Below are 57,671 nucleotides of genomic sequence, written 5' to 3' on the forward strand. Positions count from 1 at the left end.
GCTCAGCGGCATCACGGCCTTCCCCCTGGTCAGCGAGCTCCGCTGGTCCAACGCCCTGATCGACAACGTCTGGCTGCGCCGGGTGGGCGACGGACTGGACCGGGCGGACGCCGAATACCCCTTCCTCCTCTACGGAACCGACTGGCTCGCCTTCGCCCACCTCGTGATCGCCGTCTTCTTCTACGGCGTGTACCGCGACCCCGTCCGAAACATCTGGGTCGTCGAGGCCGGCATGATCGCCTGCGCCGGCGTGATCCCGCTGGCCCTGATCTGCGGCCCGATCCGCGGCATCCCCTTCTGGTGGAGCGTCATCGACATGGCCTTCGGCGTCTTCGGAGTGATCCCCCTGCTGATCCTGCGCCGCATGATCAAGCGCCTGGAGACCGAGACCGCCGCCTAGCTAGGGTCTGTATCGAGTTGCCCCGCGGCGTCCGCGGGGCAACTCGATACAGGCCCTAGAGGCGAGTCGTTCCGAAGTGATCAGTGGTCGTAGGTGGTCAGGGACCGTGTGATCGGCTGTCCGGTCCTGTGGTTGTGCCAGATCGCTGCGGCCGGCGCGAGGGCGCGTGGGGCGACGCGGACAGCGACACCCTCGAAGGTCCGGCCGCCGCGCCCCAGGCCGAGCCGGCCTTTGCGTTCGAAGGCGGCGACGACCTTGCCCTCCGCGTGTCCCTGTCCGGCCCGAAATCGCCCGAACCCCGGCCTCATGTCCATGCCATCGATGTCATAGTCTGACGTTGTGTGGACAACGCTTGCGCCGCTCATCGGCGTCCTGCTCGGCGGGCTCATGTCGATACTGACCCAGCGCTCGGCAGGACACGCCTTGGAACGCGGCGAGGCGCGCCGCAGTGCTCGTGAACTTGCCGAGGCGCGCCGTAACGAGCGTCTCACTCACCTCGTCGAATTTCTGTCTGCGGTGCAGGAAGCAGAACGAGTCGCGGTGGATCGGCATCACCACAACCTGGCTGACGAGCAGTGGCAGGCCCGGGCACGGCAGGTCCTTGACAGGGTGTGGGTGACGCAGAAGACGATCCACATACTGTGCGCGCCCGAGGTCGGCGAAGCGGCACGCAGCCTCGCCTGGGCAGTACAGGAGGTGATCAGAAAGGGCCCCGAAGACCCGGAAGATCCACAGGACGAGAAGGTCTGGGCGCACATACGTCCGAGTCGACAGGCATTCCTTGATCTCGTGCGCGACCAGCTGAGTTGAACCCCGGGCGGGATTCAGCAGCTGTCGTGCACCTCGGAATGACTCGTCCAGTGCTGCGGTCGCCACGACGATGCCGAGGGCCGGTGTCGGCGCGGCGCGGACGTCACCGACCGAACTCGGCCCGCACCGCCGTCAGCACGTCCACCCGGTTCGTGGTGATCGCGTCGACGCCCGCCGCGATGAGCCCCTTCATCGTCCGCCTGGTGTCGGCGGTCCAGGCCGACACCAGCAGGCCGTCCCGGTGCAGGGCGTCCGCCAGCTCCCGGCTCACTAGCCCGAAGCGGTAGTTGAGCCAGCGCGGCGCCACCGCGTCGATCAGGACCCGCCGGGGCGGCGAGAGCGTGGTCCAGGTCAGCGCGATCTCCGCGCCGGGATCGGCCGCGCGGAGCGCCAGCATCGATCCCGGTCCGGCGCAGTAGAACGTACGCTCGCGCGCACCGCACTCCCGGACCAGGTCCACGACGCTGCGCACCGCCTCGGGCGTGGCGCCCGGGAGGTCGAGCATCAGCCGGCCCGCCCCGGCGTCCGTCAGCGCGTCGCGCAGCGTCGGGATGTCGTCCCCGGTCAGCTCCTTGAGCTGGGCGGCCGAGATCTCGTCGAGCCGCACGTCGTGGTTCCACAGACGCTGGAGCGACTCGTCGTGGAGGAGGACCGGCACCCCGTCACGGGTCAGCCGTACGTCGACCTCGACCGCGTCCGCCCCGCGGGCGAAGGCGGAGCGGATGGAGGGCAGGGTGTTCTCACGGACGCGGTAGGGATCGCCGCGGTGGCCGATCGCAGTCAGGGTGCGCATGGCCCCATTCTCGGGGGGACGTCAGCGCGCGAGCCATTGCTCCGTGTACGTGTCGATCTCCGCGTTGAGCTTCTCCTTGCCGGCCGGGTCCAGGAAGGAGGCCTCGACGGCGTTCTTCGCGAGCTGCGCGAGCCCGCGCTCGTCGAGGTCGAGGAGGCGCGCGGCCACCGCGTACTCGTTGTTGAGGTCGGAGCCGAACATCGGCGGGTCGTCGCTGTTGATCGTGACGAGCACGCCCGCCGCGACCATCTCCCTGACCGGGTGCAGGTCGAGGTCGGTCACCGCGCGGGTGGCGATGTTCGAGGTCGGGCAGACCTCCAGCGCGATGCGGTGCTCGGCCAGGTACGCGAGCAGCTCCGGGTCCTGGACGGAGCTGGTGCCGTGGCCGATGCGTTCGGCGCCCAGGTCGCGGATGGCGTCCCAGACGGTCTCCGGGCCGGTGGTCTCGCCGGCGTGCGGCACGCTGTGCAGGCCGGCGGCCCGGGCCTGGTCGAAGTACGGCTTGAACTGCGGGCGCGGGACGCCGATCTCGGGTCCGCCGAGGCCGAAGGAGACCAGGCCCTCGGGGCGCAGGTCGACGGCGAGCCGCGCGGTCTCGGCGGCGGCTTCGAGGCCGGCCTCGCCGGGGATGTCGAAGCACCAGCGCAGGATGACGCCCAGCTCCTGCTCGGCGGCCTTGCGGGCGTCCTCGATGGCCTCCATGAAGGCCTTCTCTTCGATGCCGCGGCGGGTGGAGGAGTACGGGGTGATGGTCAGCTCGGCGTAGCGGATGTTCTGCCGGGCCATGTCGCGGGCGACCTCGAAGGTCAGCAGCCGCACGTCCTCGGGGGTGCGGACGAGGTCGACGACCGACAGGTAGACCTCGATGAAGTGGGCGAAGTCCGTGAAGGTGAAGTAGTCGGCGAGGGCGTCGGGGTCGGTGGGCACCTTCGAGTCCGGGTGCCGGGCGGCGAGCTCGGCCACGATGCGCGGTGAGGCCGAGCCGACGTGGTGGACGTGCAGCTCGGCCTTGGGCAGCCCCGCGATGAAGGGGTGCAGGTCGGTCATGGGGGGTGCCTCCGGATGGGCGGGGGTGCGGGCAGGTCGCCCTCATCGTAGGCACGGCCGTGACTGTGGGTGGCAGCGCTTAGCATGGCCGTACGAGAGAGGGGGGCTCCGTATGAACGACAGCAGTCCCGAGCCGCGGGACCCGTGGGCGCCGCCGGAGCGGCCCGTGGTGGACCTGGGCAAGACGCAGGGCGCGCACGGGACACCGGGCACGCATGCGGCGCACGGCCCGCCGGCGGGGTCGGGCCCGCCGTCCGTGCACGACCAGCCGACGCTCGCCGGCCTACCGGTCGACGGGACGGCCCCCGCCGTGCCCGGCCCCGGCACGGCGGCCTACGGCTACCCGGCGGCCCAGCCCGGCTACGGCTACCCCGGCGACGCCGGCTACCCCGCCCCCGGCCATCCCGGGTACCCGGGCCATCCCGCGCAGCACGGGTACCCCGCCCAGCCCGGGTACCCGTTCCCCGGCGCGTACCCGCCGTACGGGCGCCGGCCCAGCAACGGCTTCGGCATCACCTCGCTCGTCCTCGGCATCCTCGCGGTCGTGGGCTGCGTCACCAGCTTCATAGCCGTGGCACTCGGCATCGGGGCCGTCGTCTTCGGCGCCCTCGGCAAGGGCAAGGCCAACCGCGGCGAGGCCGACAACGGCGGGGTGGCCCTGGCGGGCATCATCCTGGGCGGGATCGGCATCGCGCTGGGCCTCCTGATGCTGCTCGCCATCTTCGCGCCGTTCCTCGACCGCGGCCGGGACGACGGCCCGCGCTACGAGAGCCCGTATTCGGACTCACGGCTTCACGAACGGGTCTGAAGCCACGGCCAGTCGGCGTTCCGGCCGCCCTCGATGAGCGAGACCATCCGGAAGGCCGCGTCGGTGAGCCCGCCGAAGGTGTGCCGGTTCCCGCTGCCCGAGGGCGCGTGCCCCACCCGGTAGCCGGCCAGGTTCCAGGTGTAGACGGGCACCTCGGACGGCACGTGCTGCGTCGGGTCCCCGCCGTAGCCGTAGGAAGCCGCCTGCTCGTCCGTCACGATCAGCACCCGGTCGTGGTTCCGGTAGTGCCTCTTGACCGCCTCGGCCGTGTTGGTGCCGCCGAGGTCGCCGAACCGTTCGAGCACCTTCAGCACGGACTCCCCCCGCTTGTGGGGGACTTCCGCGCTGGACGTGCCGAACTGCACGAGGTCCGCGCGCTCGGCCCGCAGCGCCACCGCCGCTCCGAACACGGCGGCGGCGTCGGCCCGGTTGAGCCGGGAGCGGTCCGACAGCGGGGACCACATCGACCCCGAGCGGTCGACGAGGACCAGCGTGCGGCCGGGCAGCGCTGGTACGTTGGCCAGCGAGTGCCCCAGGGCCTGCTCCAGCGGGTACGCCCAGCGCAGCGAGGGCGCGTGCTGGTAGGCGGCCAGGTAGCGGAAGGGGAACTGCCGGGACCGGGCCACGGCCTCCGGGTCGGAGATCTTCGCGGCGACCTGCGCGGCCACCGCGTCCGATACCCCGGCCTCGTCGAAGTTGCGCAGGTTGCGCAGCAGCGCCATCGCCCCCATGGACGGGATGACCGCCTCCCAGGCGGCCGCGTCCAGCGGCCCCTGCTGCCAGCCGGCCAGCGCTTCCCACGTCATGCCCGCCGCCGCCAGCCGTTCGGCGCCGTCGGCGGCGAGGACCACCCCGCGCCGCTCGGAGACCGGCAGCTCCATCAGCGCCCGGTGGGCGGCGAGGGTGCGGGCGCCCGCCGGGACCTGCGCGGTCTGCGGGTTGTGCCGGCGGTCCAGGGCGTAGCGGAACAGCTCGCCCTGCCAGGGCTTGTCCGGGTCGGGGGAGGCGTGCACGAGGTTGAGGACGTCACCGAAGCGGTAGGCCTTGGAGTCGGTGTCGTACTTGAGCAGCGAGGTGCCGGAGTACAGCCGGCGCACGGCGTCGGCGATCCCGCGCTTGACGGGCTTGGGCACGTTCCGCCCGTACGTGGCCGTCCAGTAGGCCAGCAGCTCGCCGGGCTCGTCCGCACGCCGCAGTACGGAGTCCACGACGCGGCGGTTCGACGGCCCGTCGGTGGCGCCCGCGTCCAGCCTGGCCTTCACGTACTCGGCGGCGCCGACGAGAGAGGCGGTGCGCATGTTCGCGTCACCGCGCAGCCAGCCCAACAGGCCCGCCGTCCAGGCGGGATCCTCGACGGCGAGGGTGCCCACGAGCGCGGCGAACCGGTCGTCGCGCGCCTCGCCGCTCTCGTACGCGGTGCGCTGGGTGACGAAGTTGGCGACGGCGAGCAGGAAGAGCTCGGAGCGCGGATCGCGCAGGTGGCCGGGGCCGCCCTCGGCGGTGCGGGCGCGCCCGGCGGAGCGGACGGGCGAACTGGGCGAGGCGGGCGCCGACTTGAGCGCGCGCAGGTTGAACCGAGCCATGAGAATCCCCCCGAATTCGATGGAAGCGGGGGAGGCGTTGCGCGGGGGATGCCCGAGATCGGAAGTCGGCGGCGGACTTGAATCAGCTGCTCTAAGCTTCTGAGCTAGCGGCCTGAGCCGGGCGGGACTTGAACCCGCGACCTGCTGATGGACAGAAGTAACCGCCACCTGCGCACCGGGCATCCCCCACGCGGCCTCCCGAGATCAAGGTGGCGGCGGCCTGGGTTTCTTTACGGAAGAAGGAGCCGCAGCCTGCGCACCGGGAGGTGCGTGACGTAGGTGTCCAGAGAACAAGGCCGGCGAAACCACATGGTGCTCTGCCAACTGAGCTACACCGGCCCGAAGCCGGTGACGGGACTCGAACCCGCGACCGCCCGATTATGAGTCGAAGTAGGTCTCGCCTTCGCACCTGGACGAGGAACACGTTAGGCGGGGGCCTTCCGGCTCCGCCAGCCAATTACGCCGCGCCCGGATCCCCGCCGCCCGAGCCGTCCGCAGCGCCTTCGCGCAGCCGCGTCCGGGCCTCCATCAGCGCGAAGCCCAGCAGGTTCAGCCCGCGCCAGCGCGCCGGATCCAGGGCGCGCTCGTCGTCGGCGGCCAGTCCGATGCCCCAGATCCGGTCCATCGGGCTCGCCTCCACCAGCACCCGGTCCCCGGTGCCCAGCAGGTAGGCGCGCAGCGCCGGGTCGGAGCCGAACTTGTGCACGCTGCCCTCCACGACGAGGGCGAACCGCTCCCGCTCCCACGTCGCGTTGTCGAAGCCGCGCACCAGCCGTCCGACCTTCTTCGCCTCGGCCGGGCTGCTCGCCGCAACCGCGGCGCGCTCGGCCTCGGAGTCCCCGAACAGCCGGGCCTTGCCGGCCATCATCCAGTGCTCGGCCGTCGCATAGCGGACGTCACCGACGGTGAACGAGGACGGCCACCACTGGCTCAGGCAGCTCGGACCGAGCTTGCCGTCGGGCCGCGGCCGGTGCCCCCAGAACGGCAGGTACTTCAGTCGCTCACCACGGCTGACCTGCTTGATCAGGTCGTCGATCATCTCCATGCACGCGAGTGTGGCACCCGCCACTGACACTTCGTACGGGTTTTCCGGCGCGCCTCGACACATGGTCGACCGATTCCGTCGCGTAATCAAAAGGAAACAACGGAATCACTTGGCCGAGGGCACCACCTCTGCCAGGATCGGCACTCAATTCGAGCTGTAGCTCCCACTGTAGCTACGGAGAGCGTGAGAGCGTGATGGGCAACCGCTTCCAGGTCAGAGACCGCTTCGCAGGCGGCGCGCAGTACATCGACGGAAAGCTCCGGGCCGGGACCTCCGGCCGGTCACACACCGTGGTCGACCCGGCCACCGGCGAGGAGGTCCTGACCTACGAGCTGGCCGGCACCGAGGACGTCGACGAGGCCGTCGCCGCCGCCCGGCGGGCCTTCCCGGCCTGGTCCGGCGCCACCCCCGGCGAGCGCTCCGACGCCCTGCACCGGCTGGCCGCCGTACTGGCCGAGCAGGCAGGGGACTTCGCATACGCCGAGTCCCTCCAGTGCGGCAAGCCGCTCAAGCTGTCCACGGAGTTCGACGTACCGGGGACCATCGACAACACCGCCTTCTTCGCGGGCGCCGCCCGCCACCTCCAGGGGCAGGCCGCCGCTGAGTACTCGGGCGACCACACCTCCTACGTACGCCGCGAGGCCATCGGGGTCGTCGGCTCCATCGCCCCCTGGAACTACCCGCTCCAGATGGCCGCCTGGAAGATCCTCCCGGCGATCGCGGCCGGCAACACCATCGTGCTCAAGCCCGCCGAGCTCACCCCGCTGACCTCCCTGATGTTCGCCCAGGCGGCCAAGGACGCCGGCCTGCCCGACGGCGTGATCAACATCGTCACCGGCGCCGGCCGCGACGCCGGAGAGCACCTGGTGGGCCACCCCGACGTGGTGATGACCTCCTTCACCGGCTCCACCGCCGTCGGCAAGCGGGTCGCGGAGATCGCCACCGCCACCGTCAAGCGCCTGCACCTGGAGCTCGGCGGCAAGGCCCCCTTCGTCGTCTTCGACGACGCCGACCTGGAGGCCGCCGCGCACGGCGCCGTCGCCGCCTGCCTGATCAACACCGGCCAGGACTGCACCGCCGCGACCCGGGCCTACGTACAGCGCCCCCTGCACGACGCCTTCACCACCCGGGTCGCCGAGCTGATGGAGACCGTCCGCCTGGGCGACCCCTTCGCGCCCGGCACCGACCTCGGCCCGCTGGTCTCACACGCCCAGCGCGACCGCGTCGCCGGCTTCGTCGAGCGCGCCCGCGGCTACGCCACCGTCGTCACCGGCGGCGAGGCCCCGGGCGGCGAGCTCGCCGCCGGCGCGTACTACCGGCCCACCCTGATCACCGGCGCCGCCCAGGACAGCGAGGTGGTCCAGTCGGAGATCTTCGGCCCCGTCCTCGTGGTGCTGCCCTTCGACAGCGACGACGAGGGCATCGCACTGGCCAACGACACCCCGTACGGACTCGCGGCCTCCGCCTGGAGCCGCGACCTCTACCGGGCGAACCGCGCCACCCGCGAGATCAAGGCGGGCTGCGTGTGGGTCAACGACCACATCCCGATCATCAGCGAGATGCCCCACGGCGGCTACAAGGCGAGCGGCTTCGGAAAGGACATGTCCGCCTACTCCTTCGAGGAGTACACGCAGGTCAAGCACGTGATGTTCGACAATACGGCGGTCGCCGCGAAGGACTGGCACCGCACGATCTTCGGGGACCGATAAACCGATCACCGCCCGACCGGCGGTCCACCTCCCGAAAGGCCACAGCGCATGGAGCAGTACGAGCCCGACCGCCTCTCGGCGGCGCAACTCGCCGCGATGCGGCGCAGCATCGGCAGCGGCCGCGGCGCCCTCACCCGCCGCTCGCTGCTTCGCGCCTCCGGAGTCGGAGCGCTCACCCTCGGCGGCGTGTCCACCCTCGCGGGGTGCGGCATCCCGCCCGCCAAGCGGGAGGGCGACGCGGCCGCCGCCTCCGACGACCACTCGGACCGGGAGAAGGAGATCAACTTCTCCAACTGGACCGAGTACATGGACACCAGCGAGGACGAGAAGTCACGTCCCACCCTGGAGGAGTTCACCAAGCGGACCGGGATAGAGGTCAAGTACACCGAGGACATCAACGACAACGTCGAGTTCTTCGGCAAGATCAAACCGCAGCTCGCGGCCGGCCAGGACACCGGCCGCGACCTGATCGTCGTCACCGACTGGCTCGCCGCGCGCATCATCCGCCTCGGCTGGGCGCAGAAGCTCGACCCCTCCCACCTGCCGCACGCCTACGCCAACCTCTCCCCGCAGTTCCGCAGCCCCGACTGGGACCCGGGCCGCGCCTACAGCTACCCCTGGACCGGCATCTCCACCGTCATCGCCTACAACGAGAAGGCGACCGGCGGGAAGAAGGTGGACTCCGTCACGCAGATGCTCGACGACCCCTCCCTCAAGGGCCGCGTCGGCTTCCTGACGGAGATGCGCGACAGCGTCGGCATGACCATGCTCGACCAGGGCAAGAACCCCGCCTCCTTCACGGACGCGGACTTCGACGAGGCGGTCGGCCGGCTCCAGAAGGGCGTGGACAAGAACCAGATCCGGCGCTTCACGGGCAACGACTACACCTCCGACCTGGACAAGGGCGACCTCGCCGCCTGTCTGGCCTGGGCGGGCGACGTCATCCAGCTCCAGGCCGGCAACCCCGACATCAAGTTCGCCATCCCCGCCGCCGGCTACATCACCTCCAGCGACAACCTGCTGGTCCCCGTCAAGGCCCGGCACAAGGCCAACGCGGAACGCCTCATCGACTACTACTACGAGCTCCCGGTCGCCGCGCAGCTCGCCGCGTACATCAGCTACGTCTGCCCCGTCGAGGGCGTGGGCGACGAGCTGGCGAAGATCGACCCCGAGCTCGCCGAGAACACCCTGATCGTCCCGGACAAGGCGATGACCGCCAAGTCCCACGCCTTCCGCTCCCTCACCAGCGAGGAAGAGACGGCGTACGAGGAGAAGTTCGCCAAGCTCATCGGCGCGTGACCGCCGGCGGCGCCGCACCGCGCCGGCCCCTCCCCCCGACCTCTTCGCCCACCCACCCCCGGGACCATTCATGACCGACAAGACCACGGGAGGCGACGTCCGCCTCTCCGGGATCAGCAAGCACTACGGCACCTTCACCGCCGTGCACCCGCTGGACCTGACCATCCCCCAGGGCTCCTTCTTCGCCCTCCTCGGCGCCTCCGGCTGCGGCAAGACCACCACCCTGCGCATGATCGCCGGACTGGAGGAGCCCTCCACCGGCACGGTCCACCTCGGCGACCGGGACGTCACCCACCTGCCGCCGTACAAGCGCCCGGTCAACACCGTCTTCCAGAGCTACGCGCTCTTCCCGCACCTGACCATCTTCGAGAACATAGCCTTCGGCCTGCGCCGACGCGGCATCAAGTCGGTCAGGAAGCAGGTCGACGACATGCTGGACCTGGTCCAGCTCGGCCAGTTCGCCCAGCGCAAGCCCCACCAGCTCTCCGGCGGCCAGCAGCAGCGCGTCGCCGTCGCCCGCGCCCTGATCAACCACCCGCAGGTGCTCCTCCTCGACGAGCCGCTCGGCGCCCTCGACCTCAAGCTGCGCCGCCAGATGCAGCTGGAGCTCAAGCGGATCCAGACCGAGGTCGGCATCACCTTCGTGCACGTCACGCACGACCAGGAAGAGGCCATGACCATGGCCGACACCGTCGCCGTGATGAACGGCGGCCGCGTCGAGCAGCTGGGCGCCCCCGCCGAGCTCTACGAGAACCCGCGGACCACCTTCGTCGCCAACTTCCTCGGCACTTCCAACCTGATCCAGACCTCCGTGGAGTCCGCCGGCACCGACGTCGTCGTCACGGCCTCCGGCGCCACCCTCCGACTGCCCGCCGCCCGGTGCTCGACCACGCCCAGAGCCGGCGGGCACCTGCTGGTCGGCGTCCGCCCGGAGAAGATCTCCCTGGTCCCGGCCGAAGAGGGGCAGGCCGTCGCGACCGGCCGCAACAAGATCACCGGACGGATCGCCGCCTCCTCCTTCATCGGCGTCTCCACCCAGTTCGTCATCGACAGCCCGGTCTGCGCCGAGCTGGAGGTCTACGTCCAGAACGTCGAGCGCGACGCCCGCCTGGTCCCGGGAGCCGAGGTCGTCCTGCACTGGAACCCGGAGCACACCTTCGGCCTCGACGCCGCACAGGACATGGACGCGGGCATCGAGACGGTCGAGGAGAGCGCGTGACCGCCACCGCCGCGCCGCCCCAGGCGCCCGCCCCCACCGAACCCCCCGTCCACCGGCCGGCCCTGCGCAAGCGGCTGGTCCCGTACTGGCTGCTGCTCCCCGGCATGCTGTGGCTGCTGGTCTTCTTCGTCCTGCCGATGGTCTACCAGGCCTCCACCTCGGTGCAGACCGGCTCCCTCGAAGAGGGCTTCGAGGTCACCTGGCACTTCGAGACCTACTGGGACGCCTTCACCGAGTACCTGCCGCAGTTCCTGCGCTCCCTGCTGTACGCCGGCACCGCCACCGCGCTGTGCCTGCTGCTCGGGTACCCGCTCGCCTACCTGATCGCCTTCAAGGCGGGCCGCTGGCGCAACCTGCTCCTGGTCCTGGTGATCGCGCCGTTCTTCACCAGCTTCCTGATCCGCACGCTGGCCTGGAAGACGATCCTGGCCGACGGCGGACCGGTGGTCGCCGGCCTCAACGCGATCGGCTTCCTCGACGTCACCAGCTGGCTCGGCATGACCGAGGGGAACCGGGTGCTGGCCACGCCGCTCGCGGTTGTCTGCGGCCTGACGTACAACTTCCTCCCCTTCATGATCCTGCCGCTGTACTCCTCGCTGGAGCGCATCGACACCCGCCTCCACGAGGCGGCCGGGGACCTGTACGCCCGCCCCGCCACGGTCTTCCGGAAGGTCACCTTCCCGCTCTCGATGCCGGGCGTGGTCTCCGGGACCCTGCTCACCTTCATCCCGGCGAGCGGCGACTACGTCAACGCCGAACTCCTCGGCTCCACGGACACCCGGATGATCGGCAACGTCATCCAGTCGCAGTACCTGCGGATCCTCGACTACCCGACGGCGGCCGCGCTGTCCTTCATTCTCATGGCCATCGTGCTGATCATGGTCACCATCTACATCCGCCGAGCGGGGACGGAGGACCTGGTCTGATGCGCACCCCCCTCACCTGGCTGCGGCGCAACCTGGTCGTGATCGCGGGCCTCGCCACGCTCGCGTACATGATCCTGCCGAACGTCGTCGTCACCGTCTTCTCCTTCAACAACCCCTCCGGGCGCTTCAACTACGCCTGGCAGGAGTTCTCGCTCGACGCGTGGAAGGACCCCTGCGGCGTCGCCGACATGTGCGGCTCCCTCGGGCTCTCGCTCCAGATCGCCCTCTGGTCCACGCTCGCGGCGACCGCCCTCGGCACCGCCATCGCCTTCGCGCTGGTGCGCTACCGGTTCCGGGCGCGCGGCGCGGTCAACTCGCTGATCTTCCTGCCCATGGCCATGCCGGAGATCGTGATGGCCGCCTCCCTGCTCGCGCTCTTCCTCAACATGGGCATCCAGCTGGGCTTCTGGACGATCCTGATCGCCCACATCATGTTCTGCCTCAGCTTCGTCGTCGCCGCCGTAAAGGCCCGCGTCCTGTCCATGGACCCGCGGCTGGAGGAGGCCGCCCGGGACCTCTACGCCGGCCCGGTGCAGACCTTCCTGCGGGTGACCCTGCCCATCGCGGCACCGGGTATCGCGGCGGGCGCACTGCTCTCCTTCGCGCTCTCCTTCGACGACTTCATCATCACCAACTTCAACTCGGGCAACACCGTCACCTTCCCCATGTTCGTGTGGGGCTCGGCCCAGCGCGGTACGCCCGTGCAGATCAACGTCATCGGCACGGCGATGTTCGTCATCGCGGTGCTGGTGGTCCTCGCCGGCCAGACCGTCGGCAACCGCCGCAAGAAGGCACAACCGAAGTAGTTCCGTAGTTCCCGTAGGGAGTTGGAAGACATGGCCCCAGTCGCCATGCGAAGTGTTGCGAAATCCCTTTCCGAAGCGAAGCCGGTCCCGTACTGGCTGGACGACCCCGGCAAGCCCGCCCCGCAGCCGGCGCTCACCTCCGACGAGCGCTGCGACCTGCTGGTCGTCGGCGGCGGCTACAGCGGCCTGTGGACCGCGCTCCTCGCCAAGGAACGCGACCCCGAGCGGGACGTCGTACTGATCGAGAGCAAGGAGGCGGGCTGGGCCGCCTCCGGCCGCAACGGCGGATTCTGCGCCGCCTCCCTCACCCACGGCCTGGGCAACGGGCTCGCCCGCTGGCCCGGCGAGCTGGCGAAGCTGGAGGAGCTGGGCGCCCGCAACCTCGACGCCATCGAGGAAGCCGTCGCCCGCTACGGCATCGACTGCGACTTCGAGCGGACCGGCGAGATCGACGTCGCCACCGAACCGCACCAGGTCGAGGAGCTGCGCGAACTCCACGAGCAGGCCAGGCGCCTGGGCCTGGCCGGCAGCTCCGAATGGCTCGACCGCGACGCCGTACGCGCCGAGGTCGACTCCCCGACCTTCCTCGCCGGCCTCTGGGACCGCGACGGCGTCGCCATGCTCAACCCGGCGAAGCTGGCCTGGGGCCTCAAGCAGGCGTGCCTGGACCTCGGGGTGCGGATCTACGAGAACACCCGCGGCCTGAAGCTCGCCCCGGCGGGACGCGGGATGACCGTGCAGACCCCCTACGGCACGATCCTCGCCCGCCGGGTCGCCCTGGGCACCAACATCTTCCCGTCGCTGGTCCGGCGGATCCGCCCGTACACCGTCCCGGTCTACGACTACGCGCTGATGAGCGAGCCGCTGGACGAGGCGCAGCTCGCCTCGATCGGCTGGAAGAGACGGCAGGGCCTCGGCGACAGCGCCAACCAGTTCCACTACTTCCGGATCACCAAAGACAACCGGATCCTGTGGGGCGGCTACGACGCGATCTACCCCTACCGCGGCCGGCTCGACTCCGAATACGACCACCGCCCCGAGACCTACCTCCGGCTCGCCGAGCACTTCTTCACCGCCTTCCCACAGCTGGAGGGACTGAATTTCAGTCACGCCTGGGGCGGCGCGATCGACACCTGCTCACGCTTCTCCGCCTTCTTCGGCACGGCGTACTCCGGCAAGGTCGCGTACGCGGCCGGCTACACCGGCCTCGGGGTGGGGGCCACCCGCTTCGGCGCCGACGTCATGCTGGACCTGCTCGACGGGCTCTCGACCGAGCGCACCCGGCTGCAGATGGTGAGGTCCAAGCCGATGCCGTTCCCGCCCGAGCCGCTCGCCTGGACCGGGATCGCGCTCACCAAGTGGTCGCTGGCCCGCGCGGACGCCCTGGGCGGGCACCGGAACCTGTGGCTGAAGGCGATGGACAAGCTCGGCCTCGGCTTCGACAGCTGACACCGGCTTCCCGGCGCTCCCCGCCCTTCGCCGTGTGACCTGATTCACCGGCACGGAGTAACGCAACCCGCGTCATAGCCGGACCCGGCCCCGCTCTCTGCAGGTGAGAACGCCTCATCTACAGGGAACGGAGGCCGGGCGATGACGACCCCGGGGGACAAGACCGCGGTGGAATGGCTGGCGTCGGCTGCGCCGGACCCCGGGGCCTGCCGGCGGGCATGGGAGCGCAACCCCCTCGGGGTCGCCCTCCTGCCCGCGGGACGGCTCTGGGACGTACTGATCCTGCCGGGGGAGCTGGGGCTCGCCGCCCTCGACGTACTCGCCCTCCTCACCGACCGGCCCGGCCCGGTGCTCGCCGACTTCGGCGCGTCGCGGCTGGGCTTCTTCGTGCCCGCGGGCACCGCCTCCCACTGGATCGGCACCGGCGTAAGGGGCGCGGGGCGCGGGGCGTGGATCGTGGTCCCGTACCCGGGCCGGGCGACCGGGGGAGTGCGCTGGACGGTGCTCCCGGACGGGGAGGGGACCCTCACGGACCCGGTCCTGCTGGAGCTGGCGATGCACGAGGCGGCCGCCCGCGCGCTGGTGGGGGAGTGCCGCACCCGCTGACCGGTCGGCGCCGGTCGGCGCCGGTCAGCGTCGCTTCGCGTCCATGGTGTCCTTGGCCACCAGGACGTCGTCGCGCCGGCAGAGCCGGTAGAAGTCGACCTCGTTCAGCAGATCACGGCCGGAGCGGTAGAACGCGCAGACCGCGTCCGGCGGCCGGGCGGCGGACCGGACATGGCCGGGCGGGTACCGGAACGCCCGGTCCGGGAGCAGCGGGGCGAGCTCGGCACGGGGCCGCCCCGTCTCCAACCGGGCGAACGCGGACGGCGGGAGGACGCCGGTCGTCAGCTGCCAGGCGAGGAAGACGGCAGCCGGTACGAAGAACACCGCCGCGACGGCCGGTGCCGCGAAGGCCGGCACGGAACGGCGGCGCGCGGCGGCCCGTACCTCGGCGAGCCGCTCGGCGGACTCCCGCAGGGCACCGGCGCCCGCGGGCCCGGCTGGCGCGGCGGTCCGGGGGCCGGCGGCGGTGGAAGCGCCGAGATCGCGCAGCGACTGCACCTGGTCGAGGGCACGGTGAAGGCGCATGTCAGCGTCGTGCTCGGCAAGTTGGGCGTGCGCAACCGGGTGGAGGCGGCCATCGCCGCCCACGAGGGCGGCCTGACCCGCGACCCGGCGACGACTGACGCCCCCGGGCCGGCAGTGGTGACCTGGCCGGTCAACCGGGACCGCTTCAGCCGGCGGGTCCTTCAGCCGGCGGGTCCTTCAGCCGGCGGGTCGTTCAGCGGGAGTTTCGACGCGGACCACGGCAGGACCGCCCCACCGCCAGCAGCAGCGGCGTACACAGCAGCAGGCTGGCCAGCACGTCCAGCGGCCAGTGGAACCCCCGCAGCACCAGTCCGGCGGCCGTCGCCCCCGTGAGCACGAGCGCGGCGGCCATCGGCCACCGCCGGCCCAGGTGCGGCCCCAGTAGCAGGGCCGCTCCCGCGTACGCCACGAAGGCCGTCGCGGTGTGGCCCGAGGGGAAATAGCCCGCCGCCCACGGCTCCAGCGGGCCGGGGCGGGCGGTCCACTCCTTCAGCGGCACGACGAGGGCCGGTACCAGGGCCATCGCCGCCACCGCGGCCGCGGCGCCGCGGCGGTTGCCGCGCAGGGCGGCGTACGCGGCGGCGAGGAGCAGGGCGGGCAGGGCGACGGGGACGTTCCCGAGGTCGGACAGCGCCTCGGTGACCGTGTCGGGGGCCGTGCGCACCAGTTCGCCGCTCAGCCGGGCGTCCCAGGACAGCAGCGGGCCCCGCACCAGGACCTGCCAGGTGATCAGGGCGAAGAGGAGGGCGCAGAGCGCGCAGGCGGCGAGTACGCCGGAAAGGGTGGCCGGCCGTCCCGGAACAGGGGGGATGGTTCCGGGACGGCCGCCCGGACCGGGTTGCCGGACGCCCCGGGGGGTTTGGGGCGGACGGCTGTCCGATCGGTGAGGAGTGTGCGCGAACGCAGGTCCGGTACGGTGCTGGGGAAGCCCGGTACCGGTATCGCCCCCGGTTGCGCGGGAGCGGGCTGTTTCACTCATCTGCAGAAACCGTACGGCAGCGGAAGGGGGACCGACAGCGGGAACGCGCTCCCGCCATCGGCCCCCCACAGCTTCTTCACAGCGCCCGCCCGTTACCGTCGGTACGAGGGGGGCCGCTGCGCTCGGACGTTCTAGTCGTCGAGCAGGCGGTCGTGCCGGCCGTCGCTCAGACGTCCGTGCCGATGGCCGCGAACGCCGCCTCGATCAGGTCCAGGCCCTCGTTCAGCAGGTGCTCGCCGATCACGATCGGCGGGAGGAAGCGGAGCACGTTGCCGTAGGTGCCGCAGGTGAGGACGAGCAGGCCCTCGGCGTGGCAGGCCTTGGCGAGCGCGCCGGCCGCCTCCGGGAACGGGGTCTTGGAGACCGGGTCCTTGACCAGCTCGATCGCGATCATGGCGCCGCGGCCGCGGATGTCGCCGATGATCTCGTACTTCTCCTGCATGGCCGTCAGGCGGGCCTTCATGACGGACTCGATCTTCTTCGCCTTGGCGTTGAGGTCGAGCTTCTTCATGGTCTCGATGGAACCGAGCGCACCGGCGCACGCCACCGGGTTGCCGCCGTAGGTGCCGCCCAGGCCGCCCGCGTGGGCGGCGTCCATGATCTCGGCGCGGCCGGTCACGGCGGCGAGCGGCAGACCGCCCGCGATGCCCTTGGCGGTGGTGATCAGGTCCGGGACGATGCCCTCGTCCTCGCACGCGAACCACTGGCCGGTACGGCAGAAGCCGGACTGGATCTCGTCGGCGACGAAGACGATGCCGTTCTCGTTGGCGAACTTCACGATCGCCGGCAGGAAGCCCTTGGCCGGCTCGATGAAGCCGCCCTCGCCGAGGACCGGCTCGATGATGATCGCGGCGACGTTCTCGGCGCCGATCTGCTTGGTGATCTGGTCGATCGCCTGGGCGGCGGCCTCGGGGCCGCAGTTCTCGGCACCGGTGGGCCAGCGGTAGCCGTAGGCGACCGGGACGCGGTAGACCTCGGGCGCGAAGGGACCGAAGCCGTGCTTGTACGGCATGTTCTTCGCGGTCAGCGCCATCGTCAGGTTCGTGCGGCCGTGGTAGCCGTGGTCGAAGACGACGACGGCCTGGCGCTTGGTGTACGCACGGGCGATCTTGACGGCGTTCTCGACGGCCTCGGCGCCGGAGTTGAACAGGGCCGACTTCTTGGCGTGGTCGCCCGGGGTCAGCTCGGCGAGGGCCTCGCACACCTCGACGTAGCCCTCGTACGGGGTGACCATGAAGCAGGTGTGGGTGAAGTCGGCGAGCTGCGCGGAGGCACGGCGCACGACGGCCTCGGCGGAGGCGCCGACGGAGGTCACGGCGATGCCGGAGCCGAAGTCGATCAGCTGGTTGCCGTCGACGTCCTCGATGATGCCGCCACCCGCGCGGGCCGTGAAGACGGGCAGCACGGAGCCCACGCCGCCGGCCACGGTCTGCAGGCGGCGGGCCTGCAGCTCCTGCGACTTGGGGCCGGGGATCGCGGTGACGATCTTGCGCTCCTGCGGGACAGCGGTCATAGAGGGCTCCTGGGGGGTGTTTTCGGACGCACTTGTGTCTTTGTCCGCAGGCTAGGCCCGGGAGCGCGGGTCCTGCATGCTCCGTTCGGTAGTGATCTCGGCGTGTCCTTGTCCGCGACGGCCATAGGAAGGACGCGGCACATGTCTCGTGGATCAGTACCGGGTACGGGCGCAGCGCGCCCCCCAAGCACCGGGCCGGGCACTAGATTGAGCGCCGCAGGGCAAGGGATGGGCAGGGGGCAGGGGTTCATGGACACCGAGGGCACGAGCGACGGACAGGCGACCCGCACGGGTCACGTACCAAGGCCTGCGACATCCCCCGAGCACCCGCCGAAACCCCGGCACGCCCCCGGGCAGACGCCGGACCTGACCGACTGGATCAGCACCCCGCGCCCGGCCGCCGAGCCTGGCGTATGGCGCTACGGCCACACTCCGCGGGCGGCGGCGGAGGCCGAGCGGACCCCGGACCGGGCCCTGGCGAGCGGCGCGTTCATCTCGTTCCTGGCCTGCGTCCTCGTCTGGTCGCTCATGCGCAACACCTACATCCCCTTCTGGGACGCGCCACTGAACCTCTTCACCCCCGACAGCTGGTACTCCGCGAACGGGGAACCCGTCATGGGGACGGGCGGGATGCGAGCCAAGCCGATCTACGAGCTGCTCTTCGTCTCGGCGATCCTCTACGGCTTCGGCCGACTCGGCAGCTGGCGGACCGCCTGGCAGCGGCTGGTCGTCGAGCGCGGCCCCTGGGTGCAGGCCCTGGCGGTCGTGCCGGCGGCCTGGGTGACCCTCCTGCTCGTCGACAACCACCAGCTGCCGATCCGCCAGCTCGTCTTCGCGTTCCTTCCGTACACCAGTGACCCGGTGGCCAACCTCGCACTCGACAACACGGCCAAAACCGTGATCGACGTGGTCCTGATCGTGGCGTTCGCCTGGCTCGGCGGTGCGCTCCGGCTCCTGCGGCGCCTACGCGCGGTCCGGGCAGGCGGCGGCCGGGAAGGAAACCGGGCGGCGCCAGTCGAACCGCCCCGCGCCCACGTGCCGGGGGACGACGGGGATCCGCTGCGCTGGACGCAGTTGCGGGGGGCCGGGTTGGGGGAGGCGGCCGATCGGCTCGAAGGGGAGGCCGGGGGCGGGCGGATGAACGACGTGGACTACGCGCGCATCCGCCGCGCCTGGGAGTCCGTACGCGTCGACCCCTCCCGCATGCGGGCCTTCGCCGACTCCGTCCGCGACAAGGGCGCCGGGGCCTGCGTGCACCCCTCCGGCGACCGGGACCTGCCCGTGCGGACCGCCCGGCACGACCTGCTGGCCCGGCAGGTGCTGCTCGGCACCGTCGAGGACGGCGTCCGCAACCCGTACGCCCGCCGCGGCACCTCCCTCGCGCTCGACCCCGAAGTGCTCGGCACCTCCCTGCTCGCCGTCGGCCCCTCCGGCACCGGCAAGACACAGCGCCTGGTGCGGCCCGTCGTGGAGTCCCTCGCCCTCCAGGCGCTCGCCGGCCAGGCCGCCGTCGTCGCCGTCGGCGCCGCCGGTGCGCAGCTCGGCCCGGACGCCGCCTACGACGTCGTCGTCCGCATCGGCGACCCCGCCTCCGTCTACGACCTTGACCTCTACGGCGGGGCCACCGACCCCGACGAGGCGGCGATCCTGCTCGCCGAGGCCTTCGTCGGGGACGTCCCCGGGATCGACGTACGCCGGGCGGCGACCGCCCTCGCCCAGCTCCTCGGGCCGTTCCGGGCGGCGTACGGCCGCTTCCCCGCCGTGCCCGAGCTGCGCGAACTGCTCGACCAGGTCCCGGCCGCCTTCGACGCCCTGCGCCGCCAACTCGCGCCAGCCGCCGACGGCACCGGCGGCGCCGCACGGCAGCACGCCATGCTGCGCGAGCTCGACGCCCGTACCCGCCAGCACGGAGCGCACGGCGACCCCGGACCGGCCCTCGCCGACCGGGTGGCCCTGCTGGACCGGCCCGCCTTCGCCGGGTTCTTCGACACCACCGGCCAGGGCCGGCCGTTCTCGCTGCGCGCCCTGGAACACCCCATCCGGGTCCGCGTCGACCTGCCCGAGCGGGGGCACGCCGACGCCTCACGGATGCTGGCCCGGCTGCTGCTGGCCCAGTTCAACGCCGCCGCGGCCGCTCGCGCCGACCGGTCCCTCTTCGCGTTCCTCGCCTTCGACGACGCCTCCCACACCCTGACCGCGGAGACCGTCCGCGGCGTCCAGCGCCTGCGCTCGGCGCACGCCGGCGTGCTGCTCACCCTGCGCACGCTGGACGACGTACCGGAAGCCCTGCGCACGCCGCTGCTCGGGGCGGTCGGCTGCCGGATGGCCTTCTCCGGGGTCACCACCTGGGACGGCAAGCGCTTCGCGGAAGCCTGGGGCACCGAGTGGGTGGAGACGCGCGACGTCACCCACCGCACCGTCTTCGCCGACCAGCCGCTGACGCGGGCGATCCACGCCTTCCGCAAGCTCGTCACCGGCAAGGCGGTCACCACGGACGCGGTGACCGTGCGGCAGGTGGAACGGGAGCGGTGGTCCGCCTCGGACCTGGCGCACGCCGTGCCGCCCGGGCACGCCGTGCTCTCGCTCACCTCCGTCAAGGGGGAGCGGGCGGCCCCGCTGCTGGTCCGCCTGGCCGGAACGTCCTGACCCGAGCCCCCACCCGTACGAGGTGGCAGAATCGAGGGGAGTCGTTCGTACGACACGGCGAAAAGCGTCGGCGGCTCCTCCACCGCTCCCTCCCGCTAAGGCCCCTGGTAACCAATGCCGCTGACCCTCGCCTCCCTCGTCCAGCACTCGGCGCTCAAGCTCAGCGTCCGGGCGGGCGAGAGCCGCCTGGACACCCCCGTGCGCTGGGCCCACGTCAGCGAGCTGGCCGACCCCGTCCCCTACATGGAGGGCGGGGAACTGCTGCTGATCACCGCCATGAAGCTGGACGCCGACGACCCGCAGGAGATGCGCCGCTATGTACGCCGCCTCGCCGCGGCCGGAGTGGTCGGCATCGGCTTCGCGATCGGCGTCAACTACGAGGCGGTCCCCGAGGCGCTGGTCGAAGCGGCACGGTCCGAGGACATGCCCCTCCTGGAGGTGCCGCGCCGGACACCCTTCCTCGCGATCAGCAAGGCCGTCTCCGCCGCACTCGCGGCGGACCAGTACCGGGCGGTCACCGCCGGCTTCGAGGCACAGCGCGAGCTGACGCGCGCCGCGCTCTCCGCCGACGGCCCCGCCGAGCTGCTGGCGAAGCTCGCCGCCCACGTGCACGGCTGGGCGGCGCTCTACGACACCTCCGGCGCGGTCGTGGCGGCCGCACCCGACTGGGCCGCCCGCCGCGCCGCCCGGCTGACCCCCGACGTGGAGCGGCTGCGGGAGCGGCCGGCGCCCGCGAGCGCCGTCGTCGGAGGCTCCGAGGACCGCGTCGAGCTGCAGTCCCTGGGCACCGGACGGCGGGCGCGCGGCGCGCTCGCCGTCGGCACGGGGGCCCCGCTGGGCACGGCCGAGCGGTACGCCGTCCACTCCGCGGTGGCACTGCTGACGCTCACCACCGAGCGGTCGCGCTCGCTGCACGACGCCGAGTCCCGGCTGGGGGCGGCGGTGCTGCGGATGCTGCTGGCGGGGGAGCCGGACCACGCCCGGGCCGTGGCCGGGGATCTGTACGGATCGCTGCTGGACGCGCCGTTCCGGCTGGTCGTGGCCGAGCCGGCGCTCGCGGGGACGGAGCAGCCCGAAGGGCTGGCGCTGCTGGCCGACACCGTGGAATCGGCGGCCGCCCGCACGGGGGAGGCCCTGCTGGTGGTCCCGGAGCCGGGCCGGCTCGTGGTCTTGGCCTGCGACGCCGGCGCGGCCGTGCAGGCCTGCACGGACCACGCCGAAGCCCTGGAGGCCCGGCGCGGACGGGACGCGGCCGGCCCCGAGCCCGACGAGCTGGTGGTCGGACTGTCCGCGCCCGCCGGGCCCGGCGGTGTCGCGGCCGCCCTCAAGCAGGCCGACCAGGCCCTCGCCGTGGCCCGCCGGCGCGGCCGCCCGATGGTCGAGCACGAGGACATGGCGGTGGGATCGGTCCTGCCGCTGCTCGCCGACGACGCCGTACGGGCCTTCGCGGACGGCACCCTGCGCGCGCTGCGGGAGCACGACGCGACGGGCCGCGGCGACCTGGTGGCCTCCCTGCAGGCCTGGCTCTCCCGCCACGGCCAGTGGGACGCCGCCGCCGCCGACCTCGGCGTGCACCGGCACACCCTGCGCTACCGGATGAAGCGGGTCGAGGAGATCCTGGGCCGCTCCCTGGAGGACCCCGACGTCCGCATGGAGCTGTGGCTCGCCCTCAAGGCCACCACCACCCCGTAGACCCCGGCACCCGACAGTGACAAACCGGCGCGACCCCGGCGGCGCGTACTACACCCCGGACAAACGCCGAATCCCCCGGGGAGTCCTACGGTGGAGGGGTCAGGACCCACCGCACACTTCCGAAGGGCCGGGATTCGCATGACTTCCACCCACGCCTTCTGGCTCGCCGGCCGCCAGGCCACCGGCGAGGACAGCTTCGACGTCCACTCCCCGTGGGACGGCCGACTGGTCGGCACGGTCAGCGTGCCCACCGACGAGCAGGTCGAAGAGGCCGTGGCCGCGGCGTACGCCGTGACGGCGGAGTTCTCCGCGACCCCCGCCCACGTACGGGCCGCCGCCCTGGACCACGTGTCCAAGCGGCTCGTCGAGCGCACCGAGGAGATCGCCCAGCTGATCTCCGCCGAGAACGGCAAGCCCGTCAAGTGGGCCCGCGGCGAGGTCGGCCGCGCGGTGTCCGTGTTCCGCTTCGCCGCGGAGGAGGCCCGCCGCTTCAACGGCGGCGAGGCCCAGCGCCTGGACACCGACGCCGGCGGCGTCGGCCGTCTCGCGCTGACCCGCCGCTTCGTCAAGGGCCCGGTCCTCGGCATCGCGCCGTTCAACTTCCCGCTGAACCTGTGCGCCCACAAGGTGGCCCCGGCCATCGCCGTCGGCGCGCCGATCATCCTCAAGCCGGCCCCCGCCACCCCGCTGTCCGGCCTGATCCTGGGCGAGCTGCTGGCCGAGACCGACCTCCCGGCCGGCTCCTGGTCGGTCCTGCCGGTCGCGAACGACAAGATGCCCGCCCTGGTCAAGGACGAGCGCCTCCCCGTCATCTCCTTCACCGGCTCCGACACCGTCGGCTACGCCATCCAGCAGTCGGTGCCCCACAAGCACTGCACCCTGGAGCTCGGCGGCAATGCCGCGGCCGTCGTCCTGGACGACTGGTCCTCCGAGGCCGACCTCGACTGGGCCGCGACCCGCATCGCGACCTTCTCGAACTACCAGGCCGGCCAGTCCTGCATCTCCGTGCAGCGCGTGATCGCCGACGCCTCCGTCTACGACCGCCTCGTCGAGAAGGTCGTCGCGAAGGTCCAGGCGCAGGTCACCGGCGACCCGAACGACGACGCCACCGACGTCGGCCCGCTCGTCTCCCAGGCCGCCGCCGAGCGCGTAGAGTCCTGGGTCGACGAGGCCGTGTCCGCCGGCGCCAAGCTGCTCACCGGCGGCAAGCGCGAGGGCGCCTCGTACGAGCCGACCGTCCTGGCGAACGTGCCCGAGGGCGTCAAGCTCGCCACCGAGGAGGTCTTCGGCCCGGTCCTGACCCTCCTGCGGGTCGAGAACACCGACGAGGCCTTCGCCGCGGTGAACGACTCCAAGTTCGGCCTGCAGGCCGGCGTCTTCACCCGCAACGTCCAGACCGCGTTCCGCGCCCACCGCGAGCTGGAGGTCGGCGGCGTGATCATCGGCGACGCGCCGTCCTACCGCGCCGACCAGATGCCCTACGGCGGCGTCAAGCAGTCCGGTGTGGGCCGCGAGGGCGTCCGCTACGCGATGGACGACTACACCTACGAGCGGGTCCTGGTCCTGACCGGCCTCGACATCTGATCTCGTACGGCCGAAGAGCCGACGGCCGGAGCCCACTGTGCGGGGGCTCCGGCCGTCCCCCTTTTTTCAGGGCTCGGTTCGCCTCCGGGGCGCCGGTGCCGGCTCCAGGACGCCGTACGTCCTCGGAACCGCTCGTTCCTCGCGGTTCCTGCGGGCGCTCGGCGTCCTTCGCCGGCGCGCCCCTTCGGCTCACTCGCCTGGGCGAAGCCGCGCTCGGCCGGGCCGGCGCCGGTGCCGGCTCCAGGACGCCGTACGTCCTTGGGACCGCTCGTTCCTCGCGGTTCCTGCGGGCGCTCGGCGTCCTTCGCCGGCGCGCCCCTTCGGCTCACTCGCCTGGGCGAAGCCGCGCTCGGCCGGGCCGGCGCCGGTGCCGGCTCCAGGACGCCGTACGTCCTTGGGACCGCTCGTTCCTCGCGGTTCCTGCGGGCGCTCGGCGTCCTTCGCCGGCGCGCCCCTTCGGCTCACTCGCCTGGGCGAAGCCGCGCGGCCGGGCCGGATTTCCCTCGCTCGGACGGCCCGGCTTTTCCCGGCGGGCCGGAGAGGGTACGACTCACAGGTAGCACCGGCCAGTAGGCCGGCACCACCGACTCCGGCGGCGAGGTGAGTCCCCGCATGTCCGCAACACAGCCCGTACAGCCCAGCGGCACACAGCCCAAGGTGACCGAGCGCGAGGCACGACAGGTCGCGGAAGCGGCCCGGGAACAGGACTGGCGCAAACCCAGTTTCGCCAAGGAGCTCTTCCTGGGACGGTTCAGGCTCGACCTGATCCACCCCCACCCGCTCCCCACCGACGAGGACGTCCGCCGCGGGGAGGCCTTCCTCGCCCGGCTGCGCGAGTTCTGCGAGACCCGAATCGACGGCGCCCGCATCGAACGCGAGGCGAAGATCCCCGACGAGACCGTGCGCGGGCTCAAGGAGCTCGGCGCCCTCGGGATGAAGATCGACCCCAAGTACGGGGGCCTCGGCCTCACCCAGGTCTACTACAACAAGGCCCTCGCCCTCGTCGGCTCGGTCAGCCCGGCCATCGGAGCCCTGCTCTCCGCCCACCAGTCGATCGGCGTGCCCCAGCCGCTGAAGATGTTCGGCACCCAGGCCCAGAAGGACGCCTACCTGCCGCGCTGCGCCAGCACCGCCATCAGCGCCTTCCTGCTCACCGAACCCGACGTGGGCTCCGACCCGGCCCGCCTGGCCACCACGGCCGTCCCGGACGGCGACGACGCCTACATCCTCGACGGCGTGAAGCTGTGGACCACCAACGGGGTCGTCGCCGACCTGCTCGTGGTCATGGCCCGGGTGCCCAGATCGGAGAACCACCGAGGCGGGATCACCGCCTTCGTCGTCGAGGCCGACTCGCCCGGCATCACCGTCGAGCACCGCAACGCCTTCATGGGCCTGCGCGGCCTGGAGAACGGCGTCACCCGCTTCCACCAGGTGCGGGTCCCCGCCGACCAGCGCATCGGCGCCGAGGGCGCCGGCCTGAAGATCGCCCTCACCACGCTCAACACCGGCCGGCTCTCCCTGCCCGCCATGTGCGTCGGCGCCGGCAAGTGGTGCCTGAAGATCGCCCGCGAATGGTCCGGCGTACGCGAGCAGTGGGGCAGGCCGGTCGCCCGGCACGAGGCGGTCGGCGCCAAGATCTCCTTCATCGCCGCCACCACCTTCGCCCTCGAAGCCGTCGTCGACCTCGCCTCCCAGATGGCCGACGAGGACCGCAACGACATCCGCATCGAAGCCGCCCTCGCCAAGCTCTACGGCTCCGAGATGGCCTGCCTGATGGCCGACGAACTGGTCCAGATCCGCGGCGGAAGGGGCTTCGAGACCGCCGAGTCCCTGGCCGCCCGCGGCGAGCGCGCCGTCCCCGCCGAGCAGATGCTCCGCGACCTGCGCATCAACCGGATCTTCGAGGGATCCACCGAGATCATGCACCTGCTGATCGCCCGCGAGGCAGTCGACGCCCACCTGTCGGTGGCCGGCGACCTCATCGACCCCGACAAGGACCTCGGCGACAAGGCCAGGGCCGGCGCCCGCGCCGCCGGGTTCTACGCCCGCTGGCTGCCCAAGCTGGCCACCGGCCCCGGCCAGGTCCCCGGCACCTACCGGGCCTTCCACCCCGGCGGCCACCCCGACCTCTCCACCCACCTGCGCTATGTGGAGCGCAGCGCCCGCAAACTCGCCCGGTCCACCTTCTACGCGATGTCCCGCTGGCAGGGCCGCATGGAGACCAAGCAGGGCTTCCTCGGCCGGATCGTCGACATCGGCGCCGAACTCTTCGCGATGAGCGCGGCCTGCGTCCGAGCCGAGCACCTGCGCGCCTCGGGACAGCACGGCCGGGAGGCCTACCAGCTCGCCGACGCCTTCTGCGAGCAGTCCCGGCTGCGCGTGGAAGAGCTCTTCGGGCGGCTCTGGTCCAACACCGACGACCTCGACCGCAAGGTGGTCGCCGGCGTCCTGTCCGGGACCTACACCTGGCTGGAGGAGGGCGTCCTCGACCCGTCGGGCGACGGCCCCTGGATCGCGGACGCCGCCCCTGGCGCCTCGACCCGGAAAAACGTGCACCGCCCCATCCGCTGACCTGCGATCATCGCCGCACGTCGGACAGACGTACGAGGATGAGTACGCGTGCGGACCCGGCACGCGTACGAGCACAGCGCGAGGCGGACGAGAACGATGCCGACGGCCGAGCAGGACCGCACCAGCCGACGGCTGGCCTGGTGCGTGGCGCACCTGCTGCGCCACGCACCGGACCACGTCGTCGTCGACATGACCCGCCGGCTCGACCGGCCCACCCTGAAGTACCTCTGCCGCGACGAATGGCTGGCGGCCTCCACCGTCACCCTGCTCCTGCGCCACGGGAACGCCGCCGACCGCGGCTACATCGCCCGCAACCCCCGCGTCGTGGGCCGGCCCCTGCCCGGCCTGCCCGGACCCGCCCGCTACGCCCGCCGCCGCACACCGCCGGAACTCCTGCCCGTGCTCCGCGCCGAACTCGGCCGCGACCCCGAAGCGCAACCCCTCACCACCGCCGAACTGGCCGGCCTGCTGCGCCGCCACGGCCGCCGCGGACCACGCGTACCCCTGGACATCCTGGCGCTGCCCCACGAACTCGACCCGGAACAGCTGATCGCCGAGCACTCCCGGCTGCCCCTGCCGGCCGGCTCCGTCGAGGCGGTGCTGCTCGTCGCCGACCTGCCACCGCGGACCGCCGGCCGGCTGCTCGCCACCGCCGCCCCGGCGGACGACCGCTCCTGGCACCGGCCCGCCGTACGCGCCGTACGCATGGGCCGCCTCACCCACGAGGAACTCGTCACCCACCTCGCCCCCGCCCGACACACCCTGCTCCTCGGCCACCTCCCCGCCCGCCGCTCCCTGCGCTGGACCCTGCCCGAACAGGCCGGCATGCAGACCGCGGTGATACGGGCCCTGCGCCCGCTGGGGGACGACCCGCGGCTGTGGGCGGAACTCCTGCGGCACGCCCCCGGCCACCCCGGGCCGCTGCCCGCACTGGTGGCGGGAATCACCGACGGGACCCTGCCCGAACCGGACGGGGCGGGTGAAGCGGACCCCGCACTCACCCGGGCCGTACGCCACCTGGTGCCCACGGCCGCCCAACCCACCGGCGACGTGGAACGCGAACTGGCCCTCGCGAGCCTCGCCGTGCCCATGGAAAGCGTCGAGGAGGACATCCGCTGGGTCCGCGACTGCCTCGACCGCGGCCTGCTCACCGGCGTCGACGTGATCCGCCACAAGCTCCCCGCCTGCTGGGCCCTGGACGAGGACCACTGGCTCGGCGACGTGGACCACCCCGACCGGCACGACCACCCCGGCGCCGTCCTCGCCGCCCACGCGGAGGCGTACCGGCTGCTCACCGTCGCCCTCGGCGACGACCCGCAGGCCTGGTGGCGGACCGCCCGCACGCTCCCCGACTTCGCCGGAACGCTCCCGCACCTCCTCCTGCGGGTCACGGAAGGGGGCTCCGTGTCAGGCCGCCCCTGACGAGCGGCAACAATGGGGGGCATGAGCGACCGTCCAGCCCCCCTCGCCGACCCGCACCTCCTCTTCGACGCCGCGGCCGGCCGCCGGGACATCGTGATCCTCGGGTCCACCGGCTCCATCGGCACCCAGGCCATCGACCTGGCCCTGCGCAACCCGGACCGCTTCCGGGTCACCGCACTGTCCGCCGCCGGCGGCCGGGTGGCGCTGCTGGCCGAGCAGGCCCGGCTGCTGCGCGTCGAGAAGGTCGCCGTCGCCCGCGAGGACGCCGTACCGGCCCTGAAAGAGGCGCTGAGCGCCCAGTACGGTCCGGGCGAGGCGCTGCCCGAGATCCTCGCCGGGCCGGACGCCGCGACCGAGATCGCCGCCTCCGCGTGCCACACCGTCCTCAACGGCATCACCGGATCCATCGGCCTCGCGCCGACCCTCGCCGCCCTGCGGGCCGGCCGGACCCTGGCCCTGGCCAACAAGGAGTCGCTGATCGTCGGCGGTCCCCTGGTCAAGGCCCTGGCGCAGCCCGGCCAGATCATCCCCGTGGACTCCGAGCACGCCGCGCTCTTCCAGGCACTGGCCGCCGGTACCCGCGCCGACGTGCGCAAGCTCGTCGTGACCGCCTCCGGCGGACCCTTCCGCGGCCGCACCCGCGCCGAACTGGCGAAGGTCACCGTCCAGGACGCGCTCGCGCACCCGACCTGGGCCATGGGACCGGTGATCACCGTCAACTCGGCGACCCTGGTCAACAAGGGTCTGGAGGTCATCGAGGCGCACCTCCTCTACGACATCCCGTTCGAGCAGATCGAGGTCGTGGTCCACCCGCAGTCGTACGTGCACTCGATGGTGGAGTTCACCGACGGCTCCACCCTCGCCCAGGCCACCCCGCCCGACATGCGCGGCCCCATCGCCATCGGCCTCGGCTGGCCCCAGCGCATCCCCGACGCGGCCCCCGCCTTCGACTGGACCAAGGCCTCCACCTGGGAGTTCTTCCCGCTGGACACCGAGGCCTTCCCCGCCGTCGGCATCGCCCGGCACGTGGGCGCCCTCGGCGGCACCGCACCCGCCGTCTTCAACGCGGCGAACGAGGAGTGCGTAGAGGCGTTCCTGGCCGGTCGGCTGCCGTTCACAGCAATCATGGATACGGTCTCTGCCGTGGTCGATGAGCACGGGACGCCGGAGTCGGGAACCTCCCTGACCGTCCAGGACGTCCTCGAAGCAGAGGCCTGGGCCAGGGCCCGGGCGCGGGAGATGGCGGCACGGGCCGCCGCGGAGGCGCGCGCATGACACTTCTGATGACGGTGCTCGGAATCGTGATCTTCGCGGTCGGCCTGCTGGTCTCCATCGCGTGGCACGAACTGGGGCACCTCTCCACGGCCAAGCTCTTCGGCATCCGCGTGCCGCAGTACATGGTGGGCTTCGGCCCGACCATCTGGTCGCGGATGAGGGGCGAGACCGAGTACGGGATCAAGGCCATCCCCATGGGCGGCTACATCCGCATGATCGGGATGTTCCCGCCCGGCGAGGACGGCAAGGTCACCGCCCGGTCCACCTCGCCGTTCCGGTCGATGATCGAGGACGCCCGCTCGGCGGCGTACGAGGAGCTCCAGCCCGGCGACGAGACCCGGCTGTTCTATACGCGCAAGCCGTGGAAGCGCGTGATCGTGATGTTCGCCGGGCCGTTCATGAACCTCGTCCTGGCCGTGGCGATCTTCCTCACCACCCTGATGACCTTCGGGCTGAACACCCAGACCACCTCGGTCGCCACCGTCTCGGACTGCGTCATCCAGCAGAGCGAGAAGCGCGACAAGTGCCGGCCCGAGGACCCGGCCGCACCCGCCAGGGCGGCGGGCCTGAAGGCAGGCGACAAGATCGTCGCCTTCAACGGCCGCCCGGTCGACGACTGGTCCGCCCTCCAGAAGGACATCCGCGCCACCGTCGGCGCCGCCACGATCACCGTGGTCCGGGCCGGCGAGCGCGTCGACCTCAAGGCGAACCTGATCGAGAACAAGGTCGCCAAGACCGACGGCAACGGAAGGTACGTCAAGGACGAGTACGTCACCGCCGGCTTCCTCGGCTTCGCACCCGCCTCCGGCTACGTACCGCAGTCCTTCGGCCAGTCCGTCGAGCGCATGGGCGAGATGATGGAGGCCGGCGTACAGTCGCTCGTCGCCCTGCCCTCCAAGGTCCCCGACCTGTGGAACGCGGCCTTCAACGGCGCCGAACGCAAGCAGGACAGTCCGATGGGCGTCGTCGGCGCCGCACGCGTCAGCGGTGAGATCTTCACCCTCGACATCCCCGCCCAGCACCAGCTCGTCTTCTTCCTCAACCTGCTGGCCGGCTTCAACCTCTCGCTGTTCCTCTTCAACATGCTGCCGCTGCTCCCCCTCGACGGCGGGCACATCGCCGGAGCCCTCTGGGAGTCCCTCCGGCGAGGCGTCGCACGCATCTTCCGCCGCCCCGACCCCGGCCCGTTCGACGTGGCGAAGCTGATGCCCGTCGCCTACGTGGTCGCAGGCCTGTTCATCTGCTTCACCCTGCTGGTGATGGTCGCGGACGTGGTGAACCCGATCAAGATCACCTAGCCCGCGGGGGCGTACCCGGGTCGTACCGGAGCCGGGCACGGATCGTGCCCGGCTCCCTACGTTCGGGTGGCGCACCCCCTCGGATGCACGGCACGCCCCTGGGTTGGCGTAATCTCGAAGCCTGGAGCCCGCCGATCTCGGGACCTTGATCCACACCTTGGGGTTGCACAGCAGATGACTGCCATCTCTCTCGGAATGCCGGCCGTGCCGACGAAGCTTGCCGACCGCAGGGTCAGCCGCAAGATCCAGGTCGGCAAGGTGGCCGTCGGCGGCGACTCACAGATCTCCGTCCAGTCGATGACCACCACCCGGACCTCCGACATCGGGGCGACGCTCCAGCAGATCGCCGAGCTCACCGCCTCCGGCTGCGACATCGTCCGTGTGGCGTGCCCGACCCAGGACGACGCCGACGCGCTCGCCGTGATCGCCAAGAAGTCGCAGATCCCGGTCATCGCCGACATCCACTTCCAGCCGAAGTACGTGTTCGCCGCGATCGACGCCGGCTGCGCCGCCGTGCGCGTGAACCCGGGCAACATCAAGCAGTTCGACGACAAGGTCAAGGAGATCGCGAGGGCCGCCAACGACGCGGGCACCCCGATCCGCATCGGCGTCAACGCCGGCTCCCTCGACGCCCGCCTGCTCAAGAAGTACGGCAAGGCCACCCCCGAAGCGCTCGTCGAGTCCGCGCTGTGGGAAGCCTCCCTCTTCGAGGAGCACGGCTTCAGCGACATCAAGATCTCGGTCAAGCACAACGACCCGGTCGTCATGGTCAACGCCTACCGCCAGCTCGCCGCCGCCTGCGACTACCCCCTGCACCTCGGCGTCACCGAGGCCGGCCCCGCCTTCCAGGGCACCATCAAGTCCGCCGTCGCCTTCGGCGCACTGCTCTCCGAAGGCATCGGCGACACCATCCGGGTCTCCCTCTCCGCCCCGCCGGCGGAGGAGGTCAAGGTCGGCATCCAGATCCTCGAATCGCTGAACCTCAAGCCGCGCCGCCTGGAAATCGTCTCCTGCCCCTCCTGCGGCCGTGCCCAGGTCGACGTCTACAAGCTGGCCGAAGAGGTCACCGCCGGCCTTGAGGGCATGGAGGTCCCGCTGCGCGTCGCCGTCATGGGCTGCGTCGTCAACGGCCCGGGCGAGGCCCGCGAAGCCGACCTCGGCGTCGCCTCCGGCAACGGCAAGGGCCAGATCTTCGTCAAGGGCGAGGTCATCAAGACCGTCCCCGAGTCGAAGATCGTCGAGACCCTCATCGAGGAAGCCATGAAGATCGCCGCACAGATGGAGGCCGACGGCATCCCGAGCGGCGAACCGTCCGTCGCCATCGGAGTCTGACTTTCTTCAGGCTCGGCTCGCCTGGCCCCGGTGCCGTTCCCGCAGTTCGGGAGCGGGGCCGGGGCCTTTTCGTGACCTGTGGACGCGGCATCGTCGGGCGCTGCCGGGTACAGTGCGGAGATCAGCAGACTTGGCATGGTGAGGCCCCAGTGTTGACGCAGACCACCACCCGGGTCCTTGAGCCCAGTGATCTCGACGCCGCGCTCGACATCCTCGGACGCGAGCCGGTCGAGAACGCCTTCGTCACCTCCCGGGTCCAGGTCGCCGGGCTCGACCCGTGGCGCCTGGGCGGCGAGATGTGGGGCTGGTACGCCGACGGCGAGCTCCGCTCGCTCTGCTACGCCGGAGCCAACCTCGTGCCCGTCTGCGCCGAGCCCGACGCCGTGCGGGCCTTCGCCGACCGGGCCCGCCGTACCGGCCGCCGCTGCTCCTCCATCGTCGGCCCCGCCGAGCCGACCCGGCGGCTGTGGCAGCTTCTGGAACCCAGCTGGGGCCCGGCCCGCGAAGTCCGCGCCCACCAGCCCCTCATGGTCATCGACCGCCCCTCCACCACGGTCGAGGCCGATCCACAGGTCCGCCGGATCCGCAAGAACGAGATGGACCTGATCATGCCCGCGTGCGTGGCCATGTTCACCGAGGAGGTCGGCGTCTCGCCGATGGCCGGGGACGGCGGACTGCTGTACCAGGCCCGGGTGGCCGAGCTCGTCGCCGGCGGCCGCTCCTTCGCCCGCGTCGAGAACGACAAGATCGTCTTCAAGGCGGAGATCGGCGCCGCCACCTCCAGCGCCTGCCAGATCCAGGGCGTCTGGGTGGCTCCCGAGTTCCGCGGCCGCGGCCACTCCGAGACCGGGATGGCCGCCGTCGTCGAGTACGCGCTGCGCGACGTCGCGCCCGTGGTCAGCCTCTACGTGAACGACTTCAACACCGCCGCGCGGGCCGCGTACCGCCGGGTCGGCTTCCGTGAGGTCGGCGCGTTCATGAGCGTGCTGTTCTGAACCGCCGGACGACCCCGCACGCGGCATTCCGGCGCACCCTTACCGCGAAGTAAGGTCGCCGCATGCTGCCTTCCGGAGTCCGTATCGGCCCCCTCGACCTCGCCGCCCGCGTGGACGAGGCCCTTCGCGTCCAGGCCGTCGCCTTCGGCCTCAGCGAGGAGGAGGTCGGCATCCGGCGCTACATCGTCCAGCGCCACATGACCTGCAAGGGCGCCCGCGCCCTCGGCGCCTTCGCCGAGGACGGCGCGCTCACCGGATTCGTGTACGGCATGCCCAACGACCGCACCCACTGGTGGTCCACCATCGTCGAGCCCTACCTGCGGGCCGGCGGACACGAGGACTGGCTCGACGGCTCCTTCGTCATCACCGAACTGCACGTCCACCCCGGCTTCCAGGGCCACGGCATCGGCCGGGCCCTGATCACCACCCTCACCGACGCCGCCTCCGAACCCCGCTCGATCCTCTCCGCCATCGACACCGAGAGCCCCGCCCGCGGCCTCTACCGGGCCCTCGGCTACGTCGACCTCGCCCGCCAGGTCCACTTCCCGAGCGCGGGCCTGCCGTACGCCGTCATGGGCGCCCCACTGCCCCTGACCAGGGCCTGAAACGGTTACCGGGCGCCGACGGCGCCCCGGTAACCTCCCCGCATGTCCACACATCACGTACAGCGCATGTCCCGCCTCATGGCCAAGACCCTCCGGGAGGACCCGGCCGACGCCGAAACCCTCAGCCACCGGCTCCTGGTCCGCGCCGGATACGTCCGGCGCAGCTCCGCCGGAGTGTGGACGTGGCTGCCGCTCGGCAAGCGGGTCCTGGACAACGTCAGCCGCGTCGTCCGCGAGGAGATGGACGCCATCGGCGCCCAGGAGGTGCTGCTCCCGGCCCTGCTGCCGAAGGAGCCGTACGAGGTCAGCGGACGCTGGTCCGAATACGGCGACCTGCTCTTCCGGCTCAGGGACCGCAAGGGCGCGGACTACCTGCTCGGCCCCACCCACGAGGAGATCTTCACCCTGGTGGTGAAGGACCAGTGCACGTCCTACAAGGACCTGCCGGTCATGCTGTACCAGATCCAGACCAAGTACCGCGACGAGGCGCGGCCCCGGTCGGGCGTGCTGCGCGGCCGCGAGTTCCAGATGAAGGACTCCTACTCCTTCGACGTCTCCGACGAGGGACTGGAGGAGTCCTACCGGCTCCACCGCCAGGCCTACGTCCGCATCTTCGAACGCCTCGGGCTGGACCACCGCATCGTCTCCGCCGTGTCGGGAGCGATGGGCGGATCGGCCTCCGAGGAGTTCCTGGCACCCGCCGAAGCCGGCGAGGACACCTTCGTGGACTGCCCCTCCTGCGACTACGCGGCCAACACCGAGGCCGTCACCTTCGCGCTGACGCCCGTGTCCGCGGAGCACCCGGCCCTGGAGGAGGTGGACACCCCCGACACTCCGACCATCGAGACCCTCGCCGCGCACCTCGGGGTCCCCGCCTCGGCCACACTGAAGAACCTCCTGGTGAAGGTCGACGGCGAGATCGTCGCCGTGGGCGTGCCCGGGGACCGCGAAGTGGACCTCGGCAAGCTGGGTGAACACCTGGCCCCCGCGGTCGTCGAGCTCGTCACCGCCGAGGACTTCACCGACCGGCCCGACCTCGTCCGCGGATACGTCGGCCCCCAGGGCCTGGAGAAGGTCCGCTACCTGGCCGACCCGCGGGTCGCGCCCGGCACCGCCTGGGTCACCGGGGCCAACAAGGCCGACACCCACGCCCGCAACGTCGTCTGCGGCCGGGACTTCGAGGTCGACCAGTACCTCGACGTGGTGGTCGTGGAACCGGGCGACCCCTGCCCCTCCTGCGGCGCCGGACTGCGGCTCGACCGCGCCATCGAGATCGGACACATCTTCCAGCTCGGCCGCAAGTACGCGGACGCCTTCGGACTGGACGTGCTGGGCCGCGAGGGCAAGCCGGTACGCGTCACGATGGGCTCCTACGGCATCGGCGTGTCCCGCGCCGTCGCCGCACTCGCCGAGCAGACGGCCGACGAGCGCGGCCTGTGCTGGCCGGCGGCGGTCGCCCCGGCCGACGTCCACGTCGTCGCGGCGGGCAAGGCCGTACCGCTGGCGCTGGCCGAACAGGCGGCCACGGCCCTGGCCGAGTCCGGGATGCGGGTCCTGCTGGACGACCGCCCGGGCCTCTCCCCGGGCGTCAAGCTCACCGACGCGGAGCTGATCGGCGTGCCGTGGATCCTGGTGGCGGGCCGCCGCTCGGCCGACGAGGTCGTCGAACTCCAGAACCGCGCCACAGGCACCCGCGAGGAGCTGCCCCTGGCCGAAGCCCTCGCCCGCCTGAGCGACGCCGCTCCCGCAGCCTGAGCGATTCCAGCCCCGCCGGCGTGTGAGGCGCGGGGTCCGGGGCGGAGCCCCGGGGAACGGTGGAAGGGCGGGGCGGGGAGAAGGCCCCGCGCAGCGGCACGCCGTCCGGCCCGGGGCCGCAGGCGGCGCTGTCGACCCCGGCCGGCCCGGGGCCTTCGGAAGCCGGGCCGACCGGAGCCGGGTCCTCGATGGCAGGGCACCCGCTACGGCGGGGACTCGTCCGGGAACGGCGCCGGGTCCCCGGCCCCGAGGGCCGGGTCCGCCGCCCGGCCGAGGACCGCCGCCTCGTCCGCCGGAGCGGCGTCGATCCCGGCCGGCTCCTGCGCCGTCCGGTCGACGGCCGCCCGCCGGTCCGCTCCCGCGGCGTCGACCTCGGCCGGCCCGGGGCCTTCGGAAGCCGGGCCGGCCGAGGCCGGTTCCTCCCGCGCGGCCGCCGCCGGAGGCGGTGGCGCGGCGCGTTCCAGGAAACGCAGCAGCTCCACCGGAAACGGCAGCACCAGCGTGGAGTTCTTCTCGGCGGCGACCGCCACGACCGTGTGCAGCAGCCGCAGCTGGAGGGCCGCGGGCTGCTCGGACATGACCTCCGCCGCCTCGGCGAGCTTGTGGGAGGCCTGCAGCTCCGCATCCGCGTTGATCACGCGGGCCCGGCGCTCGCGGTCGGCCTCCGCCTGCCGCGCCATCGACCGCTTCATCGTCTCCGGCAGCGACACGTCCTTGATCTCGACCCGGTCGATCTGCACGCCCCAGCCCACCGCCGGGCTGTCGATCATCAGCTCCAGGCCCTGGTTCAGCATCTCCCGGTTGGACAGCAGGTCGTCCAGGTCGGACTTGCCGATGATCGACCTCAGCGACGTCTGCGCCATCTGCGATACGGCGAAGCGGTAGTCCTCCACCGCCACGACCGCGTTCGCCGGATCGACGACCTTGAAGTACACGACCGCGTCGACGCGCACCGTGACGTTGTCCCGGGTGATGCCCTCCTGCGCGGGCACCGGCAGCGTCACGATCTGCATGTTGACCTTGCGGAGCCGGTCGATCACGGGAACGATCATGGTGAAGCCCGGAGGCCGGATCTCCTCGCGCAGCCTGCCGAAGCGGAAGACCAGCCCCCGCTCGTACTGCTTCACCACCCGGGCCGCGGCGCCCAGGTAGACCACGGCGCCCGCACCCGCGGCGACCACTGCCGTCAGCAGTTCCTCGACCATGGCGGCCCCCTGCCGGACATACCTACCTATTCACGGTATGCCCTACAGCCAGGCGGCGAACTCCAGCAGGAGCTCCGCGTCCCGCCCGCGGCCCGCGGCCACGGCCCGGTTGCCCGATTCCACCGCCCGGAAGAGGGTCCAGCCCCGCAGCCGGTCCCGGTCCACCTCCAGCGCGTCCGCGAGCTTGTTCACCCGGCGCCGGGCCCCAGCCGCGCCCGCCGAGGAGGCCACCAGGTCCTCCAGCCGGTCCCGGACCAGCCGTGCCAGGTCGTACGCCCGCTCGCCGACCAGCGGGTCGGGTCCCACCGTCAGCCACGGGGCCCGCTCGGCCGCCAGGACCTTGCCCTGGCGGAAGTTCCCGTGCAGCAGCAGCTCCTCCGGCGGCGCCGCCAGCAGCTCCTCGCGCGCCGCCAGCGCCGCGTCGGCCAGCGCCCGCACCTCCGCCGGGGACGCCTTCAGCGCGGCCGACTGGACCCCCGTGCGCTCCGCCACCGTCTCCCACCCGTGCCCGGCGGGCGGCGCCACCCACAGCCGGCGCAGCGTTCCGCTCGCCTCCAGCAGCGCCTTCGCCTCCGGCAGGGACCGCAGCGAGACCTCCGGGTGCAGCCGTTCCAGCAGCAGGGCCCCGTCCTCCTCGTGGTGGCGGGTGTCGAGGACCCGTACGGCGCCGAAGCCGCCCCAGTGGGCCAGCGCGGCCAGCTCCCGGTCGGGCCGGGCGTGCGGGGGCGCCAGCTTCAGAGCCGCCGGGGTGCCGTCCGCGTAGGTGACCAGGACGACCAGGCTGCTGCGGCCGCCCGGGGCCTGTACCCGCTGGGCCCGCAGGCCCCGCCGGGAGAGCGCGGCCTCGGTGAGCCCGGGCAGCTGCCCCAGCCAGTCCGTGTCCTGCGCCGTTCCCGGCATCTCGCCGAGCGCCCGTACAAGCCGCTGCGGCGGTTCGAAAGCCATGCGTGCGTGGTCCCTTTCAGCTGGTGGGGGCTGGCTGTGCGCGTTCGGCGAGCCCAGGGAAGGCTACGCCGACACCGCGCCAGCGTGCCGCGCGCACGGCCGCGGCGCTCAGCGCGTCGGCCGCCTCGCGGCGCAGCGGGCCCTCCGCCGCCCGCACCAGGTCGGAGTACGCGCCGGCCACCCGGTCCTCGATCACCGCGGCCAGCCGCTCGGCGTCGGCGGGGCCGCGGACCTCGAACGGCAGGGTGTAGGCCGCCTCCGAGGGGCGGGGCGCCCCGCCCAGCTCGCGCACGGTCCGGGCCAGCGCGTCACGGCGGCCGAGGTGGCCGCCGTACGCCTCCCGGGCCTCCGCGGCGCGGGCACCGGCGGTACGCGCGCCGATGACGCCGTACCCGTACGCGGCCGCGTGCTCGGCGGCGAGGGCCGCCTGGGCGGCCTCCAGGGCCCGTCCGGCGGTGGAGGGTTCGGGGCTCACGGCTTCGCTCCGGGGGTCGAGGTCAGCAGGTGGACGTGTACGGCGCCGCAGGCGGCCACCGAGGCCAGCAGCCGGGCCAGCTCACCCGGCGCGCCGGCCAGGTCGATGGTCCGCGCCTCGGACAGGCTCCGCTCGGCGTCGGCGAGAGCGGTCAGCGCGTCGGCGGGCTTCGCCGGCACCGGCTCGGCGCTCGCCGCGGGCGCCGCTGCCCCCGTCCCGCCGGACGGCGAGGCGGTGGGGGACGGCGAGCCCGGCCCGGCGGCGGGGGACAGGGCCGCCGTGTGCGCGGCGACGGCGGTACGCAGGGGGGCGAGCCGCGAGGCCAGGTCCGGATGGGCGGCGGCGGTGGCGTCGTAACGTTCCAGCAAGCGGGCACTGTCACGGACGGCCGCCTCCCGCATCCGCCGTTCGAGTGAAACCACCGGGTCGGAGGCCGCCGGGCGGTCGCCGGTACACCCGGTCAGCAGCGCGGTACCGGCGACGCCGGCGGCCCCGGCGAGCAGGCTCCTGCGCGTAGGTCTCGAAGGCGGAGTCCAGGGCACGGCGTCGTCCTAGGGGTGTGGGGCGGGGCAGGGTGTGATCACGGTACCCGGGGCCCTGCTCGGAGGGCGGACGGCAACACCCTCCGACACCGGATACCCTTTGACCTGACACACGACGGAAACCACAACAGCACACGCGGCCGAGGAGTCACCCGGATGAGCACCACCCAGAGCGACAGGCTGCGCGGACTGCTGGAGCCGCTCGTCGCCGCCAAGGGCCTGGACCTCGAAGAGATCGAGCTGTCGCGGGCGGGCAAGCGCCGGATGCTGCGGATCATCGTGGACTCCGACGAGGGCGTGGAGCTGGACGCGTGTGCCGAGCTGAGCCGTGAGGTCTCCGACAAGCTCGACGAATCCGACGTGATGGGCGAGGACGAGTACGTCCTCGAAGTGAGCTCCCCGGGCGCCGACCGCCCGCTGACCGAGCACCGCCACTACGTACGGGCCATCGGCCGTCTCGTGAAGTTCCAGCTGTCCGCCGAGGACGCGAAGGGCGCCGGGGAACTGGTCGCCCGCATCCTCGACGTCGACGACGAGGGCATGGACCTCGAAGTTCCGGGCGTGAAGGGCCGCAAGGCCACCGCCCGCCGCATCGCGTTCACCGACATCGCCAAGGCGCGTGTCGAGATCGAGTTCAACCGCAAGGACAAGAAGGAAGAGGAGGCGTAGCCGTGGACATCGACATGAGTGCCCTGCGGGGTCTGGTCCGGGAGAAGGAGATCTCCTTCGACCTGCTCGTCGAGGCGATCGAGTCGGCCCTCCTCATCGCGTACCACCGGACCGAGGGGAGCTTCCGCCGCGCCCGCGTCGTGCTGGACCGCACCAACGGTCACGTGGTCGTGTGGGCGACGGAAGACCCGAGGGACCTCGAAGAGGGGCAGGAGCCCAAGGAGTTCGACGACACGCCGTCGGACTTCGGCCGGATCGCCGCGACGACCGCCAAGCAGGTGATCCTCCAGCGTCTGCGCGACGCCGAGGACGACCTGACCTTCGGCGAGTTCGCGGGCCGTGAGGGCGACGTCATCACCGGCGTCGTGCAGCAGGGCAAGGACCCCAAGAACGTCCTCGTCGACATCGGCAAGCTGGAGGCCATCCTGCCCGTGCAGGAGCAGGTCCCCGGCGAGGACTACCCGCACGGTCTGCGCCTGAAGGCGTACGTCGTGCGGGTGGCGAAGGGTGTCCGCGGCCCGTCCGTGACCCTTTCGCGCACCCACCCGAACCTGGTGAAGAAGCTGTTCTCGCTGGAGGTCCCGGAGATCGCCGACGGCAGCGTCGAGATCTCGGCGATCGCCCGTGAGGCCGGCCACCGCACCAAGATCGCCGTCCGGTCCACCCGTTCGGGCCTGAACCCCAAGGGCGCCTGCATCGGCCCGATGGGCAGCCGCGTGCGCAACGTGATGGCCGAACTGCACGGCGAGAAGATCGACATCGTCGACTGGTCGGACGACCCGGCGGAGATGGTCGCCAACGCCCTGTCACCCGCCCGGGTGAGCAAGGTCGAGGTCGTCGACTGGGACTCCCGCTCCGCCCGGGTGACCGTGCCGGACTACCAGCTGTCCCTGGCCATCGGCAAGGAGGGCCAGAACGCCCGCCTCGCCGCGCGGCTCACCGGCTGGCGCATCGACATCCGGCCCGACACCGAGGCGTCCCCGGATGCCGACCGCGACGCCGACCGCGACGCGGACCGGGACGCGGACCGGGGCCGGGGCCGGGAATAAACCGGTACCGGACGGGGCTACCCGGACGGTAGACAGGGTTTGTACGGCCGCTGCCGAGGGCAGCGGATCAAGACAACACGACAGCCGTTCGATTTTTCCCCCGGCACTCGTCGGGGGAGAGGTCGGTACGGGGAGGTAGACTTAGGCGTGTCTGGCCGGACGCAAGCCCGCGCATGCCCCGAACGCACCTGTGTGGGGTGTCGGGAGCGAGCGGCCAAGAGCGATCTGCTGCGAATCGTGGCGATCGAGGACGAATGCGTCCCCGATCCTCGCGGTACGCTGCCCGGCCGGGGTGCGTACGTGCACCCTGCCGTGGTCTGCCTCGACCAGGCGGTCCGCCGCCGGGCGTTTCCCCGGGCCCTCAGGTCCGCCGGAGCGCTCGACACGGCGAACCTGCGCGAAGCCGTGGCCGGGAGAACCGGGACCACAGCGTAAAGAAGTAGTACGGCACGGATACCCCGTGCGGTCAGGTACCTCGCGAGTTGGAAGTAGGTCGAGATTGCGATGAGCACTCGATGAGTACGCGATGAGTACGCCCATGAAGTAGCGACGGTCCGGCGTAACCCGGACCTAAAAGGAGCGAAGTGGCTAAGGTCCGGGTATACGAACTCGCCAAGGAGTTCGGGGTGGAGAGCAAGGTCGTCATGGCCAAGCTCCAAGAACTCGGTGAATTCGTCCGTTCGGCGTCCTCGACGATCGAGGCGCCGGTTGTACGCAAGTTGACTGACGCACTGCAGGGGCCCGGCGGCAACGCCGGCAAGTCCGCTGCAAAGCCCGGCGCGCCCCGCAAGGCCGCGCCCGCCAAGCCCGCGGCGCCGTCCCCGGCCGCCGCGGCACGTCCCGCTGCCCCCAAGCCCGGCGCACCGGCCCCCAAGCCGGCCGCTGCCGAGGCCCCGGCCGCAGCACCCGTGACGCCGGCCGCCCCCGGCCCGCGTCCCGGCCCGAAGGCTCCGGCCGCCCCGAAGCCCGCTCCGGCGGCGCCCGTGGCGACCGAGTTCTCCGCGCCTCCGGCGGCTCCGGCCTCCCCGGCGCGTCCCGCCGCGGCCCCCGGCCCCCGTCCGGCGCAGCAGCGTCCGGCCCAGGGCGGCCAGCCCGGCGCCCGTCCCGGCGCCCCGCGCCCGGGCGGTGCCACCCCCGGTGCCCCGGCGCGCCCCGGCACCCCCGGTGCCCAGGCCCCGCGCCCGCAGGGCGCCCGTCCGGCCGGTCCCCGTCCGGGCAACAACCCGTTCACCTCCGGCGGCTCCACCGGCATGGCGCGCCCGCAGGCGCCCCGTCCGGCCGGCGCCCCGCGTCCCGGTGCCCCCGGCGCCGGCGGCCAGGGTGCTCCCCGTCCGCAGGGCGGCCCCGGCGGCGCTCCGCGTCCGCAGGGCCCCGGCGGTGCCCGCCCGACCCCGGGCGGCATGCCCCGTCCGCAGGGCGGCGCTCCGCGTCCGGCCCCGGGCGGCAACCGTCCGAACCCGGGCATGATGCCGCAGCGTCCCGCCGCCGGCGGTCCCGGTCCCCGTCCCGGCGGCGGCCCCGGCGGCCGCGGTCCCGGTGCGGGCGGTCCCCGTCCCGGCGGTGCCGGCCGTCCCGGCGGCGGCGGCTTCGCCGGCCGTCCGGCCGGTCCCGGCTCGCGTCCCGCGGGCGGCGGCTTCGGCGGTCCCCGTCCGGGTGGCGGCGGCTTCGGCGGCGGCCCAGCCGGCGCGGGCGGCGGCGGTCGTCCCGGCTTCGGCGGCCGTCCCGGCGGCCCCGGTGCCCGTGGCGGTACGCAGGGTGCCTTCGGCCGTCCCGGCGGTCCGGCCCGTCGCGGCCGCAAGTCGAAGCGTCAGAGGCGCCAGGAGTACGAGGCCATGCAGGCCCCGTCCGTGGGCGGCGTGATGCTGCCCCGCGGCAACGGCGAGACCGTTCGCCTGTCGCGCGGTGCGTCCCTCACCGACTTCGCGGAGAAGATCAACGCCAACCCGGCATCGCTGGTCGCGGTCATGATGAACCTCGGCGAGATGGTCACTGCCACGCAGTCCGTCTCCGACGAGACCCTCCAGCTCCTCGCGGGCGAGATGAACTACGAAGTTCAGATCGTCAGCCCGGAGGAGGAGGACCGCGAGCTCCTGGAGACCTTCGACATCGAGTTCGGCGAGGACGAGGGCGGCGAGGAGTACCTGCTGCCGCGTCCGCCGGTCGTGACCGTCATGGGTCACGTCGACCACGGTAAGACCCGACTGCTCGACGCCATCCGCAAGACGAACGTCGTCGCGGGCGAGGCCGGCGGCATCACGCAGCACATCGGTGCGTACCAGGTCTCCACCGAGGTCAACGACGAAGAGCGTCGCATCACCTTCATCGACACCCCGGGTCACGAGGCGTTCACCGCCATGCGTGCCCGCGGTGCGAAGTCGACCGACATCGCGATCCTCGTGGTCGCGGCCAACGACGGCGTCATGCCGCAGACGATCGAGGCGCTCAACCACGCCAAGGCCGCCGGCGTCCCGATCGTCGTCGCGGTCAACAAGATCGACGTCGAGGGTGCCGACCCGACCAAGGTCCGCGGTCAGCTCACCGAGTTCGGCCTGGTCGCCGAGGAGTACGGCGGCGACACGATGTTCGTCGACATCTCCGCCAAGCAGGGTCTGCACATCGACTCCCTGCTGGAGGCCGTCGTCCTCACCGCCGACGCCTCGCTCGACCTGCGCGCCAACCCCGAGCAGGACGCTCAGGGTATTGCGATCGAGTCCCACCTCGACCGCGGCCGCGGTGCCGTCGCCACCGTCCTCGTCCAGCGCGGTACCCTCCGCGTCGGCGACACGATGGTCGTGGGCGACGCCTACGGCCGAGTGCGCGCCATGCTCGACGACAAGGGCAACAACGTCGAGGAAGCGGGTCCGTCGACCCCCGTCCTGGTCCTGGGTCTCACCAACGTCCCCGGCGCCGGCGACAACTTCCTCGTCGTCGACGAGGACCGCACGGCCCGCCAGATCGCCGAGAAGCGTGCTGCGCGCGAGCGCAACGCCAACTTCGCCAAGCGCGTCCGCCGGGTGTCCCTTGAGGACCTCGACTCCGTGCTCAAGGCCGGTCTGGTCCAGGAACTCAACCTCATCATCAAGGGCGACGCGTCCGGTGCCGTCGAGGCCCTGGAGTCCTCGCTGCTCCAGCTCGACGTCGGCGAAGAGGTCGACATCCGGGTCCTGCACCGCGGTGTGGGTGCGGTCACCGAGTCCGACATCGCCCTGGCGATGGGCTCCGACGCCATCGTCATCGGCTACAACGTCCGTGCTGCCGGCCGCGCCGCGCAGATGGCGGACCGCGAGGGCGTCGACGTCCGCTACTACTCGGTGATCTACCAGGCCATCGAGGAGATCGAGGCGGCCCTGAAGGGTCTCCTCAAGCCGGAGTACGAAGAGGTCGAGCTCGGTACGGCGGAGGTCCGCGAGATCTTCCGCTCGTCCAAGCTGGGCAACATCGCGGGTGTCCTCATCCGGTCCGGCGAGGTCAAGCGCAACACCAAGGCGCGCCTGCTGCGCGATGGCAAGGTCATCGCGGAGAACCTCACCATCTCCGGTCTGCGCCGCTTCAAGGACGACGTCACCGAGATCCGCGAGGGCTTCGAGGGCGGTATCAACCTCGGCTCCTTCAACGACATCAAGATCGACGACGTCATCGCGACGTACGAGATGCGCGAGAAGCCCCGCGCGTAAGCGCGAGGCGGTTCGCACCGTGTCGTAACTCGGCAGCGAGGCTGCGGGGCCGGGGCCGGTCGGCGGAATATCCGTCGATCGGCCCCGGCCGTTGCGTGTACGGTTCTGGTGACCCGGCCGCGCGAGCGCCGGGTGATCCTGCCGGGCGACGGCCCGGCAGGCCACCGAACCCGCACCGGCGGGATATCCGGAACTGCATGTACGTGGGGACTCTGTCCTTCGACCTGCTCCTCGGCGACGTCCACTCGCTGAAGGAGAAACGCTCCGTCGTCCGGCCCATCGTCGCCGAGCTCCAACGAAAGTTCTCCGTGAGCGCGGCAGAGGTGGGCGACCAGGATCTGCACCGCAGGGCCCGTATAGGGGTCGCGCTGGTGAGTGGGGACGCGGGGTTCCTCTCGGACGTACTGGACCGCTGCGAGCGGCTGGTCGCGGCACGTCCGGAAGTGGAGCTGCTGTCCGTACGACGGCGCTTCCACGGTGATGAAGACTGATTGCTTGTCTGCAAGAAAAGAAGGAGACGGACCAGTGGCCGACAATGCGCGGGCGAAGAAGCTGGCGGACCTCATCCGGGAGGTGGTGGCGGAGAAGCTGCAGCGCGGTGTCAAGGACCCCCGCCTCGGTACGCACGTGACCATCACGGACACCCGGGTCACCGGCGACCTGCGGGAGGCCACGGTCTTCTACACGGTCTACGGCGACGACGAGGACCGCGCCAGCGCGGCAGCCGGCCTGGAGAGCGCCAAGGGCGTCCTGCGCTCGGCGGTCGGCCGGGCGGCGGGGACCAAGTTCACCCCCACCCTGACCTTCGTCGCCGACGCCCTCCCGGAGAACGCCAAGACCATCGAGGACCTCCTCGACAAGGCGCGCGCCTCCGACGCCCAGGTGCGCGAGGTCTCCTCGGGCGCCCAGTACGCCGGCGACGCCGACCCGTACAAGAAGCCGGGCGACGACGACGAGGACGCAGCCGCGGAATGAGCACCGACGCAGGGAAGACTCCGGACGGCCTTGTCATCGTCGACAAGCCGTCCGGCTTCACTTCGCACGACGTGGTCGCCAAGATGCGCGGGATCGCCAAGACCCGCCGCGTCGGCCACGCCGGCACCCTCGACCCCATGGCGACGGGCGTGCTGGTCCTCGGAGTCGAGAAGGCCACCAAGCTCCTCGGCCACCTCGCGCTCACCGAGAAGGAGTACCTCGGCACGATCCGCCTGGGCCAGAACAGCCTGACGGACGACGCCGAAGGCGAGATCACCTCCTCCACGGACGCCACCGGGGTCACCCGGGAAGCCGTGGACGCGGGCGTCGCCAAGCTGTCGGGCGAGATCATGCAGGTCCCGTCCAAGGTCAGCGCGATCAAGATCAAGGGCGTGCGCTCCTACAAGCGCGCCCGCGACGGCGAGGACTTCGACATCCCGGCCCGGCCGGTGACCGTCTCGTCCTTCCAGGTGTACGACATGCGGGAGGCGGAGGCCGAGGACGGCACCAAGGTCGTCGACCTCGTCGTCTCCGTCGTCTGCTCCAGCGGCACCTACATCCGCGCCCTCGCCCGCGACCTCGGCGCCGACCTCGGCGTCGGCGGGCACCTGACGGCGCTGCGCCGCACGCGGGTGGGCCCCTACAAGCTCGACCGGGCGCGCACCCTGGACCAGCTCCAGGAGGAGCTGACCGTCATGCCGATCGGCGAGGCGGCGGCCGCGGCCTTCCCGCGCTGGGACCTGGACGCCCGGCGGGCCTCGCTGCTCGCCAACGGTGTACGGATCGACATGCCGGAGGAGTACGGGGAGGGCCGCACGGTCGCGGTCTTCGGGCCGCAGGGCCGGCTCCTCGGACTCGTCGAGAGCAAGAACGGAAAGGCGAAGTCCCTCGCGGTCTTCGTCTGACCGCCGACGTGGAGCGGTGAGCGCACCTGCCGTGCCGCTCACCGCTCCACGACCCCCCTCGGGTAGGTCTCTATCCATCCGGCCCCCGCAATTCACCCGTCCGAGCAGGCGCTCGGAGTGAATGGAGGGAGCGCAAGGGGGCGCGTTCACCGCGTGTGCTTTTCGCGCTGATCTTCACCTGCCTAACGTCGTGAGCACGGGGCGTTGCGGGGAGTGGTGCGGCCATGGCGGAGCTCGTCAAGATCTGCGATCCGGCCGGGCGGGAGCGCGGCAGCGGGTTCGTCGCGGACGACCGCGGAACGGTCGTCACCAGCCACGAGGCGGTCGACGGCCTGACCCGGGTGCTGCTGCACGGTCCCGGACGGACCTGGCTGGCAGAGCCGTCCGACGTGACCGCACTGCCCGGCCTGGCCCTGGCCCTCGTCCGCACGGACGGGCTCGGGGTGCGGCCGCTGCCGGTGGCACGGCGCGAGACGGTCGACCCGGGGACCTACGTACGGCTGCCCGCGCGCGGCTGGCGGCAGGCGAGGGTCCTGGGAGCCGCGCGGGCCGCGTACCCGGCGGCCGGCGCGCTGCACGAGGTACCCGCGGTGGAGCTGGCCATCGGCACCGACGGACGCGACGCCCTCGCCCAGCGCGATGCCTGCGGCGGGCCGGTCCTGGACGCCGCCACCGGCGCGGTGCTCGCCGTACTGGGCACCGCTCTCCACACGGAGCACCGCTCCGGCGGCTTCGCGGTGGCGCTACGGGCCGCCGCCGGCACCGATCCGCGGGGCGAACTCGCGGCGCTGCTCGAACGCAACGCGGCGACCGTGCCAGGCCGGGGCACCGAGCTGAACCTCGCCGGGGCGCTGGAACTGACCGCGGCCACCCTGGACGCGACGGTGGCGTCCGAGCCGGTGGAACGGCCCCGCATCGCAGCCGAACTGGACGCCTTCACCACCGCCGACCGCCCGGTGCTCGCCCTCGTGGGCAACCCCGGCACCGGCCGCACCACGGAACTGACGGCCCTGGCCCTCCGCCGCGCCCACGCACCCCACCCCGCCCCGACCCTCTGGCTCCGCGGCTCCGACCTCCACGCCACCGACACCACCCTGGCCGACGCGGCCACCCGAGCCCTCACCAAAGCAGCACCCGCGGGTCCACCGTGCGGGGGTTCGGACGGGGTCGGGTGTGTGCGGGGCCCCGCCGGGTGTGTGCCGGGCGGATGGGCCGACGGCACCGCTTCCCGGCCCGCGGGCCCACCGTGCGGGGGTTCGGACGGGGTCGGGTGTGTGCGGGGCCCCGCCGGGTGTGTGCCGGGCGGATGGGCCGACGGCACCGCTTCCCGGCCCGCGGGCCCACCGTGCGGGGGTTCCGACGGGGTCGGGTGTGTGCGGGGCCCCGCCGGGTGTGTGCCGGGCGGATGGGCCGACGGCACCGCTTCCCGGCCCGCGGGCCCACCGTGCGGGGGTTCGGACGGGGTCGGGTGTGTGTCGGGGCGCTCCCCGCAGGGCGCCGAACGCACCGCTGCCGCGCTTTCCGGCCCTGGGCACCGTTCGGCGCCCGAGGAGACGCCCCGGCGCGCGCCCGGCCCCGGCGGAACCCCACCCGCCACCTGGCGCCGACCGGAGCCCGGCCCCGGCGGTACCCCACCCGGCACCCGGCGCCGACCGGAGCCCGGCCCCGGCGGAGCCGGCCCCGCCCCAGCCGCCGCCCGGCACACCGCCACCCCCGCGGGAGCGACCACGGCAACGGACCTCGCCCGCCTCGTCGCCCGCGCCGGCCGTCCCCTCCTCGTCGTCCTGGACGCCCCCGAGGAGATCCCGCCGACGCTCGCGCACCGCCTCGCCGAGTGGGCCGAGGCCACCACCGCATGGCTGCGCGCGACCGGAGCCCGGCTGGTCGTCGCCGCCCGCCCCGAGTACTGGGAGCGGGCCGGCGCCCTCTACCCGCCCGAGGCGCTGCACATCCCCACCCGGGCGGCCCCCCGGCTGCCGGCCGCCCTCCCGATCACGGACCTCACCGCCGCCGAGGCCGAGACCGCCCGCGCCCGCCTCGGCATCCCGGCCGACGCCGTCCGCGAAGCCGACGCCCGGCACCCGCTCACCCTGCGCCTGCTCGCCGGTATCCGCGGCGCCGGGGTCACCGCCGGCCGCCCCGGCCGCGACGAGGTGTTCGCCGCGCACCTGGACCTGCTCTGCCTGCGCACCGCCCTCCGCATCGCCGCCGCTCCCACCCCCACCCCCACCCCCGCTCCCGAAGCCGGCGCCGCCCCCACCCCCACAGCCGGAGGCGCCCCCGCCCCCGCCCCCGCTCCCGAAGCCGGAGGCGCCCCCCTGCACGCCCCCGGCACCCGGCGGCTCGCCGCCCGCGTCGCAGGCCGCGTGCACGAGGCCGCCCGGCGCTGCCTCGGGCCCGGGCAGGGGCAGCTGGACCGCGCCTCGTTCGAGGAGCTCTTCCCATGGCGCACCGGCTGGGCGGGCGCCGTCCTCGCCGAGGGGCTGCTGGTGCCCGCCGGGACCGGCTACCGCTTCGCGCACGAGGAGCTGTCCGACTGGATCCAGGCGGGCCACCTCGACGTGCCCTCCGCCCTCGGCGTCCTCGTCCACGGCCCCGCCCGGCCCGGTCCGCCCGTGCCCCGGCACCGGACCGGTCCCGTCCTGGAAGCCCTTCACAGGCTCGCCCCGGACCGGCTGCGCGCGGAACTGACCGGGCTGGTCCACGCCCTGAACGGCTTCGCCGAGGACCCGGCGGCCGCCGACCCGGACCGTGCCTGGTGGGCGGCCCGGCTGCTGCGCGAGACCCTTCTCGGCCTCCCCGACGCACACCCCCAGCTGCCCGTCCTGCACGCCCTCGCCGAGCACGTGTCCCGGGCCGGACCGGGGGAGTTCGGCGGCTGGTTCTGGAACAGGCTCCGGCTGTCCGAGCCCGACCGCCTCGACCTGCTGCGCCGCCTGCTGCCCGCCGACCCCGCCGAGGCGGTCCCCGGCGACCGCTACCTCGACGCCGTGGCCCGCCGACTGGCCCGGGACCCGCGGTGCGTGCAGCCGCTGCTCTGCGCCTGGTTCGGCGACGGCCGCCGGCTGCGCGGCCGCCCCGGGGCCACCGTCGCCACCGCCGCGCAGGCCCTGCTGCACACCCACCGCCGCCTCGCCCCGGACGACCTCACCGAGGCCCTCGTCGACGCCCGGCATCCCCGCGCCGACGAACTGCTCGCCGTACTCGCCGAGGAGGAGCCCTCCGCCCTGTGCCGTGCCGTGGACCGCTGGGCCCTCGACGCACGGCCCGGCCGCCGGGCCGCGGCCGCCGCCCACGGCCTCGCCACCGCCCCGCACGTCCGTACCGCCGCCGACCGGGCGCTGCTGCGCCGCGCCGCCCGGGCTCTGCTCGCCCGGTCCTCCGACGCCCCCCTGCACGGGAGCGCCCTCGCCGTGCTGCTGCGCGACCCGCAGGCACGCGCCCGCCACCTCCCCGACGCCCTCGCGTCCTTCGCCGGCCCCGATCCCGCCGGCCGGCTGCCCGCCTCGGCGCTGGTGGCGGCCCTGCCCGTACTCCCGGACCAGGACGCGGTGTTCGCCGCCCTGCGGGCCCGCGCCGACGGGGAGGTGCTGCGCGCCCTGGCCGCGCTGACCACGCCCGGGCTGGCCCGGCGCGCGGCCGAGCTCGTACGGGAGCACCTGGCGCGCACCCCCGGCGACGCGCCGCACGCCGCGGCCTTCGTGGACCGGCGGCTGGAGCAGGGGCCGGCCGCGGCCCCGGTGCTGCGGCCGCTGGTGCTGGACCTGCTGCGGACCGCGCCGGCCGGGGTGCGGGCGCAGCTCGCCGCCGTACTGGGCGCGCCGGGCGGGGAGCCCTCGTACGCGCTGCGCCGCGACCTGGCCGAGGTACTGCTGCGGGAGGAGACCGATCCCGGGGTGCTGGACGCCTTCCTCGGGGCGGTCGCGGCGGGGGCCTCGGCACGCCCGGAGGACCGTACGCGGGAGCTGCTGCGCCGCACCGGGCGGCAGCTGCTGCGGGCCCCCGGCGGCCCGGCGGTCTTCGAGCGGCGCACCGTGGAGCTGGCCCGGGACCGGCCGGCCTTCGGGGCGCTGGTGGCCCGCTGGCTGGCGCAGTCGGTCACGGAGGCGGCGGCTCTGCTGGGGCCGACCGCCCGGCGGACGGTGGAGACCCTCGGCAGGACCGCCGCGGATGTGACGTGAGGACCGGCGGCACCGGCAGTGGCGGCAAGCGCGGCATGCGCGGCAGGCCCGTACGGCCCGGACGCCGATGCGTGGCACCGGGCCCCGGCATGGCAGTCTTAGACCTGCAATCGGCAATCAGTTCAAGGACCATGCGGGTTCGGGCGAGGAGCGGTCACAGTGCAGCGCTGGCGTGGCTTGGAGGACATCCCCCAGGACTGGGGACGCAGCGTCGTCACCATCGGCTCCTACGACGGCGTGCACCGGGGACATCAGCTGATCATCGGGCGCGCCGTGGCCAAGGCCCGCGAGCTCGGCGTCCCCTCCGTCGTCGTCACCTTCGACCCGCACCCCAGCGAGGTCGTCCGCCCCGGCAGCCACCCGCCGATCCTGGCCCCGTACGACCGGCGGGCCGAGCTGATGGCCGGACTGGGCGTGGACGCGCTGCTGATCCTGCCCTTCACGGCCGAGTTCTCGCAGCTCTCGCCGGCCGACTTCATCGTGAAGGTGCTCGTCGACAAGCTGCACGCCCGGGCCGTCATCGAGGGCCCGAACTTCCGCTTCGGCCACCGGGCCGCGGGCGATGTCGACTTCCTGCGCGAGCTGGGTTCCACCTACGACTACCAGGTCGAGGTCGTGGACCTGGTGGAGCGCGGCACGGCGGGCGGCGGCGTGCCGTTCTCCTCCACGCTGGCGCGCCGGCTGGTCGCCGAGGGCGACATGGAGGGCGCCGCCGAGGTCCTCGGCCGCCCGCACCGGGTCGAGGGCGTGGTGGTGCGCGGAGCGCAGCGCGGGCGTGAGCTCGGCTACCCGACGGCGAACGTCGAGACGCCGCCGCACACGGCGATCCCGGCGGACGGGGTGTACGCGGGCTGGCTGACCGCGGACGGCGAGCGGATGCCCGCGGCGATCTCGGTGGGGACGAACGTGCAGTTCGACGCGACCGAGCGGACGGTCGAGGCGTACGCGATCGACCGGGTCGGGCTGGACCTGTACGGCAAGCACGTGGCCGTCGACTTCCTCGCGTACGTGCGCGGGATGGCGAAGTTCGACTCGCTGGACGGGCTGCTGGAGGCGATCGCGGACGACGTGAAGCGGGCGCGCGTGCTGACCGACACGTACGACGCGAAGCGCTGACGCGGGCACGACGGGCGAGGGCCCGTACCACCCCGGATCCGGTCGGATCCCCGGTGGTACGGGCCCTCGCCCGTTGTGCTCTGAGCGGCCGTGGCGCGCCCCCTTCGGTCCGTCAGCAGACCCGCGGGTCGCGCGGCGGCTGCTGCGGAGCGCCCGGGGGCTGCTGCCAGGGCTGGCCCGGCTGGGGATAGGGCTGCCCGTAGGGTCCGGGCTGCGGAGGCTGCTGGTACGGGGGCTGGCCCTGCGGCTGGCCGTACGGCTGGGGCTGCTGCGGAGGCTGCGGCTGATGCGGGTGGGGCTGCGGAGCCTGCTGGGGATGCGGATGCTGGGGCTGAGAATGCTGGGGCTGCGGGGCGCCCCAGTGGTTCTGCGGGGCCTGCTGCTGGGCCCGCAGGAAGTCCTCGGCCACCAGGGCGGAGAGGTTGAAGTACGCCTCGCGGGTCTTGGGCCGCATCATGTCGAGGTCGACCTCGGCGCCGGCGGCCAGGTGCTCGTCGAAGGGCACCACGACGACACCGCGGCAGCGGGTCTCGAAGTGCTGCACGATGTCCTCGATCTTGATCATCTTGGCCGTCTCGCGCACCCCCGAGATGACGGTGATGGAGCGCGAGACGAGGTCCGCGTAGCCGTGTGCGGAGAGCCAGTCGAGGGTGGTGCTGGCGCTGCTCGCGCCGTCCACGGACGGAGTCGAGATGATGATCAGCTGATCGGCCAGGTCCAGGACACCGCGCATGGCGGAGTAGAGCAGACCCGTGCCCGAGTCGGTGAGGATGATCGGGTACTGGCGGCCCAGCGTCTCGATGACGCGGCGGTAGTCCTCGTCGTTGAAGGTCGTGGAGACCGCGGGGTCCACGTCGTTGGCGATGATCTCCAGACCCGAGGGCGCCTGCGAGGTGAACCGCCGGATGTCCATGTACGAGTTCAGGTACGGGATCGCCTGGACCAGGTCCCGGATCGTCGCGCCCGTCTCACGGCGGACGCGGCGGCCGAGGGTTCCGGCGTCCGGGTTCGCGTCGATGGCCAGGATCTTGTCCTGGCGTTCGGTCGCGAGGGTGGCGCCGAGCGCCGTGGTGGTCGTGGTCTTGCCGACGCCGCCCTTGAGGCTGATCACGGCGATGCGGTAGCAGGACATGACCGGGGTGCGGATCAGCTCCAGCTTGCGGCGGCGCTCGGCCTCGGCCGCCTTGCCGCCGAAGCGGAAGAGGCCGCCGCCCGCACCGGCGTTGTTGCTCTTGGGCTTCTGCTTGTTGCGCAGCAGCCGGTCCGAGGACAGCTCGACCGCGGCGGTGTAGCCGAGCGGAGCGCCGCCGCCGGTGGGCGGGGCCGAGTACCGGGGGTCGTGCGGCTGGGGCTGGGGCTGGGGCTGCTGTTGCGGCTGCTGCTGAGGGTGCGGCTGGGGAGGCTGCTGACCGGGTCCCACGGGCCACTGCCCGGCGGCACGCGGGTCGTACTGGGGCTGCTGCTGCTGCTGCGGCTGGGGCTGGGGCTGCTGCGGTGCGGGTGCCGGCGGCGGGAAGCCGTAGCCCTGGTTCGCGAACGCGGGCGGCAGCGGCGGCAGTTCACCGGGAGGCGCCCCGAACGGGCTCTCCTCCGCGGCCCGTGGTGCGGCCGCGGGGCCGACGGGAGCCGCCGCCTGCCCGGCGGGAGGCGGTACGGGGGTCCCCTCGGCGGGGGTGGCCTGCGGGCCGGCCCACCCTCCGGGGGAGGCCTCGGCCGGGGGAGCGGCGGGGACCGGCTCCGCGGCGGCCGCCGGAGCGGTGTACGGGGGAGGCTCCTCGCCGGGCACGGGCCCGGGCGGCACGTCCGCGAACGGCGCCGGCACGGCGTCAACCGGCTCCGGAGCCGCTTCCCCGGCAGCCGCCTCGGGCGCCGGACGGCCCGCGTCGCCCGGCGCGGGCGCAGCAGCCGGGACCGGCTCCGGAGCCGGGGCGGAGAACGGCGGCTCGGGGACCTGGACCGGCGCCGGGGCCTCCTGCGCCGCAGGGGCGGGCTCGACCGGGGCCGCGAGCGGCGCGGGGGCCGGGTACGGCAGCTCGGGAGCCACGATCGGCTCGGGAGCCGGCGCCGGCCCGGGAACGGCAGCCTCGTGCGGCGGCGCGGGAACGGCCGGCGGGGCCGGGTACGGCAGCTCGGGAGCCACGATCGGCTCCGGAGTCGGAGTCGGCGCCGGTGCCGGAGCGGGAGCCGCAGTCGCGTACGGCGGCTCGGCGCCCGGAGCGGGAGCCGGGAAGGGTGCGTCGGCCGAGGGCGCGAGCGGGAACGGCGGGGCCGTACCCGCCCCGTCGGACGGCGTCCGGGGCGCCGGCGGAGCGATCCGCATCGTCGAGGGAGACTCCAGGTCCGACGGCCGGTGCGGCTCGAAGCCGCTCCCCTCGGGCAGCCCCGGCACCTGCGCGGCCGGGGCCGGGGGCGCACTCTGCGTGTACCAGGCCGGCGGCGTGTAGTCGATGGTGAACTCGCCCGTCACCTCGGGCTCCGCGTCGGACTGATCGTCCGTCGGGACGTCCCACGTCCCGCCGCGCCTCTCGTTCCGATCGCCGCTCACTGGTCCTCCTGGTCTGTCGAACACTGCTCCGGCGCCCACCCACGCCGCGCCGACGTCCAGCCTAATCGGGGCGCGTCGCCCCTGTCCGCCGCGCCCCGTCCACGGGGAGGGCGCGCGGCACGTCAGTCGATACGGCGTGCCGCGCCCAGCAGGCCGGTCTCCGCCTCGGTCCCCTGGGTCATCACGAACTGCCGGTCCCGCGTGGTGCACCACAGGGTCACCCCGTCGCCCAGGGTCGGCAGGGAGGCCACGGCCTGACGCGGCAGCCGCATCAGACGGCCGATCTGCTCCGCCTCGTCCGGCGACACCCGCTGCACGCCCACCAGCGACGACTGCTGGAGCAACCGCGGCGCCGTAGGGCTGAGATACGGCAGCAGGGTCAGCACCGACTGCCACGGCCCGGCCACCACGCGACCGCGCGGCGGCCGCATGCCGCAGTCGCGGATCACCAGCACCGGGCTGCCCGCGGACGCGCCCTGCGGCGGGATCCGGCCCACCTCGTGCAGGGTCACGCACTGCTGCCCGCCGCCCGCGGCCTGGGCCAGCCCGGACCACACCTGCCCGCGCCCGGTCTCCACCGCGACCCGCGCACCCGTGGCCGCCGCCCGCAGCGCCAGCACCTGCGCCGTCCACAGGCCGCCGATCAGCGTCACCTCGTACGGCGTGGGCCGGTTGATGCCGAGCACCGCCGACCGCCCCTCGGCGTCCACGCCTATGACGACCCCGTCGTCGCCGACGGGCACCGCCAGCGCGTCCAGGTCCGCCGCGGGCACCATGTGCCGCTCCCGCCGCGGGCCGACCAGTCCGAAACCGCCCCTCATCGCGCGCCTCCCAGCGGCAGCGAAGCCAGCAGCCCCGGCACCTGTTCACGGTCGAGCCGGACCAGCCCGGTCTTCACACCCCGCGCCGTCCTCTCCAACTCCCGTCGAGCAGCGACGAGTTCCTCGTCGCTGCGGCCGGTCACCCGTACGTGTCCGGTCAGGGTCACGCCCTGCCGCTCCGCCGCGGCCATCGTCAGGCTGAAGGTCGTCGCCAGCGCCGGCAGGGAGGTCAGCAGCGCCACGAACTGCGGCAGCGCCGCCGCCCCGGCGCCGCCCAGCTGCGGCCAGCGGCCTATCCAGTACGTCGTGTGCCGGCGGTCGTCGCAGCGCCAGGTCCGCGGGGTCTCCTCGGTGCGCCGCCCGGTGCTGGCCGACCGGCCGGCCTGGGTGATCGCCATCGGGTTCGCGCACGAGGACGTGGCCAGCGCCGCCGTCAGCTCCTGCTCGGTCAGCACCGTGGCCCTGAAGCCGGCGCCGGCCAGCCGGCTCGCCAACTGGTCCGCCGCACGCACCACGCACCGCTGCGCGCCCGCCAGCCCGCCGCCGCGCGCGGTGACCGCCTCGGGGCACAGCTCCGGGTCCAGCTTGAGCGCGATCCAGGTCAGCCGCACGGCGGGCGTGCCCGTGCGGGCCTGCAGCGGCGCGTAGTTGCGCGCGGCCATCGACCGCTCCGGCAGGTGCGGAGCCGGCGCCGGCTGCGTGTGCTGCACCAGCTGCGCGGACTCCAGCCGGATGCCGTCCACTTCGAGGATGTCCCGTACGACGCCGAGCGGCAGCGGCCGCGCCGCCCGGTCGGGCCGCAGCGCGGTGGCGTCCGAGTCCACCTGGACCACCGCGGTCAGGAACGTCCCGTCGCCGACCATTCCGACGGGGCGCCGGTCGCGGTCGCTGAAGGTCAGGGTGCGCAGCGCCGGATCGGCCTCGACCAGCGGGGCGAGACCCGGTTCGGTGCCCGCGGGAACCGTGTGGGACGCGGCCCGGCGGCGCCGCGCGCGCAACGCCAGCGCGCTGCCGATCCACTCCGGCAGGGACCGCTGGTGGCGGCGTACGACCGCGAGGACGACCAGGGCGAGCGCGAGGACGCCGGCGGGGAGCAGGAGCAGCGGCTCGACCACCCACGCCACGAGCAGTCCGGCCGCCGCGACCTGGAGCAGTACGAGTTGTTGCAGTCGGAACGGACCGAAGCGGCCGGGGCTCGACTTCGGATGCGGCGTCACCCCGCCGCGTACGGGTGCGGGCGCGCCGGTCTGCGGCTCCGTCGCCGTGGCCATCACTCGCGCACTTCCCCTCTCCAGGGCCAGACCTCATGAGTTCCGGCGCTGCGCGACATCCGTCGCGGGACCCCGGAATCTCCCCAATCCACCCCAACAAGCCCTGATTACCCCGGTGTGGAAGGTGCTGAGCGGCTGCCTCACCCTACCCGGCCCCTGCATACCGTCCGTCAAGAGGCATAGTAGGTGCCCGGTCCGACTATCGAGGCCCGGGGACCGTACTCACCGGCCGGGCCGTGCGGGGAGAAGCAGACGGTCATGGCATCACGACGTGATGAGCTCAACGCGTACACCTTTGCGAAGCGGCGGACGGTGGCCGCGTTCCTCCAGCCCTCCGCCACGGGCACCGAGGAGGGCGCCCCCCGCCCGCTGCGCGCGGTCCTTCCGGGGATGATCGTCGGCGCCCTCGTCCTCGCCGGGTTCGGAGCCTGGGGCATGTTCAAGCCCACCGCCCCCAAAGGCTGGGACGAGCCCGGAACGAAGGTCATCGTCGGCAAGGGCTCGACGACCCGCTATGTCGTCCTGACGACGAAGGTGGGCGGCAAGGACCAGACGCGACTGCACCCGGTGCTGAACCTCGCCTCCGCCCGACTCCTGCTCGATCCGCAGAAGTTCAAGGTCGTACAGGTCGAGGACAAGGTCCTCGACGCGGGCAGGCCGCCGCGCGGCCCCATCATCGGCATCCCGTACGCCCCCGACCGGCTCCCCTCCAAGGCCGAGGCGGCCAAGCCCAAGCGCTGGGCCGTCTGCCAGCAGCCCGGCGGCAACGGCCGCGGCGTGCAGACCGCCACCTTCGTCCTCGCGGACCGCGAGGCGTCCGTGACGGACGACGCCCGCAGGCTCACCGACACCCAGGCGCTGTACGTGGAGAGCACCGGCCCGGGCAAGGAGCGCTACCTCGTCGACGCCACCGGCACCAAGTACAAGTTCCCCGAAGGCACCCCGGCCGCCGGCACGATGACCAACGCCCTCGTCGGCACCGGAGCCACCCCGCAGCAGGTCGGACCGCAGTGGCTGGCCACCCTCAACTCCGGTGACGACCTGGCCTTCCCGGCGATCCCCGGCAAGGCCGGCGCCAACGCCGACGTCAAGGGCCTGGCCACCGCCGACAACAAGGTCGGCATGGTGCTCAAGGCCCAGACCGGCTCCGGCACCCAGCACTACGTGGTCCTCCCCGGCAAGGTCGCCCCGGTCTCCGACTTCACCGCCTGGCTGCTGATCTCGGCGCCCGCCACCGACGGCCTCAACATGCACGGCAAGGCCCGCGAGGTCGACCTCCAGTCGCTCGACCCGGACGCCACCCCGTTCGCCGGCGACGTGAGGTGGCCGCAGCGGAAGACCGAGCGGATCAACCAGACGACGCCGCCCGCCGGCAGCCAGGCGAGCGGCTCCAACAACCGCGACACCGTCTGCAACGTCCTGCGCTCGGTCGACGGCCAGGGCAACCAGACGCTGAGCACGTGGGCCGGCACCGGCTATCCCGTCGACATCACCGCCAGCGGTACGAGCGCGTACGTCACCCCGGGCTCGGGCCTGCTCTACACCCAGGTGCAGGGCAAGCAGACCACCGCCGGCGGATCCCTCTTCCTGGTCACCGACACCGGCCTGCGCTACGCCGTCCAGGCCAACGGCGACAGCGACAGCGAGCAGTCCAAGATCGGCGCCCCCGACCAGTCCAAGGCGGGTGGGGACGGCCGCCCCGAGGCCAGCCAGGCGCAGGTCAGGCTCGGATACGGCGGGGTCGCCCCGGCCATGGTGCCCATCGCGTGGTCGGAGTTCCTCTCCAAGGGGCCCCGCCTGGACACCAACTCCGCCCGCCAGCCCCAGGGTTCGTGAGGAAGCCGCCGATGCCCCAGCACCGCGACCCCCAGCCCCGCGCCTCCCGGCACCGCGACCTCCAGCCCCGCATCCCCCGGCGCGCGCTCCGCGCCGCCGCCTTGGCCCTCGCACTGGCCGCCGCCGGCGGTGCCGCCGGGACGGGCTCCGCCGCCGCCGCGCCCCAGCCGCCGCACCCCCTGCTCCTCGACGGAGCGGGGGAGTGCACCTTCCCCATGAAGAAGCAGATCGAGGACCGCCCCTGGGCCCTCCAGCGTCTCCTCCTGGACGAGCTGTGGGCGCAGACCAAGGGCAAGGACAAGAAGGGCGCGAGCGTCCGCGTCGCCGTCATCGACACCGGCGTGGACCGGGCCAACCCGCAGCTCAGCGGCGCCCTCGACGTCGGTGCGGGCAAGGACTTCGTCGACCCCAAGGGCGGCGACGGCACGACCGACACCGTCGGCCACGGCACCAAGGTCGCCGGGCTGATCGCCGCCCGCCCGCAGCAGGGCACGGGCTTCGTCGGCCTGGCTCCGGAGGCCACCGTCATCCCCATCCGGCAGAACGACGGGCAGGGCAAGGGCAACGCCCTCTCCCTGAGCCAGGCCATCGACCACGCGGTGGCCAAAGGCGCCCAGGTCATCAACATCTCGCAGGACACCGACGTCCCGCTGACCGCGGACTCCGAACTCGGCAAGTCCGTCCAGAAGGCCATCGCCGCGAACGTCGTGGTCGTGGCGTCGGCGGGCAACGACGGCATGAGCGGCCAGAAGCGCAAGACCTACCCGGCC

The 57,671-nt window shown here is 73.0% G+C and carries 46 protein-coding genes and 2 pseudogenes (2 of these 48 cut by a window edge); 33 read left to right on the top strand and 15 right to left on the bottom strand.

The features are described 5' to 3' along the window. Positions 1 to 400, top strand: the 3' portion of a protein-coding gene (locus BSL84_RS24245) for a hypothetical protein (RefSeq protein ID WP_045321702.1). It extends 68 nt beyond the left edge of the window; only the last 400 of its 468 coding nucleotides appear in the window; the start codon falls outside the window, past its left edge; it ends in the stop codon at positions 398 to 400. An 80-nt stretch (positions 401 to 480) separates the two neighbouring features. Here BSL84_RS24245 and BSL84_RS24250 read toward each other — a convergent pair. Then, positions 481 to 633 (bottom strand): annotated as a pseudogene (locus BSL84_RS24250) (IS982 family transposase); the annotation flags it as partial. Positions 634 to 739: 106 nt separating this feature from the next. Between BSL84_RS24250 and BSL84_RS36210 the strand changes: the two are divergent. Next, positions 740 to 1,210 carry a hypothetical protein gene (locus tag BSL84_RS36210; protein WP_159393551.1) on the top strand — a complete coding sequence of 157 codons (471 nt, stop codon included), beginning with the start codon at positions 740 to 742 and terminating at the stop codon, positions 1,208 to 1,210. A gap of 103 nt (positions 1,211 to 1,313) precedes the next feature. Here the strand turns inward: BSL84_RS36210 and BSL84_RS24260 are convergent, their stop codons facing one another. Beyond that, on the bottom strand, positions 1,314 to 2,003 hold the full coding sequence (locus BSL84_RS24260; protein WP_075971104.1) for a glycerophosphodiester phosphodiesterase: 690 nt from the start codon (positions 2,001 to 2,003) through the stop codon (positions 1,314 to 1,316). Between the two features lie 21 nt (positions 2,004 to 2,024). Next, complete coding sequence (locus tag BSL84_RS24265; RefSeq protein WP_030037252.1) at positions 2,025 to 3,050, bottom strand: adenosine deaminase; 1,026 nt, start codon at positions 3,048 to 3,050, stop codon at positions 2,025 to 2,027. 112 nt (positions 3,051 to 3,162) lie between these two features. Here BSL84_RS24265 and BSL84_RS35635 point away from each other — a divergent pair, with 112 nt between their 5' ends. Continuing rightward, entirely contained in the window at positions 3,163 to 3,858 is a 696-nt protein-coding gene (locus tag BSL84_RS35635; RefSeq protein ID WP_075971105.1) for a hypothetical protein, read from the top strand. On the opposite strand, the gene BSL84_RS24275 is transcribed toward BSL84_RS35635, so the two are convergent. After that, entirely contained in the window at positions 3,843 to 5,441 is a 1,599-nt protein-coding gene (locus tag BSL84_RS24275) for a TROVE domain-containing protein (protein WP_075971106.1), read from the bottom strand. The two genes, BSL84_RS35635 and BSL84_RS24275, sit on opposite strands and share 16 nt — an antisense overlap. Before the next feature lie 457 nt (positions 5,442 to 5,898). Continuing rightward, complete coding sequence (locus BSL84_RS24280; protein ID WP_030030811.1) at positions 5,899 to 6,486, bottom strand: NADAR family protein; 588 nt, start codon at positions 6,484 to 6,486, stop codon at positions 5,899 to 5,901. A gap of 194 nt (positions 6,487 to 6,680) precedes the next feature. Here BSL84_RS24280 and BSL84_RS24285 point away from each other — a divergent pair, with 194 nt between their 5' ends. From BSL84_RS24285 to BSL84_RS24315, 7 genes are all read left to right on the top strand, one after another. Next, positions 6,681 to 8,195: a gamma-aminobutyraldehyde dehydrogenase gene (locus BSL84_RS24285; RefSeq protein WP_075971107.1), complete on the top strand. Its 1,515-nt coding sequence runs from the start codon at positions 6,681 to 6,683 to the stop codon at positions 8,193 to 8,195. 48 nt (positions 8,196 to 8,243) lie between these two features. Beyond that, the gene (locus tag BSL84_RS24290; protein WP_030028563.1) at positions 8,244 to 9,494 is read left to right on the top strand and encodes a polyamine ABC transporter substrate-binding protein; all 1,251 of its coding nucleotides are present in this window, start codon (positions 8,244 to 8,246) and stop codon (positions 9,492 to 9,494) included. Between the two features lie 70 nt (positions 9,495 to 9,564). Further along, positions 9,565 to 10,713 (top strand): ABC transporter ATP-binding protein, encoded by a 1,149-nt coding sequence (locus BSL84_RS24295; RefSeq protein WP_030028562.1) that lies wholly within the window; start codon positions 9,565 to 9,567, stop codon positions 10,711 to 10,713. Continuing rightward, positions 10,710 to 11,639, top strand: coding sequence for an ABC transporter permease (locus BSL84_RS24300; protein WP_045321694.1), 930 nt, complete (start codon positions 10,710 to 10,712; stop codon positions 11,637 to 11,639). The genes BSL84_RS24295 and BSL84_RS24300 overlap by 4 nt, the downstream gene beginning before the upstream one ends. Then, positions 11,639 to 12,445, top strand: a complete 807-nt coding sequence (locus tag BSL84_RS24305) for an ABC transporter permease (RefSeq protein ID WP_030028560.1) — start codon at positions 11,639 to 11,641, stop codon at positions 12,443 to 12,445. The genes BSL84_RS24300 and BSL84_RS24305 overlap by 1 nt, the downstream gene beginning before the upstream one ends. A gap of 30 nt (positions 12,446 to 12,475) precedes the next feature. Next, a complete protein-coding gene (locus BSL84_RS24310) occupies positions 12,476 to 13,894 on the top strand; it encodes an NAD(P)/FAD-dependent oxidoreductase (RefSeq protein ID WP_075971108.1) in 1,419 nt (472 codons plus the stop codon). Positions 13,895 to 14,035: 141 nt separating this feature from the next. Beyond that, on the top strand, positions 14,036 to 14,500 hold the full coding sequence (locus BSL84_RS24315; RefSeq protein WP_045321692.1) for a hypothetical protein: 465 nt from the start codon (positions 14,036 to 14,038) through the stop codon (positions 14,498 to 14,500). Positions 14,501 to 14,524: 24 nt separating this feature from the next. Here the strand turns inward: BSL84_RS24315 and BSL84_RS36605 are convergent, their stop codons facing one another. Continuing rightward, a complete protein-coding gene (locus BSL84_RS36605; RefSeq protein ID WP_199838817.1) occupies positions 14,525 to 15,025 on the bottom strand; it encodes a hypothetical protein in 501 nt (166 codons plus the stop codon). Here BSL84_RS36605 and BSL84_RS24320 point away from each other — a divergent pair. Then, positions 14,963 to 15,103 (top strand): annotated as a pseudogene (locus BSL84_RS24320) (response regulator transcription factor); the annotation flags it as partial. The gene BSL84_RS36605 and the pseudogene BSL84_RS24320 sit on opposite strands and share 63 nt — an antisense overlap. A 115-nt stretch (positions 15,104 to 15,218) precedes the next feature. Here BSL84_RS24320 and BSL84_RS24325 read toward each other — a convergent pair. Together BSL84_RS24325 and gabT are read right to left on the bottom strand one after the other, a co-directional pair. Then, positions 15,219 to 16,004: a phosphatase PAP2 family protein gene (locus tag BSL84_RS24325; RefSeq protein ID WP_075971109.1), complete on the bottom strand. Its 786-nt coding sequence runs from the start codon at positions 16,002 to 16,004 to the stop codon at positions 15,219 to 15,221. 166 nt (positions 16,005 to 16,170) lie between these two features. Beyond that, on the bottom strand, positions 16,171 to 17,517 hold the full coding sequence (gene gabT, locus BSL84_RS24330) for a 4-aminobutyrate--2-oxoglutarate transaminase (RefSeq protein WP_030030070.1): 1,347 nt from the start codon (positions 17,515 to 17,517) through the stop codon (positions 16,171 to 16,173). Between the two features lie 249 nt (positions 17,518 to 17,766). Between gabT and BSL84_RS24335 the strand changes: the two genes are divergently transcribed. The 11 genes from BSL84_RS24335 to BSL84_RS24385 all read left to right on the top strand — a co-directional run bounded on the left by BSL84_RS24335 (position 17,767) and on the right by BSL84_RS24385 (position 34,692). Further along, a complete protein-coding gene (locus tag BSL84_RS24335; protein WP_075972210.1) occupies positions 17,767 to 20,163 on the top strand; it encodes an ATP/GTP-binding protein in 2,397 nt (798 codons plus the stop codon). Positions 20,164 to 20,277: 114 nt separating this feature from the next. Continuing rightward, on the top strand, positions 20,278 to 21,855 hold the full coding sequence (locus BSL84_RS24340) for a PucR family transcriptional regulator (protein WP_075971110.1): 1,578 nt from the start codon (positions 20,278 to 20,280) through the stop codon (positions 21,853 to 21,855). Positions 21,856 to 21,993: 138 nt separating this feature from the next. Continuing rightward, a complete protein-coding gene (locus tag BSL84_RS24345) occupies positions 21,994 to 23,439 on the top strand; it encodes an aldehyde dehydrogenase family protein (RefSeq protein ID WP_030037191.1) in 1,446 nt (481 codons plus the stop codon). A gap of 612 nt (positions 23,440 to 24,051) precedes the next feature. After that, positions 24,052 to 26,010, top strand: a complete 1,959-nt coding sequence (locus BSL84_RS24350) for an acyl-CoA dehydrogenase family protein (RefSeq protein WP_075971111.1) — start codon at positions 24,052 to 24,054, stop codon at positions 26,008 to 26,010. Between the two features lie 48 nt (positions 26,011 to 26,058). Further along, the gene (locus tag BSL84_RS24355) at positions 26,059 to 27,432 is read left to right on the top strand and encodes a hypothetical protein (RefSeq protein ID WP_159393552.1); all 1,374 of its coding nucleotides are present in this window, start codon (positions 26,059 to 26,061) and stop codon (positions 27,430 to 27,432) included. A gap of 12 nt (positions 27,433 to 27,444) precedes the next feature. Beyond that, positions 27,445 to 28,707, top strand: a complete 1,263-nt coding sequence (gene dxr, locus BSL84_RS24360; RefSeq protein ID WP_030037187.1) for a 1-deoxy-D-xylulose-5-phosphate reductoisomerase — start codon at positions 27,445 to 27,447, stop codon at positions 28,705 to 28,707. Further along, the gene (locus BSL84_RS24365) at positions 28,704 to 30,005 is read left to right on the top strand and encodes a M50 family metallopeptidase (RefSeq protein ID WP_045321685.1); all 1,302 of its coding nucleotides are present in this window, start codon (positions 28,704 to 28,706) and stop codon (positions 30,003 to 30,005) included. Before dxr ends, BSL84_RS24365 begins: the two co-directional genes overlap by 4 nt. A gap of 174 nt (positions 30,006 to 30,179) precedes the next feature. Then, the gene (gene ispG, locus BSL84_RS24370) at positions 30,180 to 31,337 is read left to right on the top strand and encodes a flavodoxin-dependent (E)-4-hydroxy-3-methylbut-2-enyl-diphosphate synthase (protein WP_037666354.1); all 1,158 of its coding nucleotides are present in this window, start codon (positions 30,180 to 30,182) and stop codon (positions 31,335 to 31,337) included. A gap of 149 nt (positions 31,338 to 31,486) precedes the next feature. Beyond that, positions 31,487 to 32,332, top strand: coding sequence for a GNAT family N-acetyltransferase (locus BSL84_RS24375; RefSeq protein ID WP_030037182.1), 846 nt, complete (start codon positions 31,487 to 31,489; stop codon positions 32,330 to 32,332). Positions 32,333 to 32,394: 62 nt separating this feature from the next. Then, positions 32,395 to 32,937 (top strand): GNAT family N-acetyltransferase, encoded by a 543-nt coding sequence (locus tag BSL84_RS24380; RefSeq protein WP_030037179.1) that lies wholly within the window; start codon positions 32,395 to 32,397, stop codon positions 32,935 to 32,937. A 42-nt stretch (positions 32,938 to 32,979) separates the two neighbouring features. Beyond that, complete coding sequence (locus BSL84_RS24385) at positions 32,980 to 34,692, top strand: proline--tRNA ligase (RefSeq protein ID WP_075971113.1); 1,713 nt, start codon at positions 32,980 to 32,982, stop codon at positions 34,690 to 34,692. A gap of 203 nt (positions 34,693 to 34,895) precedes the next feature. Here BSL84_RS24385 and BSL84_RS24390 read toward each other — a convergent pair whose 3' ends face one another. From BSL84_RS24390 to BSL84_RS24405, 4 genes are read right to left on the bottom strand one after another with little or no spacing between them, the layout of a single operon-like run. Beyond that, a complete protein-coding gene (locus BSL84_RS24390; RefSeq protein ID WP_234363502.1) occupies positions 34,896 to 35,897 on the bottom strand; it encodes a slipin family protein in 1,002 nt (333 codons plus the stop codon). Between the two features lie 42 nt (positions 35,898 to 35,939). Next, positions 35,940 to 36,842 carry an aminoglycoside phosphotransferase family protein gene (locus BSL84_RS24395; RefSeq protein WP_075971114.1) on the bottom strand — a complete coding sequence of 301 codons (903 nt, stop codon included), beginning with the start codon at positions 36,840 to 36,842 and terminating at the stop codon, positions 35,940 to 35,942. A gap of 16 nt (positions 36,843 to 36,858) precedes the next feature. Continuing rightward, positions 36,859 to 37,317: a DUF4439 domain-containing protein gene (locus tag BSL84_RS24400; RefSeq protein WP_045321682.1), complete on the bottom strand. Its 459-nt coding sequence runs from the start codon at positions 37,315 to 37,317 to the stop codon at positions 36,859 to 36,861. Beyond that, entirely contained in the window at positions 37,314 to 37,859 is a 546-nt protein-coding gene (locus BSL84_RS24405) for a hypothetical protein (protein WP_045321681.1), read from the bottom strand. The genes BSL84_RS24400 and BSL84_RS24405 overlap by 4 nt, the downstream gene beginning before the upstream one ends. 156 nt (positions 37,860 to 38,015) lie before the next feature. Between BSL84_RS24405 and rimP the strand changes: the two genes are divergently transcribed. From rimP to BSL84_RS24450, 9 genes are all read left to right on the top strand, one after another. Then, the gene (gene rimP / locus BSL84_RS24410) at positions 38,016 to 38,528 is read left to right on the top strand and encodes a ribosome maturation factor RimP (protein ID WP_030031619.1); all 513 of its coding nucleotides are present in this window, start codon (positions 38,016 to 38,018) and stop codon (positions 38,526 to 38,528) included. Between the two features lie 2 nt (positions 38,529 to 38,530). Continuing rightward, positions 38,531 to 39,577: a transcription termination factor NusA gene (nusA, locus tag BSL84_RS24415; protein ID WP_030031618.1), complete on the top strand. Its 1,047-nt coding sequence runs from the start codon at positions 38,531 to 38,533 to the stop codon at positions 39,575 to 39,577. Positions 39,578 to 39,724: 147 nt separating this feature from the next. Continuing rightward, the gene (locus BSL84_RS24420) at positions 39,725 to 40,012 is read left to right on the top strand and encodes a YlxR family protein (protein WP_075971115.1); all 288 of its coding nucleotides are present in this window, start codon (positions 39,725 to 39,727) and stop codon (positions 40,010 to 40,012) included. Between the two features lie 149 nt (positions 40,013 to 40,161). Beyond that, complete coding sequence (gene infB / locus BSL84_RS24425; RefSeq protein ID WP_045321679.1) at positions 40,162 to 43,251, top strand: translation initiation factor IF-2; 3,090 nt, start codon at positions 40,162 to 40,164, stop codon at positions 43,249 to 43,251. Positions 43,252 to 43,448: 197 nt separating this feature from the next. Further along, positions 43,449 to 43,742: a DUF503 domain-containing protein gene (locus BSL84_RS24430; protein WP_030030358.1), complete on the top strand. Its 294-nt coding sequence runs from the start codon at positions 43,449 to 43,451 to the stop codon at positions 43,740 to 43,742. Positions 43,743 to 43,776: 34 nt separating this feature from the next. Next, a complete protein-coding gene (gene rbfA / locus BSL84_RS24435; RefSeq protein ID WP_030030356.1) occupies positions 43,777 to 44,226 on the top strand; it encodes a 30S ribosome-binding factor RbfA in 450 nt (149 codons plus the stop codon). Further along, entirely contained in the window at positions 44,223 to 45,131 is a 909-nt protein-coding gene (truB, locus tag BSL84_RS24440; protein ID WP_030030355.1) for a tRNA pseudouridine(55) synthase TruB, read from the top strand. Before rbfA ends, truB begins: the two co-directional genes overlap by 4 nt. A gap of 224 nt (positions 45,132 to 45,355) precedes the next feature. After that, positions 45,356 to 49,312: a trypsin-like peptidase domain-containing protein gene (locus tag BSL84_RS24445; protein WP_075971116.1), complete on the top strand. Its 3,957-nt coding sequence runs from the start codon at positions 45,356 to 45,358 to the stop codon at positions 49,310 to 49,312. Positions 49,313 to 49,471: 159 nt separating this feature from the next. After that, positions 49,472 to 50,428 carry a bifunctional riboflavin kinase/FAD synthetase gene (locus tag BSL84_RS24450; RefSeq protein WP_075971117.1) on the top strand — a complete coding sequence of 319 codons (957 nt, stop codon included), beginning with the start codon at positions 49,472 to 49,474 and terminating at the stop codon, positions 50,426 to 50,428. A gap of 112 nt (positions 50,429 to 50,540) precedes the next feature. Here BSL84_RS24450 and BSL84_RS24455 read toward each other — a convergent pair whose 3' ends face one another. From BSL84_RS24455 to eccE, 3 genes are all read right to left on the bottom strand, one after another. Then, positions 50,541 to 52,973: an SCO5717 family growth-regulating ATPase gene (locus tag BSL84_RS24455; RefSeq protein ID WP_075971118.1), complete on the bottom strand. Its 2,433-nt coding sequence runs from the start codon at positions 52,971 to 52,973 to the stop codon at positions 50,541 to 50,543. Positions 52,974 to 53,095: 122 nt separating this feature from the next. Beyond that, positions 53,096 to 53,794 (bottom strand): hypothetical protein, encoded by a 699-nt coding sequence (locus tag BSL84_RS24460; protein ID WP_030037356.1) that lies wholly within the window; start codon positions 53,792 to 53,794, stop codon positions 53,096 to 53,098. Beyond that, positions 53,791 to 55,065, bottom strand: coding sequence for a type VII secretion protein EccE (eccE, locus tag BSL84_RS24465; protein WP_030037357.1), 1,275 nt, complete (start codon positions 55,063 to 55,065; stop codon positions 53,791 to 53,793). The genes BSL84_RS24460 and eccE overlap by 4 nt, the downstream gene beginning before the upstream one ends. Before the next feature lie 258 nt (positions 55,066 to 55,323). Between eccE and eccB the strand changes: the two genes are divergently transcribed. Together eccB and mycP are read left to right on the top strand one after the other, a co-directional pair. After that, positions 55,324 to 56,901: a type VII secretion protein EccB gene (gene eccB, locus BSL84_RS24470; protein ID WP_075971119.1), complete on the top strand. Its 1,578-nt coding sequence runs from the start codon at positions 55,324 to 55,326 to the stop codon at positions 56,899 to 56,901. A gap of 11 nt (positions 56,902 to 56,912) precedes the next feature. Further along, on the top strand, positions 56,913 to 57,671 hold the 5' portion of the coding sequence (gene mycP, locus BSL84_RS24475; protein ID WP_075971120.1) for a type VII secretion-associated serine protease mycosin. It continues 543 nt past the right edge of the window; 759 of the gene's 1,302 nt are visible here — the first part of the coding sequence; its start codon is at positions 56,913 to 56,915; its stop codon lies off the right edge, out of view.

Source organism: Streptomyces sp. TN58 (genome assembly GCF_001941845.1).
Classification (GTDB): Bacteria; Actinomycetota; Actinomycetes; order Streptomycetales; family Streptomycetaceae; genus Streptomyces.

Excerpts from the sequence above, each read along its gene's own strand:
- BSL84_RS24460 (WP_030037356.1), bottom strand. The coding sequence starts at position 53,794 with ATGAGGGGCGGTTTCGGACTGGTCGGCCCGCGGCGGGAGCGGCACATG.
- eccE (WP_030037357.1), bottom strand. The coding sequence starts at position 55,065 with ATGGCCACGGCGACGGAGCCGCAGACCGGCGCGCCCGCACCCGTACGC.
- BSL84_RS24295 (WP_030028562.1), top strand. The coding sequence starts at position 9,565 with ATGACCGACAAGACCACGGGAGGCGACGTCCGCCTCTCCGGGATCAGC.
- BSL84_RS24325 (WP_075971109.1), bottom strand. The coding sequence starts at position 16,004 with ATGAGTGAAACAGCCCGCTCCCGCGCAACCGGGGGCGATACCGGTACC.
- BSL84_RS36605 (WP_199838817.1), bottom strand. The coding sequence starts at position 15,025 with ATGCGCCTTCACCGTGCCCTCGACCAGGTGCAGTCGCTGCGCGATCTC.
- BSL84_RS24390 (WP_234363502.1), bottom strand. The coding sequence starts at position 35,897 with ATGGTCGAGGAACTGCTGACGGCAGTGGTCGCCGCGGGTGCGGGCGCC.
- BSL84_RS24385 (WP_075971113.1), top strand. The coding sequence starts at position 32,980 with ATGTCCACACATCACGTACAGCGCATGTCCCGCCTCATGGCCAAGACC.
- dxr (WP_030037187.1), top strand. The coding sequence starts at position 27,445 with ATGGGGGGCATGAGCGACCGTCCAGCCCCCCTCGCCGACCCGCACCTC.
- BSL84_RS35635 (WP_075971105.1), top strand. The coding sequence starts at position 3,163 with ATGAACGACAGCAGTCCCGAGCCGCGGGACCCGTGGGCGCCGCCGGAG.
- BSL84_RS24340 (WP_075971110.1), top strand. The coding sequence starts at position 20,278 with ATGCCGCTGACCCTCGCCTCCCTCGTCCAGCACTCGGCGCTCAAGCTC.
- truB (WP_030030355.1), top strand. The coding sequence starts at position 44,223 with ATGAGCACCGACGCAGGGAAGACTCCGGACGGCCTTGTCATCGTCGAC.
- ispG (WP_037666354.1), top strand. The coding sequence starts at position 30,180 with ATGACTGCCATCTCTCTCGGAATGCCGGCCGTGCCGACGAAGCTTGCC.
- BSL84_RS24350 (WP_075971111.1), top strand. The coding sequence starts at position 24,052 with ATGTCCGCAACACAGCCCGTACAGCCCAGCGGCACACAGCCCAAGGTG.
- BSL84_RS24395 (WP_075971114.1), bottom strand. The coding sequence starts at position 36,842 with ATGGCTTTCGAACCGCCGCAGCGGCTTGTACGGGCGCTCGGCGAGATG.
- BSL84_RS24380 (WP_030037179.1), top strand. The coding sequence starts at position 32,395 with ATGCTGCCTTCCGGAGTCCGTATCGGCCCCCTCGACCTCGCCGCCCGC.
- BSL84_RS24345 (WP_030037191.1), top strand. The coding sequence starts at position 21,994 with ATGACTTCCACCCACGCCTTCTGGCTCGCCGGCCGCCAGGCCACCGGC.
- BSL84_RS24310 (WP_075971108.1), top strand. The coding sequence starts at position 12,476 with ATGGCCCCAGTCGCCATGCGAAGTGTTGCGAAATCCCTTTCCGAAGCG.
- BSL84_RS24315 (WP_045321692.1), top strand. The coding sequence starts at position 14,036 with ATGACGACCCCGGGGGACAAGACCGCGGTGGAATGGCTGGCGTCGGCT.
- BSL84_RS24365 (WP_045321685.1), top strand. The coding sequence starts at position 28,704 with ATGACACTTCTGATGACGGTGCTCGGAATCGTGATCTTCGCGGTCGGC.
- BSL84_RS24335 (WP_075972210.1), top strand. The coding sequence starts at position 17,767 with ATGGACACCGAGGGCACGAGCGACGGACAGGCGACCCGCACGGGTCAC.
- BSL84_RS24265 (WP_030037252.1), bottom strand. The coding sequence starts at position 3,050 with ATGACCGACCTGCACCCCTTCATCGCGGGGCTGCCCAAGGCCGAGCTG.
- BSL84_RS24260 (WP_075971104.1), bottom strand. The coding sequence starts at position 2,003 with ATGCGCACCCTGACTGCGATCGGCCACCGCGGCGATCCCTACCGCGTC.
- eccB (WP_075971119.1), top strand. The coding sequence starts at position 55,324 with ATGGCATCACGACGTGATGAGCTCAACGCGTACACCTTTGCGAAGCGG.
- BSL84_RS24275 (WP_075971106.1), bottom strand. The coding sequence starts at position 5,441 with ATGGCTCGGTTCAACCTGCGCGCGCTCAAGTCGGCGCCCGCCTCGCCC.
- BSL84_RS24305 (WP_030028560.1), top strand. The coding sequence starts at position 11,639 with ATGCGCACCCCCCTCACCTGGCTGCGGCGCAACCTGGTCGTGATCGCG.
- BSL84_RS24285 (WP_075971107.1), top strand. The coding sequence starts at position 6,681 with ATGGGCAACCGCTTCCAGGTCAGAGACCGCTTCGCAGGCGGCGCGCAG.
- BSL84_RS24290 (WP_030028563.1), top strand. The coding sequence starts at position 8,244 with ATGGAGCAGTACGAGCCCGACCGCCTCTCGGCGGCGCAACTCGCCGCG.
- gabT (WP_030030070.1), bottom strand. The coding sequence starts at position 17,517 with ATGACCGCTGTCCCGCAGGAGCGCAAGATCGTCACCGCGATCCCCGGC.
- BSL84_RS24280 (WP_030030811.1), bottom strand. The coding sequence starts at position 6,486 with ATGGAGATGATCGACGACCTGATCAAGCAGGTCAGCCGTGGTGAGCGA.
- BSL84_RS24430 (WP_030030358.1), top strand. The coding sequence starts at position 43,449 with ATGTACGTGGGGACTCTGTCCTTCGACCTGCTCCTCGGCGACGTCCAC.
- BSL84_RS24445 (WP_075971116.1), top strand. The coding sequence starts at position 45,356 with ATGGCGGAGCTCGTCAAGATCTGCGATCCGGCCGGGCGGGAGCGCGGC.
- rimP (WP_030031619.1), top strand. The coding sequence starts at position 38,016 with ATGAGCACCACCCAGAGCGACAGGCTGCGCGGACTGCTGGAGCCGCTC.